Raw genomic sequence first — 48,784 nt, forward strand, 5'->3', positions numbered from 1 at the left:
GAGCTGGCTTGCCAGCGATTGGCCGCCAGCGTCAACAAAACCTTTGGATCCAGCCCCAAAAAATACCGCCAATTCGCCTCTGAGCCCCTCTCGTCCCCCTCAAGCCTGTCATCCGTCAACTAACTATGCTCCATGCGCATCAGGGGGATAGGTGCGTGGCGGCGATTGTGATAACATCCGGCGGTTTCCAGGGTTGCCCCGAGGGGCTGCCTATAACGTGCAGATCCGTGTCATAACTCGTTGATTTGTCGTAAGTCGTTGTCAGGCACTTGCCGGCAGCGGCGAGCTTCGTTCGTCCCATATGGATGTGACGAGGTTTCACCCGAAAAAGGAATCAGGCTTCTCATGGGCGAACTGGCCAAAGAAATCCTCCCGGTCAATATCGAAGACGAGCTGAAACAGTCCTACCTCGACTACGCAATGAGCGTAATTGTCGGTCGGGCACTGCCTGATGCGCGCGATGGCTTGAAGCCCGTGCACCGGCGTGTGCTGTTCGCGATGAGCGAGCTGGGTAACGACTGGAACAAGCCGTACAAGAAATCTGCCCGTGTTGTCGGTGACGTGATCGGTAAGTATCACCCTCACGGCGACACTGCGGTGTACGACACCATCGTTCGGATGGCCCAGCCGTTTTCCCTGCGCTACCTGCTGGTAGACGGCCAGGGTAACTTCGGTTCGGTCGACGGCGACAACGCCGCGGCCATGCGATACACCGAAGTGCGCATGACCAAGCTGGCGCACGAGCTGCTGGCCGACCTGCACAAAGAAACCGTGGACTGGGTGCCGAACTACGACGGCACCGAAATGATCCCGGCCGTCATGCCGACCAAGATTCCCAACCTGCTGGTCAACGGCTCCAGCGGTATCGCCGTGGGCATGGCCACCAACATCCCGCCACACAACCTCGGTGAAGTCATCGACGGTTGCCTGGCTCTCATCGACAACCCTGAGCTGACCGTCGATGAGCTGATGCAATACATCCCCGGTCCGGACTTCCCGACCGCCGCGATCATCAACGGTCGTGCCGGCATCATCGAAGCCTACCGCACCGGTCGCGGTCGCATTTACATGCGCGCCCGCTCGATCATCGAAGACATCGACAAGGTCGGTGGCCGCCAGCAGATCGTCATCACCGAACTCCCTTACCAGCTGAACAAGGCGCGCCTGATCGAGAAGATCGCCGAGCTGGTTAAAGAGAAGAAGCTCGAAGGCATCACCGAACTGCGCGACGAGTCTGACAAAGACGGTATGCGCGTGGTGATCGAGCTGCGTCGTGGCGAAGTGCCTGAGGTGATCCTCAACAACCTCTACGCCCAGACCCAGCTGCAAAGCGTGTTTGGTATCAACGTGGTTGCCCTGATCGACGGTCGCCCGCGCATCCTGAACCTCAAGGATCTGCTCGAGGCCTTCGTGCGTCACCGTCGCGAAGTGGTCACCCGCCGTACCGTGTTCGAACTGCGCAAGGCCCGCGAACGCGGCCATATCCTGGAAGGCCAGGCAGTTGCGCTGTCGAACATCGACCCGGTGATCGCGCTGATCAAGGCCTCGCCAACGCCGTCGGAAGCCAAGGAAGCGCTGATCAGCACGCCTTGGGAATCCAGTGCCGTGGTGGCCATGGTTGAACGTGCCGGCGCTGATTCGTGCCGTCCAGAGACCCTGGACCCGCAATACGGCCTGCGTGAAGGCAAGTACTTCCTGTCGCCAGAGCAGGCCCAGGCCATCCTGGAACTGCGCCTGCACCGCCTGACCGGCCTGGAGCACGAGAAGCTGCTGGCCGAGTATCAGGAGATCCTCAACCAGATCGGCGAGTTGATCCGCATCCTCAGCAGCGCCGTGCGGCTGATGGAAGTGATCCGCGAAGAACTGGAAGTGATCCGTGCCGAATACGGCGACGTGCGCCGTACCGAAATCCTCGATGCGCGCCTCGACCTGACCCTGGGTGACATGATCCCGGAAGAAGAGCGTGTGGTGACCATCTCCCACGGTGGCTACGCCAAGACCCAGCCGCTGGCTGCGTACCAGGCCCAGCGTCGTGGTGGTAAAGGCAAGTCGGCTACCGGCGTCAAGGATGAGGACTACATCGCTCACCTGCTGGTCGCCAACAGCCACACCACGCTGCTGCTGTTCTCCAGCAAGGGCAAGGTGTACTGGCTGAAAACCTACGAAATCCCGGAAGCCTCCCGTGCCGCCCGTGGTCGCCCACTGGTCAACCTGCTGCCGCTGGACAGTGATGAGTACATCACCACCATGCTGCCGGTCGAGGAATACACCGAAGGTCACTTCATCTTCATGGCCACCGCCAAAGGCACCGTGAAGAAGACCCCGCTGGAATCCTTCAGCCGTCAACGCAGCGTGGGCCTGATCGCCCTGGAGCTGGACGAAGGCGACGTGTTGATCTCGGCTGCCATCACCGATGGCGAGCGTGAGGTCATGCTGTTCTCCGACGGTGGCAAGGTGACGCGCTTCAAGGAATCCGACGTTCGCGCCATGGGCCGTACTGCCCGCGGTGTGCGCGGCATGCGTCTGCCAGAAGGGCAGAAGCTGATTTCGATGCTGATTCCGGAAGAAGGCAGCCAGATCCTCACCGCTTCGGCGCGTGGGTATGGTAAGCGCACTGCCATCAGCGAGTTCCCGGAGTACAAGCGTGGCGGCCAGGGCGTCATCGCCATGGTCAGCAACGATCGCAACGGCCGTTTGGTCGGCGCGGTCCAGGTGCTCGATGGCGAGGAGATCATGCTGATTTCCGACCAGGGCACCCTGGTACGTACCCGTGTGGCCGAAGTGTCGAGCCTGGGCCGTAACACCCAGGGCGTGACGCTGATCAAGCTGGCCAGCGACGAGACGCTGGTAGGTCTGGAGCGTGTCCAGGAGCCATCGGAAGTCGAAGGCGATGAGCTGGAAGGCGAAGAAGGTGCGGTATTCGATGGCGAGGTGATCGCAGCAGGCGATGATAACGTCGACGAGCCAACCCTCGATGCTGCCGCAGACGAAGAAGAACCGCAGGAATAAGCGGACACACAGGGGGCGGATGAAGATTCGCCCCCTTGTTGTTTGTCCCCTTTGAAACATGTGGGAGCTGGCTTGCCTGCGATGGCATCACCGCGGTATCACTGAAATACCGAGGTGCCTGCATCGCAGGCAAGCCAGCTCCCACAACGGTCCGCTCCAATAAGAGCGTGTTGCCGAACATGATTGCAGCCCCACCAGATCAGAGTGAGATTGGATGTGAGCAAGAGAGCCTATAACTTCTGTGCCGGTCCCGCGGCGCTTCCTGAAGCAGTCCTGCAGCGTGCGCAGGGTGAACTCCTCGACTGGCATGGAAAAGGCCTCTCCGTGATGGAAATGAGCCATCGCAGCGATGAGTTTGTATCAATCGCCACCAAGGCTGAGCAGGATCTGCGCGACTTGCTGGACATCCCATCAAACTACAAAGTGCTGTTCCTGCAAGGCGGCGCCAGCCAGCAGTTCGCCCAGATCCCGCTGAACCTGCTGCCGGAAGACGGCACTGCCGACTACATCGACACCGGTATCTGGGGTCAGAAGGCCATTGAAGAGGCCTCCCGCTACGGCAACGTCAACGTGGCGGGCACTGCCAAGCCTTACGATTACTTCGCGATTCCAGGTCAGAACGAGTGGAAGTTGTCGAAGGATGCGGCCTACGTGCACTACGTCGCCAACGAAACCATCGGCGGCCTGGAGTTCGACTGGGTGCCGGAAGTCGGCGACGTTCCGTTGGTGTGCGACATGTCTTCGGACATTCTCTCGCGCCCGATCGACGTGTCGAAGTACGGCATGATCTACGCTGGCGCGCAGAAGAACATTGGCCCGAGCGGTATCCTGGTCAATATCATCCGTGAAGACCTGCTGGGTCGCGCGCGTTCGCTGTGCCCGACCATGCTCAACTACAAGGTCGCAGCTGATAACGGCTCGATGTACAACACTCCGCCGGCCTTCGCCTGGTACCTGTCCGGCCTGGTGTTCGAGTGGCTGAAAGAGCAGGGTGGTGTCGCCGCCATGGGCAAGCTGAACGAAGAGAAGAAGCGCGTCCTGTACGACTTCATCGACGCCAGCGGCCTGTACAGTAACCCGATCAACCTGACTGACCGCTCGTGGATGAACGTGCCGTTCCGTCTGGCTGACGACCGCCTCGACAAGCCGTTCCTGGTCGGTGCCGATGCGCGTGGTCTGTTGAACCTCAAGGGTCACCGTTCGGTCGGTGGCATGCGCGCCTCCATCTACAACGCCGTCGACATCCACGCGATCAATGCGCTGGTTGCCTACATGGCAGAGTTCGAAAAGGAACACGGCTAATGTCTGAGCAAGAACTCAAGGCTCTGCGCGTACGCATTGATAGCCTGGACGAGAAAGTCCTGGAGCTGATCAGTGAGCGCGCGCGGTGTGCCCAGGAAGTGGCGCGGGTCAAGATGGCGTCCCTGGCGGAAGGCGAAGTGCCGGTGTTCTACCGTCCCGAGCGTGAAGCCCAGGTGCTCAAGCGTGTGATGGAGCGCAACAAAGGCCCGCTGGGCAACGAAGAGATGGCGCGGTTGTTCCGCGAGATCATGTCCTCGTGCCTGGCCCTGGAGCAGCCGCTGAAAGTGGCTTACCTCGGCCCGGAAGGCACCTTCACCCAAGCCGCCGCGATGAAGCATTTCGGTCACGCCGTGATCAGCAAGCCGATGGCGGCGATTGACGAAGTGTTCCGTGAAGTCGCAGCCGGTGCGGTGAACTTTGGCGTGGTGCCGGTGGAGAACTCCACCGAAGGCGCGGTGAACCACACCCTCGACAGCTTCCTTGAGCACGACATGGTGATCTGCGGTGAGGTTGAGCTGCGTATTCACCACCACCTGCTGGTGGGCGAGAACACCAAGACCGACAGCATCAGTCGTATCTACTCCCACGCCCAGTCCCTGGCCCAGTGCCGCAAGTGGCTGGATGCGCATTACCCGAATGTCGAGCGCGTGGCAGTGTCCAGCAACGCCGAGGCAGCCAAGCGGGTCAAGGGTGAGTGGAATTCGGCGGCGATCGCCGGTGATATGGCGGCGGGCCTGTATGGCCTGACGCGCCTGGCCGAAAAGATCGAGGATCGCCCGGACAACTCCACGCGCTTCCTGATGATCGGCAGTCAGGAAGTGCCACCGACTGGCGATGACAAGACCTCCATCATTGTCTCCATGAGCAACAAGCCCGGCGCGCTGCATGAGCTGCTGGTGCCGTTCCACGATAACGGGATTGACCTGACGCGCATCGAGACTCGCCCTTCGCGCAGCGGTAAATGGACTTACGTGTTCTTTATCGACTTCATCGGCCATCACCGCGACCCACTGGTCAAGGGTGTGCTGGAGAAAATCAGTCAGGAAGCCGTGGCACTCAAGGTGCTGGGCTCTTACCCGAAAGCGGTTTTGTGAGGCTTTAACATGAGTGGCAACTTCCTCGCCCTGGCTCAGCCGGGCGTGCAACAGCTGTCGCCTTACGTCCCGGGCAAGCCTGTGGACGAATTGGCGCGTGAGTTGAATCTGGACCCGGCGAATATCGTCAAGCTGGCCAGTAACGAAAACCCGCTGGGCCCGAGCCCAAAAGTGTTGGCCGCTATCCGTGAAGAGCTGGCCGAACTGACCCGTTACCCGGATGGCAATGGCTTTGCGCTCAAGACCCTGTTGGCTGAAAAGTGCCGGGTCGAGCTGAACCAGGTCACCCTGGGCAATGGCTCCAACGACATCCTTGAGCTGGTCGGCCGTGCTTACCTGGCGCCGGGCTTGAATGCGGTGTTCAGCGAGCACGCGTTTGCGGTCTATCCGATCGTGACCCAGGCCGTGGGGGCCGACGCAAAGGTAGTTCCAGCCAAAGAGTGGGGGCATGACCTGCCGGCCATGCTGGCGGCGATCGATGCGCAAACCCGTGTGGTGTTCATCGCCAACCCGAACAACCCGACCGGCACCTGGTTCGATGCCCAGGCGTTGGACGACTTCCTGCAGGACGTACCTGAGCAGGTGCTGGTGGTGCTGGACGAGGCCTACATCGAATACGCCGAAGGCAGCGACCTGCCGGACGGCCTGGACTTCCTGGCGGCCTACCCGAACCTGCTGGTGTCGCGCACGTTTTCCAAGGCATACGGCCTGGCGTCGCTGCGGGTGGGCTACGGCCTGTCCACGGCGGTGGTTGCCGATGTGCTGAACCGCGTACGCCAGCCGTTCAACGTCAACAGCCTCGCCCTGGCGGCGGCCTGTGCGGCGGTGAAGGATGCCGAGTACTTGGAAGAAGGTCGCCGTATCAACGAAACCGGCATGCTGCAGTTGCAGGACGGCTTCCGTGAGTTGGGCCTGGGCTGGATTCCATCCAAGGGCAACTTCATCTGTGTTGACCTCGGCCAAGTGGCGGCTCCGGTATTCCAGGGCTTGCTGCGTGAAGGTGTGATCGTGCGTCCGACCGCTAACTACGGCATGCCGAATCACCTGCGTATCACCATCGGTCTGCCGGCAGAAAACGCCCGCTTCCTGGAGGCGTTGGCCAAGGTTCTGGCTCGTGGTTGATGTCACTGCATTGCAACCTGCTGTGCCTATGATCGGTCGCCTGGTGGTGGTCGGCCTGGGATTGATCGGCGGCTCCTTCGCCAAGGGCCTGCGTGAAAGCGGCCTGTGCCGCGAAGTGGTCGGTGTGGACCTGGACCCGCAATCGCGCAAGCTGGCGGTTGAGTTGGGGGTGGTGGATCGCTGTGAGGCAGACCTGGCGCTCGCGTGCCAGGGCGCTGATGTGATCCAGCTCGCCGTGCCGATCCTGGCCATGGAGAAGTTGCTGGCGTTGTTGGCTGGCATGGATCTCGGCCAGGCGATCTTCACGGATGTCGGGAGTGCCAAGGGCAATGTGGTGCGCGCCGCGCAACTGGCCTTTGGCGGCATGCCGGCGCGTTTCGTGCCGGGGCATCCGATTGCAGGCTCCGAGCAGAGCGGTGTGGAGGCGTCGAATGCGCAGCTGTTTCGCCGCCATAAAGTGATCCTGACACCGCTGGAGCAGACCGATCCGGCTGCGCTCGCGGTGGTGGATCGCCTGTGGCGCGAGTTGGGCGCGGATGTGGAGCACATGCAGGTCGAGCGTCACGACGAAGTGCTGGCGGCGACCAGTCATCTGCCGCACTTGCTGGCGTTTGGCTTGGTGGACTCGTTGGCCAAGCGCAACGAAAACCTGGAGATTTTCCGTTACGCCGCCGGTGGCTTCCGCGATTTTACGCGCATTGCCGGCAGCGATCCGGTGATGTGGCATGACATCTTCCTTGCTAACCGTGAGGCGGTGTTGCGTACCTTGGACACCTTCCGCAGTGATCTCGACGCCTTGCGCGACGCGGTTGATGCCGGGGATGGCCACCAATTATTGGGCGTGTTCACCCGTGCGCGGGTGGCGCGTGAGCATTTCAGCAAGATCCTGGCGCGCCGGGCCTACATGGAAACCGCAGTGAACGCCGATGAATTGACCTTTCTCGCCGAACCGGGTGGCCGCTTGAGCGGGCGCATCCGGGTGCCGGGCGACAAGTCGATCTCCCATCGGTCGATCATGCTGGGGTCGCTGGCTGAGGGTGTGACCGAGGTCGAAGGTTTCCTGGAGGGTGAAGATGCCCTGGCGACCTTGCAGGCGTTTCGCGACATGGGCGTGGTGATTGAAGGGCCACACCATGGGCGCGTGACTATTCATGGCGTGGGCTTGCATGGGCTGAAGGCGGCGCCGGGGCCGATTTATCTCGGTAACTCCGGTACGTCCATGCGTCTGCTGTCCGGCTTGTTGGCAGCGCAGCGCTTCGACAGCGTGCTGACCGGTGATGCTTCCTTGTCCAAGCGCCCGATGAGTCGCGTGGCCAAGCCATTGCGGGAAATGGGCGCGGTGATCGAAACCGGGCCGGAAGGGCGCCCGCCGCTGACCATTCGGGGCGGTCAGGTGTTGAAGGGCCTGAATTATGTGTTGCCGATGGCCAGTGCGCAGGTCAAATCCTGCGTGTTGCTGGCGGGGCTGTACGCTGAGGGCAAGACTTCAGTGACGGAGCCGGCGCCGACCCGTGACCATACCGAGCGTATGTTGCGTGGCTTTGGTTATCCGGTGGCGGTGGATGGCGCTACTGCGTCCGTAGAGTCCGGCCACGCGCTGACCGCTACCCATATTGAAGTGCCAGGGGATATTTCTTCCTCGGCGTTTTTCCTGGTGGCGGCTTCGATTGCCGAGGGCTCCGAGCTGTTGCTGGAGCATGTCGGCATCAACCCGACGCGTACCGGGGTGATCGACATCCTGCGGTTGATGGGGGCGGATATCACCTTGGAAAACCCGCGCGAAGTGGGCGGTGAGCCGGTGGCTGATCTGCGTGTGCGTGCCGCGGCGTTGAAGGGGATCGAGATTCCCGAAGCGTTGGTGCCGCTGGCGATCGATGAATTCCCGGTGCTGTTTGTGGCGGCGGCCTGTGCCGAAGGGCGTACCGTGCTGCGCGGTGCCGAGGAGTTGCGCGTCAAGGAGTCCGATCGCATCCAGGTGATGGCCGACGGTCTGCTGGCGCTGGGGGTCAAGTGTGAACCGACCTCTGATGGGATTATCATTGACGGTGGCCTGATGGGCGGTGGTGAAGTCCATGCCCATGGCGATCACCGGATTGCCATGGCGTTCAGCGTGGCTTCCCTGCGGGCGGCGGCGCCGATTCGTATCCGTGACTGCGCCAATGTTGCTACGTCTTTTCCGAACTTTCTTACACTGTGTGCCCACGTCGGCATCCGTGTTGCCCAAGAGGCTCAATTGTGAATATCAAAGCACCGGTGATTACCATCGACGGGCCAAGCGGCTCGGGCAAAGGCACGATCGCCGGCATCCTGGCCAAGCGCCTGGGCTGGTGCCTGCTGGATTCTGGCGCGCTCTATCGCCTGCTGGCGTTTGCTGCGCGCAACCATGGCGTCGACCTGACCAACGAAGAATCCCTGAAGCTGCTGGCGGCGCACCTTGATGTGCAGTTCGTCGGCGCGACGGAAGGTCATCCGCAACGCATCATCCTGGAAGGGGATGACGTGACCGATGACCTGCGTAACGAACAAGTCGGCTCCTGGGCTTCCCAGGTTGCCGCGCTGCCGGCCGTGCGCGATGCGCTGCTGCAGCGTCAGCGGGCTTTTCAGGAGCCGCCGGGCCTGGTGGCTGATGGGCGTGATATGGGAACCGTGGTGTTCCCGGACGCGCCGCTGAAGATTTTCCTGACCGCCAGCGCCGAGGAGCGGGCTCGCCGCCGCTACTTGCAGTTGAAGGGCAAAGTCGATGGTGTTAGTCTGTCGAGTCTGCTAGATGAGATCCGTGCACGCGATGAGCGTGATACCCAGCGCGCAGTAGCCCCGCTCAAGCCGGCGGCTGATGCCATACAGCTGGATTCTACGGAGCTGTCCATCGAGCAGGTGCTGGAACGCATCTTGAGCGAAATCGCCATTCGCGATATCGCCGGGTGATCAAGAAGGCCGCAGGGGACCAGTCATAGTCCTGCGGTGGCTTCTTTTAACTGAAACTGACCCACACCGTCTGGGGTGTGGAGATGGGCGTATTCTTCGCCCTTATCAACAGGAATTAAAATGAGCGAAAGCTTTGCGGAACTCTTTGAAGAAAGCCTAAAAACCCTGAACCTTCAGGCAGGCTCCATCATCACCGGTGTTATCGTTGATATCGATTACCAAGCTCGCTGGGTAACCGTTCACGCTGGTCTGAAGTCTGAAGCTCTGATCCCGCTGGAACAGTTCTACAACGATGCTGGTGACCTGACTATCAATGTCGGTGACGAAGTTCACGTTGCTCTGGACTCGGTTGAAGACGGTTTCGGTGAAACCAAGCTGTCCCGTGAAAAAGCCAAGCGCGCTGAATGCTGGATTGTTCTCGAAGCAGCCTTCGCAGCTGAAGAAGTGGTCAAGGGCGTTATCAACGGTAAGGTTAAAGGCGGCTTCACTGTCGACGTTAACGGCATCCGTGCGTTCCTGCCAGGTTCTTTGGTCGACGTTCGTCCTGTGCGCGACACCACGCACCTGGAAGGCAAAGAACTCGAATTCAAGGTCATCAAACTCGACCAGAAGCGCAACAACGTTGTCGTTTCCCGTCGCAGCGTCCTGGAAGCAGAGAACTCCGCCGAGCGTGAAGCTCTGCTGGAATCCCTGCAGGAAGGCCAACAAGTCAAAGGTATCGTCAAAAACCTCACCGACTACGGCGCATTCGTCGATCTGGGTGGCGTGGATGGCCTGCTGCACATTACCGACATGGCTTGGAAGCGTATCAAGCATCCTTCCGAAATCGTCAACGTTGGCGACGAGATCGATGTCAAGGTTCTGAAATACGATCGCGAGCGCAACCGTGTTTCCCTCGGCCTGAAGCAACTGGGTGAAGATCCATGGGTTGCTATCAAAGCCCGTTACCCAGAAAGCACTCGCGTAACTGCGCGTGTTACCAACCTGACTGACTACGGCTGCTTCGCTGAGCTGGAAGAAGGCGTTGAAGGTCTGGTACACGTTTCCGAAATGGACTGGACCAACAAGAACATCCACCCTTCGAAAGTCGTACAAGTCGGCGACGAAGTGGAAGTTATGGTTCTGGACATCGACGAAGAGCGTCGTCGTATCTCCCTGGGCATCAAGCAGTGCAAATCTAACCCATGGGAAGATTTCTCTGGCCAGTTCAACAAGGGCGATAAAATCTCCGGCACCATCAAGTCGATCACCGATTTCGGTATCTTCATTGGTCTGGACGGCGGCATCGACGGCCTGGTTCACCTGTCCGACATCTCCTGGAACGAAGTGGGCGAAGAAGCTGTTCGTCGCTTCAAGAAGGGCGACGAGCTGGACACCGTTATCCTGTCGGTTGACCCAGAGCGCGAGCGCATCTCCCTGGGTATCAAGCAACTGGAAAGCGATCCGTTCTCCGAGTACGTTCAAGAGAACGACAAAGGCGCAATCGTTAAGGGCACTGTGAAAGAAGTTGACGCTAAAGGCGCCATCATCACTCTGGCCGACGATATCGAAGCGACTCTGAAAGCCTCCGAAATCAGCCGTGACCGCGTTGAAGACGCGCGCAACGTTCTGAAAGAAGGCCAGGAAGTAGAAGCCAAGATCATCAGCGTTGATCGTAAGAGCCGCGTAATCCAGCTCTCCATCAAGTCGAAAGACGAAGTGGAAGAGAAAGAAGCTATCCAGAGCCTGAAATCGGCTCCGGAAGCTGCACAAGGCGAGACCACCATGGCCTCCCTGCTGCGCGAAGCAATGGCTAAGCAGAACTAAGTTCTGTAAAGCTGTAAAAAGGGCGACTTCGGTCGCCCTTTTTTGTGCCTAAAATTTGTTGAATCACCGCCCGAGAACCTTGAGCTATCGAGCGGGGTCAGATCTAACTATAGTCTTTGAAGAAATCGCTCTTGTGTCGCTGATTCAATAAGGATCTGAATGAATAGGCTTATAGTTGTATTCGCCATGATGTTGCTTGCAGGGTGCTCCGCTACCAGTGCCAAGACTCACGCCAGGCACGGTGTCAGTGGCATTGAGATCGACTGCTCGGGTCTCGGTTCCAATTGGGACAAGTGCGAGAAGCGCGCTGCCCGTGAGTGTAAGCAGCAGGGCTACAAGGTCATCACCAGGTCCAGTGATGCCAAGGACGATGAGGGTGATTACCTGTTTGGCTGGAATCCTGCGGGTGCGGTGACCCGGACGATGCTGGTGATGTGTAATTGAGTATGGAAGGCGCGTTTTATCGGTATGAATTGATCGTGCAGATAAGTTGGCGTGTGGGCTGTTCAAATTCATCAAGTCATGCTAAAACCTTCGAAGCGCTTTTCCTAGCTGCTTGAAAAAGAAGGGAAAAATATGACGAAGTCGGAGTTGATCGAACGAATTGTCACCCATCAAGGGCTGCTTTCATCCAAGGATGTTGAGCTGGCTATCAAGACCATGCTTGAGCAAATGTCCCAGTGCCTTGCGACTGGCGATCGGATTGAGATCCGTGGGTTTGGGAGTTTCTCGCTGCACTATCGCGCGCCACGTGTTGGGCGCAATCCCAAGACTGGGCAGTCGGTGAGTCTGGATGGGAAGTTTGTGCCTCATTTCAAGCCTGGGAAGGAATTGCGTGACCGGGTGAACGAAGACGAAGAAGAAGGCGTCTGAGTTTGTTTGGAACGGGAGAAGGTTATGCTTAGAGCCAGGCGCGTTTTTTATGTGGTGGCTGCTTTGTTCGTCGCTCTTTTTGTATTGGTTTTTGTGCTGGAAAACCAGCAGCGCGCTTCGTTGGCGTTTTTTGGCTGGTCGACAGCCGAATTTCCTGTTTCGGTGTTTGTGGCGTTTGCATTAATTCTTGGAATGCTTGTTGGGCCAGTGCTTACCCTGCTGGTGGGGCGCAGGAAGCCTCGTCCAAGAGGGTAGCCTGATCGGTATGTTCTGGCCTTGCTTGTAGGCTGAGCAATTATGGGTGTCCCGACACAGCCAGTGTATTTTCCCAGTCAAGGCCGATTCTGTCCTGATGTGTCAGTTAAAGCGTGTTGCTGCACCTTATTTATCTGTGTTCGCTTTTGACATTGAGAATGCAGCGCTTAAAATGGACACCATTTTAAAATCCATCACCTTTAACTGCACCACACAACGCTGATTTCAGGCCGTAGGCTAGCAAACTCTGACGATCTCCTTGAGTATCTTTTGCCGTTATGTAATTTCTACGGCGAGTAGATTGATTGGTTTGCAGGTTTTGAGGTGCTGGTCGGCTGCAAGCCTGTTGTGCAGTTCGCGTTGCTTTAGGAATCATTATGTTTAGCGGAAAAACACTTCTTATCACCGGTGGCACTGGCTCATTCGGCAACGCGGTACTAAAACGCTTCCTCGACAGCGACATCGCTGAAATCCGCATCTTCAGCCGCGACGAGAAGAAGCAGGATGACATGCGCAAGCGTTACGCTAACGCCAAGCTAAAGTTCTACATTGGTGATGTGCGTGATTATCAGAGCGTACTCAACGCCACCCGGGGTGTGGATTACATTTTTCACGCCGCGGCGCTCAAACAGGTTCCATCCTGCGAATTTCACCCGATGGAAGCGGTTAAAACGAACGTTATCGGTACCGAAAACGTTCTTGAGGCGGCAATCCAGAACGCAGTCAAACGTGTGGTGTGCTTGAGCACCGACAAGGCTGTTTACCCTATCAATGCCATGGGTATTTCCAAGGCAATGATGGAAAAGGTGATGGTGGCCAAGTCCCGCAATGTGGATGATAAAAAAACGGTCATCTGCGGCACCCGCTATGGCAACGTTATGGCTTCGCGTGGCTCAGTAATCCCGCTGTTTATCGAGCAAATTCGGGCAGGGCAGGCGCTGACTCTAACCGATCCGAACATGAGCCGGTTCATGATGACGCTCGCGGATGCTGTCGATCTGGTGTTGTATGCATTTGAGAACGGTCGCAATGGTGACCTGTTCGTTCAGAAGGCTCCAGCGGCGACGGTTGAGACACTAGCCAAAGCCTTGACTGCCATGGTTGGCAAACCGGAACATCCAATTCAAGTGATCGGCACGCGTCACGGCGAGAAGCTTTTTGAAGCGCTATTGAGTCGTGAGGAAATGGCTTGTGCTGAAGACAAGGGTGATTACTACCGTGTTCCACCTGATCTGCGCGACCTGAACTACTCAAAGTTTGTGGAGCAAGGTGAAGAGAAAATCTCCCGTACGGAAGACTACAACTCTCACAATACTGAGCGGTTGGATGTAGCCGGCATGCAGCGCCTCTTGCTCAAACTTGAGTTCATGCAGGCGATTCAGCGTGGCGAGCACGCTACACCCGAGGAGTGAGTGATGAAGGTATTGATCACCGGCGCCAATGGCTTTGTCGGTAAGAACCTGATCGCACACCTGAGAGAGCGTAAGGACGTAGAGATTGTCCCTTTTACTCGGGAAAACAGTATCGCGGAGTTGGCTCCATGTGTGGCTGCCTGTGATTTTGTATTTCACCTGGCCGGGGTCAATCGGCCACAATCCCCCGATGAATTCAAAGTAGGAAATACCGACCTGACGCTTGCACTTTGCCAGGCGATCAAGGCGACTGGTAAGCCCATTCCTGTGCTTTACACGTCGTCGACTCAGGCTGATCGGGATAACCCTTACGGTGTCAGCAAATTGGCAGCCGAACAGGCATTGCATGACCTGCATGACGTCCATGGTTCCAGAGTAGAAGTTTTGCGCTTGCCTAACGTTTTCGGTAAGTGGGCGCGACCCGATTACAACTCAGCTGTGGCAACCTTTTGCCACAACATTACCCGTGACTTGCCCATTCAAGTCAATGATCGAGCCGCTTCGATCAACTTGGTCTACATCGATGATGTCATTGATTGTTTTATCAAGGTGATGGACGCTGGGTCGTTCACCGACTCGGATGCTCAAGTGCAACCGGTCTACAGCATTACTGTAGGCGAGTTGGCGGATCAGTTATATGCATTCCGCGACAGTCGTGGCACGTTGATCAGTGAGCCTGTTGGCACGGGCCTCGTGCGTGCACTCTATTCGACTTATGTGAGTTACTTGCCGGTCGAACAGTTCACCTATGAGGTGCAAAAGCACGGCGATCCCCGTGGTGTTTTTGTCGAGATGCTGAAGACCAAGGACAGTGGCCAGTTTTCTTACTTCACTGCTCATCCTGGCATTACACGTGGCGGGCATTACCATCACAGTAAAACCGAGAAGTTCCTGGTAATCAAAGGCAAAGCCTGCTTCCGCTTTCGCCACATCGTGTCTGGCGAGTTCTACGAGTTGCACACAGATGGAGAGCGCCCGCAGGTTGTGGAAACAGTGCCGGGGTGGACGCACGATATTACCAACGTTGGTGATGACGAAATGGTCGTCATGTTGTGGGCCAATGAAATCTTTGATCGCGAGCGGCCGGATACTTTTGCACTGCCGGTAGGCACTCAGGCCTGATCTACGAGGCGTGTGGTGCGGCAATCTTGATTGGTGATTCCGATGTTAATGATTCTGGAAAGAGTATTTAGATGAACAAGCTGAAAGTTGTCACGGTTGTGGGCACCCGTCCGGAAATCATTCGCCTGTCGCGTGTAATGGCCAAGTTGGACGAGCACTGTGAACATATCCTGGTGCACACCGGGCAGAACTACGACTACGAGCTGAACGAGATTTTTTTCCAGGATCTCGGTATTCGTAAACCGGACCACTTTCTAAATGCGGCGGGCTCCAGTGGTGCGCAGACCATTGGTAATGTGATTATTGCTGTCGACCGCGTTCTGGAGGAAACAAAGCCGGAGGCCCTATTGGTGCTCGGTGACACCAATAGCTGTATGGCGGTTATTCCAGCGAAGCGTCGCAAGATTCCTACTTTCCACATGGAAGCCGGCAATCGCTGTTTCGATATGCGTGTTCCAGAAGAAATCAATCGACGCATTGTTGATCATACAGCAGACATTAATCTTACCTATAGCAGTATCGCCCGCGATTATTTGTTGCGTGAAGGCTTGTCGCCGGACATGGTGATTAAAACCGGTAGCCCAATGTTTGAAGTGCTCAACTTCTATCGTAAAGGTATTGAGGCTTCCGATGTGCTGGAGCGGCTTGGGCTAGAGGCAGGCAAGTTTTTTGTCGTGAGTGCCCATCGTGAGGAAAATATCGATTCCGATAAGAACTTTCTTAAATTGGTCGACGTGCTTAATACCGTTGCCACTCACTACGACTACCCCGTTATTGTGAGTACGCATCCACGTACCCAAAAGCGTGTAGATGCCATGGGTGTGGTCTTCCACAAGAATGTGCAACTGCTAAAGCCGCTTGGTTTCAAGGATTACAACAAGCTGCAACTGACGTCCAAGGCTGCACTTTCGGACAGCGGTACCATCAATGAAGAGTCTTCGATCCTTAATTTCCCGGCACTGAACATGCGTGAAGCTCATGAGCGTCCAGAGGGGATGGAAGAAGCTGCCGTGATGATGGTTGGCCTGGAAACTAACCGTGTCATGCAAGGTTTGCAGTTGCTGGAAAGCCAGGCCAGTGGTCAAGAGCGCACACTGCGCCTTGTTGCTGACTACAGCATGCCGAATGTCTCCGAAAAGGTTGTGAGGATCATCCACAGCTACCGCGACTACGTCATGCGTACTGTATGGAAGCAATACTGATTGGATAGGCTCAGCCAGGAACGCCCGCTCAAGGTTTTAGTGGTCACCCAGTATTTTTGGCCCGAAAACATGCGCATCAACAACATGGTCGAAGGTTTTGTCGCCAAAGGTCATGAGGTTACGGTGCTCACGGGGCAGCCCAACTACCCGGAAGGGAAGGTCTATGCCGAATATCTGCGTGATCCTGCACAATTTTCTTGTTATCAGGGCGCGCGCATTATACGAGTGCCGATGTTGGCCCGTGGCAAGCGCAGCATTACGCTTGCCTTGAATTACCTCTCGTTTTTTACCAGTGCGTCGATCTTCGGGTGTTACAGGTTACGGGGCCAGTCCTTCGATGCAATCTTCGTGTATGGCGTGTCGCCTATCATGGCGGCGATTCCTGCTCTGGTGCTTGGGCGTCTGAAAAGCGTGCCGGTCTACGTCTGGGTCCTGGACTTGTGGCCGGAAACCCTGAATGCCGTAGGCGTTATCAAAAAACCCAAGTTGCTTGGCCTGGTAGGGAAAATGGTCTCCTGGATCTACAACCGTACCGATTATCTGTTGTTGCAGTCGCGGTCTTTTGACGAAGATGTCAGGAAGTACTGCACCCGCCCGATTTCACCGGACCGGTTGGTGTACTTCCCCAGTTGGGCCGAGGATGACTTTTCTGGCGATCTGCAGTTGCCTTCTGATTTGTTGGCCCGCGATGACTCCACCTTCACGATTCTCTTCGCAGGGAACATCGGCGAAGCCCAGGATTTTCCGGCCATTATGACGGCTGTCAAGGCGATTAACTCAGAAGTGCCGGTGCGCTGGGTAATTGTAGGGAATGGTCGGGCTAGCGACTGGTTGAGTCAGCATGTCGCTGAACATCAGTTGGATAACGTTATATTGCTGGGACGGCATCCGCTGGAAAAAATGCCTGCGCTTTTTGCCACGGCAGATGCGCTGTTGGTGTCGCTGAAGACAAATGAAGTTTTCGAAAAAACCATACCGGGCAAAGTTCAGGCGTACCTCGCATCAGGGAAGCCTGTTATCGCCATGATCGATGGTGAGGCTGCCCGTGTTGTGGGTGAAGCCGGCGCGGGTATGGCTTGTGCTTCGGGTGATGCCGCGGGGTTGGCTGAAATCGTACGCACCATGAGTGCGTTGCCCGCAGAAGAACTCCAGGCAATGGGGCTGGCTGGAAGACGTTATTACTTCGAACACTTTTCAAAAACGACGTTGTTTGAGCGTCTTGAGTCGCTCTTCAGAAAAGGGACCTTAAGACGAAATGACAAATGACGGGCGCATTGTCGTGGAGCCGCGTGGTCAGTGTAAGGACTCCATTGCTTTCGACGTTCAGTGTGTCTGCAAGGTGGGTGCTGGCGTCTGACTAATTGCCTGCGCGGGACCCTATTTCTGCATTTCTGCACCTAACAGAGTGGGCTGTCGCCTTAAAAAATAGTCAGGCAGCCTTCGAGAAATCTTACCGGCCTGGTGGCGTCGCAATATTCGCGACGCTTTTCTTGCCCGCATTTTGTTTCAGGAAAAAAATCTTACATGACCCTCTGGTTGGTATTCGCTGCGGTGCTCACAGCGTCGCTTCTGTTGACTTGGGTACTCCGCCGTTATGCGTTGGCGCGAAGTCTGATGGACATTCCCAATGGACGCAGTTCCCATACCGTTCCTACACCACGAGGTGGCGGCGTTGCCATTGTTCTGACGTATTTGGCCGCGGTTGGTTTGATGGCTTGCGCTGGATCAATCAGTTGGGAGGCTGCGTTGCCGCTTGTGGGGAGCGGTGCACTGATTGCGGTGGTCGGCTTTCTAGATGATCACGGCCACATTGCTGCGCGATGGCGTTTAATGGCCCATTTTATCGCGGCAGGCTGGGCTTTGTTCTGGATGGGAGGCTTGCCCGTTATCCAGGTGTTCGGCCTTGAACTGAACCTCGGCTGGCTTGGGCATTTGCTCGCCGCGATGTACCTGGTCTGGATGCTTAATCTGTACAACTTCATGGATGGTATCGATGGGATCGCGAGTGTCGAGGCAGTCTGTGTTTGCCTGGGGGCTTGCCTTGTGTACTGGCTGACCGGGCACGAAGCACTCATGCTGGGCCCTTTATTGCTCGCGGTGGCTGTACTCGGCTTCCTGTACTGGAACTTTCCACCTGCGCGCATTTTCATGGGGGACGCGGGTAGTGGCTTTCTTGGCATCGTGATTGGCGTACTTTCACTACAGGCCGCTTGGATCTCCAGTGAGATGCTGTGGGTATGGCTCATTTTGCTGGGTGTATTTATCGTTGATGCGACCTTTACCCTGGGGCGGCGCCTGGTACGTGGCGACAAGGTATACGAGGCGCATCGCAGTCATGCTTACCAGTACGCGTCGCGCCAGGCAGGGCGTCATTTACCTGTGACTTTGGCAGTGACAGCCATCAACTTGTTCTGGTTGCTGCCCATCGGCATCTGCGTTGGATTTGGCTTCGATGGTGTGGTGGGGCTTGTGTTGGCTTATGTTCCATTGGTGTTGCTGGCCATCAAATTTCATGCAGGCGAGCTGGAAAAAACGGGATAATTTGTTGGCGGCATCGTTGGAAAATTGCGTGAAACACAATATGGAGCTGCTGTTTTTTCTGGCGATATTAAGGACTGAGGTATAAAAAGGGTTTATGGATACTCTACGCACCCGCCTGCTGGGCTTGCCGCGCAGGCAAAAACGCATTTTGCAAGTGGCCACCGATATCGTGCTTGTCTGGGTGGCGCTATGGCTGGCGTTTGTCGTTCGCTTGGGTTTTGATGACCTGAATAACCCATTTGTCGTGCACTTGTGGCTGTTTCTCTGTGCACCGGTTATTGCAATTCCACTGTTTATCAACTTTGGCATGTACCGTGCCGTCATGCGCTATTTTGGAAATGACGCATTAATCGCCATCATCAAAGCGGTCAGCCTCTCAGCCTTGTTGTTGGCGCTCGTCGTATACCTTTATAGCAACCATCAGACAGTCGTCCCTCGTTCGATCGTATTCAACTATTGGTGGTTGAGCATGGTCATCATCGGCGGGCTGCGTCTTGGTATGCGTCAATACTTCCTCGGCGATTGGTTTGCTGCGGCTCAACATGTTCCTTTTACAAACCGTGATGACGGTCTGCCCAAGGTCGTTATCTATGGTGCGGGCGCGGCAGGCAATCAGTTAGTGGCGGCCTTGCGTATGGGCAAGTTGATGCGCCCGGTGGCCTTCATCGATGACGACAATAGTATTGCTGACCGTGTGATTTCCGGTTTGCAGGTGTATAAGCCAAAACACATCCAGCGAATGATCAACGAGACTGGTGCACAGGAGCTGTTGCTGGCGATCCCATCTTCCACAAGAGCGCGACGTCGGGAAATCCTCGGGTACCTTGAAGGCTACCCGCTGCACGTACGCAGCGTCCCAGGGTTCATGGACCTGGCCAGTGGTCGGGTCAAAGTCGATGATATCCAGGAAGTGGATATTGCCGATCTGTTGGGGCGGGACCCGGTACCCGCACAGGATGAACTACTGGAAATGTGTATCAAGCAACGCGTGGTCATGGTAACGGGAGCGGGTGGCTCTATCGGTTCGGAACTCTGTCGCCAGATACTGACGCTTGAGCCTACGACATTGTTGTTGTTTGATCATGGCGAATACAACTTGTACTGCATCCTGTCCGAGCTTGAGCAGCGTGTTCAGTCGGAGTCCCTGAGTGTAAAGCTATTACCCATACTCGGCTCTGTACGGCATCAGGACAGGCTCCTCGAAGTTATGAAGGCCTGGTCCGTGGATACGGTCTACCACGCGGCTGCCTATAAGCATGTGCCCATGGTGGAGCACAATATCGCCGAAGGCGTGCTCAATAACGTGATGGGGACACTTAACACCGCTCAAGCTGCGCTGCAGGCTGGTGTCGAAAACTTCGTGCTTATCTCAACTGACAAGGCTGTACGACCGACCAACGTGATGGGTAGCACCAAGCGTTTTGCAGAACTGGTTCTGCAGGCATTAAGCAAGGAGCTGGCCCCCGTTTTATTTGGTGATACCTCTAAAGTTTCCCGTGTTAACAAAACACGCTTCACCATGGTTCGGTTCGGGAATGTACTGGGTTCCTCGGGCTCGGTAATCCCGTTGTTCCACAAACAGATTCAGGCGGGTGGACCCTTGACGGTGACCCACCCCAAGATCACGCGTTACTTCATGACCATCCCTGAAGCTGCACAATTAGTGATTCAGGCAGGTTCTCTAGGGTTGGGCGGAGATGTCTTCGTGCTCGACATGGGGGAGCCAGTAAAGATCGTAGAGCTTGCTGAAAAGATGGTTCATCTGTCGGGGTTGAGCGTGCGTTCGGAGAAGAACCCGCATGGAGATATTCTGATCAAGTTCAGCGGGTTGCGCCCGGGTGAAAAGCTCTATGAAGAACTATTGATTGGTGACAACGTTGCAGCGACGAGTCATCCAATGATTATGCGAGCAAGTGAGGAGTTTCTGACCTGGGATGTTCTCAAGGTAAGGCTGCAAGCATTGTTGGCCGGCGTTGAAGAAAATGATTACGTCCTCGTCAGACAGATTCTGCAAGGCACCGTTAGTGGCTATAGCCCAGAAGGTGAGATTGTTGACTGGATGCATGCTCAACGGCACTGTGACGCCGAATTGCCTGCTCGCTCTCCATCAGGTTGTTAGCCGTCAGGTAGATTCAGCCTCAAGACCCTATGCTGTGTTGTAATCGCAGCGAGGAGTTCATGCCCCGTCAGGCTGTCCGTAGCGCCCTGCTGTTTTGTCGCGCAAGCCCTATGCGCGATTTCCTCGCGCATTAACACGTCTTGTCGCCTCCTTCCTTGGAGGTGATCAACCCTGGTGTCGACCATTCAACGTCAGTGTCCGGCTCAATTGCGCTCATTTAGCCGTAGCTGGGTGCAAGTATGGTGCTGCCTGCCAACGCCCTCAACTCGTGATGTCAGGCACGGGTTGAGGGTCGAGAAGACTCTTAAATACTTTTAACTTCAGCACACTCACTGGCGCGAGCACGCTTTGACAGAATAAACAGTAGCGTTAGAATCCAAAAAGAAACCATTGTTTCTAGGAAACCGAAAATCTGGTTGTTAGCAGGGATATATAGAAAAAGAATCCCAAATAGAGGTAAGAGCATTTTTGCATAAAAGTTATCATGCAGAATCGCTGAGAGGTAAACATTTGAGAAGTAAGCGCCCAGTATGAGCATGACAATAGTTACTCCCCAGAACCCCACGTCGTTGGCTATATAAGTATAGAAAGAGTGCCAATAGACAAATTCATCCCACTTTTCCGTTATTTTATGCGGGAAGGTTCTATTTCTGACGTCAATACCCAGGTATTGGGCGAAAGACTTCTGTAGAAAGACGGAGTGTCCTATGCCAAACGACGATTGAAAACTTTCGTCGAGCGAAATTGACATTCCATAATAGCCTTGGACCATGTAACTGGTGAGTTTTTCATAAAAATCTATTGCGTTGGATCTTTCTGCGCCAGGGTCTTCGCTTTTGAAAGTTATACCTTTTTGTTTTAGGTAGTCAAAGGATTGGGGCTTGCTTTTTTCGACAATAACTTGATAGGGCGAGTGTGCTGATTTGACGCTGTAGAACTGCCAAAATGAGAACAAAAACATGAATGCCAGGAAGGCTATAAAAAATTTTCGTTGTTTGAGTGTATTTATCACGCCCTTGGAACTTTTGGAGGCAACCATCACGCCCAAGCACGTGGAGATGATAAAAACATAAGAGAAGTTGATTACACTTAGGCTGGCGATAATCCCTGTCAGCAATGGAATGGTAAGGACAAGCATCGCGGCAACCCTGCGAGGGGGGCTCAGTGCGTGCCAGTAGAATACAAGCCCCGGCAGCAGGATGTACTTGAAAAGGCCGGCGAATAGCGTTATTGCCGTTATATAGGGGTTTTTTACAAAACCAATCATGGACGCTTCTGACGCGTAGAAGGCCCTGGCCTCCCAAGGGATTACCAATCCTCTATAAAGGCTGGAAAAAAAATTATCGGGGATGTATGAATTGGAAAGCGTAGTGTTCCTATGCACCACTACGTTGGCTGCAAAAGCCAAGAGCAGAATGATCCAGAAATACCTGACGAATACATTATCATCTGTAGATGCTTCTGTTGGCGCCAGCGTCGCTCGGTGTTTAAGGAAGAATGAGCTTTGCAGAATATACCCTGCAATAAAGAACGCATGGTACAAGAAAATGAAACCGAGGAATTCGCTTTTGTTTTCCAGTGGCCAATAAATAGGCCCAAAAAAGAAAATCCACAAACCAAATAATAAATAGGCCTCGACCAGTAGCAACGGTGCATAGCTTTTCACGGTGTTCACTCTTCAACTCCTTAAAGATGGTGTTGCTTTGTCTTGCAGTATGGCGTTGGTATATTTCTATATTTTTATGGTGTTGCATTTTCGTGTGGGGTGCGTTTGTTTTGCTGATCCTTTAGAAACGCGTTTGCTCTTTTTGCAATTAAGTCATAGTGTGCTTGGTGGAGGTGTGTGTCGGAAGGGGATTTTGAGCATGCTTGTGTGATAGCGCGTAAATTAACAATTGCTTTAAAAAGATACAGGTAATATCCGATGTTCAGGATTTTTTTCATTGGTGTGTTGTTGAGTTTGTAGCAATAGATTCTGTTCTTCAGGATTAGTCTATCCAGCCAGTTTTTTTCATTGGATAACATGTAATCAAAGGCTTTCAGTTTGTCCAGGTCGAAATCGGAACCTCGAATAAGATAAGTTGAGCCTGAAGTGCGCCTGTAGTAAATATATATTTTATTCGCTTGAGCGAAAGTGATGTTTTCGTATGAGTTCGCGATTTTCACGATCATCGGAAAATCTTCAGTAACGCTAAAGCTATTTATAAAGTTTGATAGCTCGTAATCTTTCAGGAACTTTTTATTGCAAAATAAACTAGGTGTATTGATGCTGCTGATCCCTCTAAGGCGCTCTATCAGCTTTTTTCCTTTATAGATGACATCAGTCGCCAATATGTGAAAAATCGTCGAGCGTGATTCTCCAATTTTTCCATCGATCAGCAGCAGCGGTAAGCCTGAGAAAAAGTCATTTTCTTTTAAAGTTTCAACTTCTTTGAACATGTCGATGCAAGAATAAACATCATCGCCCGCCGTTATTTTGAACAAGTCGCCTTCAATCAGTGGCCACAGCCGTGTGTAGTTAAAGCAGGTGCCTTTATTCGATCCGTCCGCCAAGACCTTGATGTCGGAAAATAAATTAGTGTTTGCCAATATCCACTGATTTGCCAGTTCAACAGTCCTGTCTTTCGAGCCATCATCCGCAATGATTAGGATGAAGTGATAGGCGGCGCCGAAATTTTCGATTAAAAATTTAATGCTTTCAAGGTGTTCAATTATATACGATTCGTGATTGTAGGTTAGAACGGCAAAAGTGAATTTTTCCTTATTCATGCAGTGTACCTTTGAAAGCGCTTATGTAATTTTTTAGCTAAAACTCGATAGAGAAAAATGAAGGCGCTCAGGCCGACCATTTTGAAACCCAACAAGAAGAATTCAACTTTCCACTTCAAGCTGTATTTACCATCTGATAAAGACTCGCTGGCGATACCCCTGCGTTCAAGGTCCAGAGAGAGGTTGTATTTTTTTACGACGGGAATAATGACGCTTGGCACCCATTTCCCTCTGCGTATTGCGCCTCCGAGTGTGTAGTTGTAGACAAAGGTGTTTTCCTTGTCTAGTTGGGCGCAATAAAATTCCCCGCTATCACCATACGTCCGCGCACTGCCAAAAAATTCCCAGGCCCATGGTGAATCCAGCTCGCCTGTGAACTCCAAGAGTTTTTGGGTTTTCCACAGCGCCGGCGCTGAGTTCAATCGGTAGTCATTTCTCTTGCCGATTAATTCGAAGTCTTCGTGTTCTGGGGCTGTGCTGTTAGCGCCCGGAATATTGCTAAAATAAAATACACTGATTTCAGTGTTATCTTTCATCTCCTGGATGCACTTGGCTAATTTTTGCGTATTGACTGGCGCTTCCAGGATGAAGTCATCAAATAGTGCAATCACGAACTCAGTATTCACTAAGGATAGCGCTCTACGCAGTCGCCAGCCCCACGGATTCTTACTTTCTTCCGGGCTTAGGTTTAATGAGACTATTTGCAATCCTTCAAAGCTGAAGTTTTTGTGTTCGGTATTTAGAATGATCTTGCAGTCGCAATCCGGCCACATCTCCTTGAAGGCACTAAAGAAGGGCAGCCATACATCTTCATAGTTGTCGCAGGAGTTAATGATGACCGTGCAGTCGCTTTTGGCTACCGGGTGCGCATTTTGAGTCATAAAATTCAAGGCCTATGATTAAGAGTTGCTGCCTATATGGACTGCTTTACCGAAGTACCACACAAGGACTCATAGGAGCCGCTTTTTACGATCACGCCATGCTCTATTTCGACCACTGTGTCACACCCCTTGAGGGTGTTCAGTCGATGTGCAATAACGATCAATGTGATGTCTTCTCCCAGCCCCTCTACGGCTCGCATAACCTCTTGCTCCGTTTTACTGTCAAGGGCACTGGTTGCTTCATCCAGGACGATAACTTTTGCTTCTTTATAAAAGGCTCTGGCAATTGCAATACGCTGACGCTGCCCGCCGGACAGGAAAACGCCTCTTTCCCCTACAGGGGTGTCGTAGCCGTTGGCCCAGGATTCAATGACGTCAGCCATCTGCGCTTTCTCTGCAGCCCGTCGAACGCGTTCAAAGTCTATGTCCTGATAAGGAATGCCGAACGCAATATTTTCTGCCACAGAAGCGTCGGACAGGAATATGAGCTGCGGCACATGTGCGATGTTCGCCTGCCAGTTGCGAGCATTGGCAGTTGTGATCTGTGCGTTGTCTACAAGGAAGCTGCCTTCGGTGGGTGGCAATAACCCCATCAGCATATCGAGCAGGGTGCTCTTACCGCTTCCTGTCGCTCCCACTAAACCAATGCGACCGCCTTTGGGAATACTCAGATTGATATCCTTCAGAACCCACGGACCCTCTTCACCATAGCGGAACGATACGGCATTGAGTGACAGCGACTCATTGAAAGGCTGATGGACTCGGGGGCTCTCAGTGTCGAGTGGAGTGTCTGTTTCAGGCAGTAGGTTAAGAACGTCCAACAGGGAGTCATGTGCTCCTTTGATGCAGGCCCATGCGGCATAGGACTGTTGCAGTACCGGCAATAAGCGTTGTGCTGCCAGCGCCAGCGCTCCGAGCATGGGGATAGAGGCAAGCAGCCCCCCCGGTTGCTGTGCTAGCCAGTAGGCGAAAACAGCGACCATCAACATGCCAAACGATTCGATCGTATAGCGTGGCGCGTTGGCGATAATTTGTATGTTGGCTTTAGCCCGACGCAATTTTGAATCGGCAGCGTCGAAGTCTTTCCGGTAATTCAACTGAGAAGAGTCGATGATAACGTCACGAATCCCCTCAAGGCTTTCGTTCAACAACTTCAGAACTTTATCTGAGCTGGAACTTACCTGAAGGCTGTCCCGGCCCAGTTGCTTTTTAGTCACAAGAATGACAGCGATATAAACGCTGCCAAAACTGGCAAAAGCAAGGAAAGCAACGACAGGTTGAATGGCCAGCACGATGATCAGTATCGCGAGCATCATGAAAGCCGAGCTCGCTATCGTCAATGTGGGGATGAGGTACTCACGAACAACAGTATCCACCTTGTTGAAAATAGCCGTGATGACTTCACTGCTATTTCGCGAAAGGTGCATGCTGTACGGTTGATGTATGACGGCTTTGTAGATGCCCCCGGCCAAGTCACTGCCTACTGCGGAGCTAAAACGATTCTGCGCCCACATCAATACAAAACGGCTTACCCCGGAAAAAATGGCTGCCAGTGCGAAGATAACGGTAAGAGGCAGAAGCAATCCATCCGCGGGATTTATACCCAGTGCTGCGAACATCCCGCTTGCCAATGGCTGATCCATGATTTTTTCTGGATTGATCAGCACCGCTAGAAATGGAACGATCGCGCCGATGCTCAGAACCTCTGCAAACGACGCGATGATCATAAGAACGAGGATGATTGATAGCTGTACCTTTCTCTTAAGTGTCAGGCACTTCCAGAGTCGTATTAACGATGCAATCATCAGTTCACGCTTCACTTACGAAATTGTTGACAGCTGTGATGACAGACTCAACTTCTGACGGGGTCATGACAGGGCTTATCGGCAGGCTCAGTACTTCCTGGTGGATCGCCTCAGTAATCGGGTAACTGCAGTTGTTCCACTGCTTGTAAGCCTGTTGCTGGTGTGCGGGTACGGGGTAGTGAATGATCGTTTGAATCCCGCGCGCGTGCAAATAACGCTGAAGTTCATCGCGTTGTTCGCAACGGATGACAAATACATGCCATACGTGACTTTCGAGGGCTTGCGCCGATGTGCCTTCCGCCAACGGGAGCGTTATACCCGGATGACGGATGCCTTCCATGTATTGTTGGGCAACGGCTCTGCGAAGTTGTGTCTGTTCATCCAGGTATTTGAGCTTGACACTCAGCATGGCCGCTTGTATTTCGTCGAGGCGACTATTTACGCCTTGGTAGAGGTTTTTGTACTTTTCGTGTGAACCATAATTCCTCAGGGCTCTGAGTGTGTCCGCCAATTGATCATCGTCGGTGGTGATCGCTCCAGCATCGCCCAATGCCCCGAGATTTTTTCCTGGATAGAAACTGAACCCGGAAGCATGGCCCCAGCTCCCCGCACAACGGCCGGCATGGCGGGCGCCGTGTGCTTGGGCGGAATCCTCCAGTACGAGCAGGTTGTGTCGCTGCGCCAGTGTCATTAGCGCTGTCATGTCGCAAAGCTGCCCGTACAGATGCACGGCCATGATGACCCGGGTTTTGGAGGTAATAGCCGTTTCAACAAGCAGGGGGTCCAAATTATAGGTGGCCGCGTCGGGCTCCACCAACACCGGTACCAATCGGTTTTCTGTGATCGCAAGAATGCTTGCAATATAGGTGTTGGCGGGGACGATAACTTCATCGCCGTCCTTGAGTTTGCCCAGTTCTTTCCATGCGCGCAGTGTCAAGTTCAGCGCATCTAATCCATTGGCAACACCAATACAGTGTCGGCTTTGTGTATACGTTGAAAATTGTGCTTCAAACTTGGTCAGTTCATTGCCGCCAATGAACCAGCCTGAATCAATAACGCGAGTGCAAGATTCAATTAACTCTTCGCGCATTGCAGCGTTGATTTTCTTTAAGTCGAGAAAGCTAATCATTTGTCAACATACCTGATGATTTTTGCGGGGTTGCCAATAACGACAGCCCGGTCCGGAACGTTCTTTGTCACCACGGCGCCGGCGCCCACCATCGCGTAACATCCGACCGTGATACCGGGCAGCAGTGTGACATTGGCGCCAATGCTGGCACCCTTCTTGATGGTTATGCCCGTAAACGATTCGGGGTAAACCTTTGATCTCGGCATGGAGTCATTGGTGAACGTCGCATTAGGGCCTAGAAAAACATCATCCTCGATGCGGGTGCCGTCCCACAAAAAGACGCCTGACTTTATAGTGACATTGTTGCCAATTACCACATCACTTTCTATTAAAGTGTGCGCACAAATATTGCAGTTGCTGCCTATGACGGCACCTTCAAAAACAATACTGAATTGCCAAATTCGAGTAGCAGCCCCAATGTTTTCGCTCTTGACGTCTGCCAGCGCGTGAATCTTAGGCATTTTTCGCAGCCTCTAAAAAATATTCATAATTACGAATATAGTCCGATTCATCATAGTGCTCGCTGGCCAGTACTAACAGAATGCAGTCATGGCTGAAATCATGCATTTCTCGCCATACCATGCTTTCGATCAATATTCCTTTTGTTGGGTTTTCCATCCAGCATTCTTCGCGGACTAAACCATTGTCGAGGACCATTCTAAGTTTTCCCATGACGCAAATGGCAACTTGTTTCAAGTTGCGGTGCGCATGAAATCCTCGGCTAACATCCTCGGCAGTACGGTAGATATAGTAGACACGCTTGATATCAAAAGGGATTGCCTTTTCCATGCCGATTTCGAGAGCTACCAATCCCCCCCTTTCATCACCTAAACTAGGAAAATCAATCCATTTGATTAAGCTCATCTGACTCATCCCACTATCTTCAATAATTTTAATAAAACAAATAACGTTGCGTTTCGGGCCTTTAGCATTTTTTGCGTAAATCTTAAAATTTCCAGATTACGCGAAGCGGCCCTGAGGTACACGAAAAGTTTGACGATTTGTACGCTTGGGCATTGAGTCGATGTCGCTGCAGCGCCTAGAGACCGGGCTCTCGTGAAAGCGAACTGCCATCAGTTTCCATCGGGTAGATACCCTCCACGAACCATCCCCACAATCGTTACGTATCGGCGATTGTACAGGGGCGCGCACGGCTGGAAGCCAACCAGTCACAGGGGGCTTCCCGGCACTCAAAATCTGCTCCGCCACGTTGGACCTGCTTGTGTTGAAGGAGTGCAATATACCAGATGCCACTATGCTTCTGTGAGTTGTTAAACACACGCGGATGTGCTCTGCCACCCGGTTTGCGCGGGTGCATCAAGCCCGCTCGAATGTATCGGGGGCCCTACCTGCGTGCTATTGCCGGTCTCTGGTTTGAGGTTGGCACTCTATGGGCGCAACTTCGATATTGGCTAAGTGGGCGAGATGATGAAGATGGCAGTTGCCTTGCTGATCAGCTTAAACAAAATACCTGGCCTTACTGGTGCCGCGCTCAAGATGGAATTATTGAATCACTTCATGCCTTGTAACATGAGGGTTTTTGACTTGGTTGATGTTTGATCTAACGTGGAAAAGCAGCTTCGGAAAAGCTGCTTTCTTTTACTGATGTCATGGAGCGTCACCAATGCAAAACACCTATCTTTCTTCGTTGATCTTCGCCTTCCTCACCACTCTCTCCGTCGCGGCCACTGCAGCGCCCTCCGTCAAACCTGAAGCCCCGGCCCCCATTACCGCCCAGATAGCCAAGAGCGAACAAGCCGCCAAAGTCAACCTCAATGCCGCTGATGCTGAAACCCTGCGCCGTGACCTCTTCGGTATCGGCGCGGCAAAAGCCAAGGCAATCGTGGCTTATCGTGAAAGCAATGGCCCTTTCACGGCAGTGGATGAGTTGTTGGAAGTGAAAGGTATTGGCAAGGCGTTACTGGAGAAAAACCGCGATAGGCTGGCACTCAACTAAGCCATTCACAGGGCCGGTCATTGGCCGGCCCTTTCGCCCTCCAGGTTCAATGCCTTTAAGTTATCTCGCACCACGTCCAAGATCCGCTGCGCCAGTGCTGGCTTTTCGACGCTCCTGGCCAGCACCAACGCCCCAACCAACGTCGACATCACCATCAAGGCCTGCTCCTCACCACGACCATCCCCCAGCGCTGTTTTGATTTGCTTGAGCCGGGCGCCAAGCACGGCATCCGTCGTCGCACTATGCTGGCCTCTCAGGCCCAGCTCTGAGGACATGGTGGGCAAGGGGCATCCCTCGGCTGGCGAAGTCAGGTGCCACGCCGACAGGTAGCTATCAATAAACGCTTCCAGCGGGCGCTCCTGGCTGAACAGTGTTTCGCAATGGGCATCCAATTCGGCGGCGGCAGCCTGCAGGGCCTTTTCCACCAACTCGTCCTTGGATTTGAAATGCGAATAAAACCCGCCGTGCGTCAGGTCCAGCGCTTTCATCAATGGCTGCAAGCCGGTAGCGCCAATGCCGTCGCGGCGAAAGCGTACGGAGGCCTCCTTGATGATGCGCCGATGGGTCTGGGCTTTGTGGTCTTGTGAATAGCGCATAGAAATGCCTCGAAAGCGTGAAGGCAGTTTAACGGAGTTAAGCGGTTTAACGCATCCAGGCAACCCCTGGGCTGTTGGCATGAAAAGTGATTACGCCTAAGCAAGAGATTGTTCAACAATCGTGAGGTAGTCATGACGCTCAGTTTGTCTTTAGCCGACCAGATCGCCCTGGAGTTGCGTGCCGCTATCATCGGCGGGCGACTGCTGCCGGGGATGGCGCTGGTCGAAGTGGACTTGGTCAAGGTCTACAGCGCATCGCGCAATACGATTCGCGAAGCCTTGCACCGTTTGGGGCAAGAGGGGCTCACCCGTTATGTACGCAACAAAGGCGTCATGGTGCGACGGCTGGAACGGGATGAAGTGCGCGATTTGTTTGTAGTGCGTCGCACCCTGGAATTGCAGGCGATCGCCCAGAGCGACACGCTCACTGAAACACAGTGTGACTGCATGCAGAGCGCCATCGAAGCCACAACGTTGGCCCGAGAGCGTGAGGACTGGCGCGCCGTGGCCACCCACAGCCTGGTGTTCCACCAGCACGTCGTTGGTTTGATGCACAGCCCGTTGTTCGATGAGTTTTTTGCCCAGGTCATCGCGCAACTGCGCCTGGTGTTTTGTGCCGCGCCCGATGAACAACGTTTTCAGTCGCCCTGGCTGGAGCGCGACCGTGAGATCTACACGCTGCTCGCCATCGGTAATAAACCTGCTGCGCAAGAGGCGATGGAGCTGTACTTGCACGATTCCGAGCGCCTTTCGCTGGCCCTGTTTGATCACCCTTGATGGAGGATTGCCCCATGTACAAAGACTATCCAGCCGCTTATCAGGTCAGTAAAGGTTCGTCGTTGCAGGTTGATACAGCGTTTTACGAACGCATACGTGACCGCAAAGACCAGCGCCAACTCATCGAGCAGTTCGAGGTGCCGATTCGCACGGGCAGGGCATGGAAGGTGCCGGCCGGGCATGTGTTTCGTGTCACCACGCCAGTGGGGCCCCAAGTTGGTGACTTCAACGTGTGGAACGCCAATGACCCCCGCGAACGCCTGTGGGCGGCACGCACTCGCCAGTTGCAGGGCGCCCATGTCAGTATCCATGACCGTTTGTGGTCGAACCTGCCGTTTCTGCGTCCGCTGGTGACGATCACCGACGACAGCCTGGCCGGTTATGGTATCGACGAACACGGCGGCCGGCTCCACGATTTACTGGGTACTCGCTGCGACCCCTATGTGAACCGCATGCTCACCGGCGAAGACTTTCACCACCACTGCCATTCCAACCTGACGCGTGCGGTATTGCCCCACGGCCTGACGGAATTTGATGTGCATGACGTACTGAACATTTTCCAATGCACCGGTCTTAACCACGACGATATGTATTTCATGAAGGCGTGCCCGGCGCAGAAGGGTGACTATCTGGAGTTTTTTGCCGAGATTGATCTGCTGTGTGCGTTGTCCACGTGCCCGGGTGGTGATTTATCGCTGCCGATGTGGGGGCCGCAGGCGCAGGACCCGCTGACAGTGTGTCGGCCTTTGGGGGTTGAAATCTACAGGTTGGAAGAGCAATTGCTGAGCGGCTGGAGCCAGCCGGAGCGTGCGGCCTATAAGGGGCAGCATGGGTTGCAGATTGCCAAGGCGGCTTGGGGGTGATTGGGGGAGGGGCTGCTTCGCAGCCCGGCGCGGGGCAAGCCCGCTCACTACAGTGAACGACGTCATTGCAGCGGATCAGCGATCCTGCGCGTCCTTGGCATCCGCCTGGGCGTTGCGCTCGGCCACGCGCTTGCGTTGTTCGTCGGTGAGTTCCACCTTGTTGGCACTGTCACGCAGCATCATCAAACCACCGACGATCGAACCGATCGCGACCACCATAATCAACCACGCATACCACGGCATAAGGCTCTCCTTGAGGCGGATCACCGTGGGAGAATTTTCCCACAGTAATAACTGCTTTGAGCAACAGGCGTTCTGAGTAGTTCATTGTAGGCCTGTTCCGCCTCCTTAACTCAGAGCCCGGTCAACATCGCATCCGCCGGTGCATCGGCGCGGTCTTGCGCAGTCATCTGGAAGTAGACGAACCCCGCCAGCATGAAGCCCAGGAAGATCATCCCGATCAGCGCGTTGAACCACGCCATCGCCACCAGGCACACCACCGCCAGCACCAGCGCAATGCCGGGCACGATCGGATAACCCGGCGCCCGGAAGGTGCGCTCCAGCAATGGCTCGGTCTTACGCAGTTTGAACAGGCTGAGCATGCTCATGATGTACATCACGATGGCCCCGAAAACCGCCATGGTGATCATCGCCGCGGTCAACGTCATGCCGCCCAGGTTGATCAGGCCGTCGCTGTAGATGGCGGCAATGCCGACCACGCCGCCGGCAATGATTGCCCGGTGCGGTGTCTGAAAACGCGACAGTTTGGCGAGGAAGGAGGGTAGGTAGCCGGCGCGGGCCAGGGCGAAGAACTGGCGCGAGTAGCCCAGGATGATGCCGTGGAAACTTGCTACCAGGCCAAACAGGCCGATCCACACGAGCATGTGCAACCAGCCGGAGCTGTCGCCCACCACGGTTTTCATGGCCTGTGGCAACGGGTCATTGATGTTCGACAGCGTGCGCCAGTCGCCCACGCCACCGGCGAAGAACATTACACCCATGGCCAAGAGCACCAGGGTCAGGATGCCGCTGATATAGGCTTTTGGAATGGTGCGCTTTGGATCTTTGGCTTCCTCGGCTGCCATGGCCGCGCCTTCGATGGCCAGGAAAAACCAGATCGCAAACGGAATCGCCGCAAACATCCCGGCAATTGCCGGGGCGCCAAAGGTGTCAGAGCCCGCCCAGCCATTCAGCGCAAAGTGACTGAAGCTAAACGCCGGGGCAACCACGCCCATGAACACCAGCAGTTCGGCGACGGCCAGTACGCACACCACCAGTTCGAAGGTCGCCGCGAGCTTCACTCCGAGGATGTTCAGGCCCATGAATACGATGTAGGCACCCACGGCTGCGTGTTTCGGGTCCAGTGCCGGAAACTGCACATTCAGGTAGGCACCGATGGCCAAGGCAATGGCGGGCGGGGCGAAGACAAATTCGATCAAGGTGGCGAGGCCGGCGATCAGGCCCCCTTTTTCGCCGAAGGCGCGACGGCTGTAGGCAAACGGCCCGCCGGCGTGAGGAATGGCGGTGGTCAGCTCTGTGAAACTGAAGATAAAGCAGGTGTACATGGCCGCGACCATCAGCGAGGTCACCAGGAAGCCCAGCGTACCCGCCACACCCCAGCCATAGCTCCAGCCGAAGTATTCGCCGGAAATCACCAGCCCGACCGCAATGCCCCACAAATGCAGGGTGCCTAAAGTGGGTTTGAGTTGTGTGTTCATCGTGTTGCTCTCCCTGAACCGGTTGGAATTATTCAGGGTGTTGCAGTGGGCATGCCAGCCTGAGAATCATTGTCGTAAAGCGGTGCAACTGTCGCCACGGGGACGGTTTGGCGTTTGAAATTTCCCGTCAATGCACCACGTGAGTGCAGTGTTGGCTCAACTGACGCCATCGCGGGCAAGCCCGGCTCCCACATTGGACCGTGCATATCCTGCTCAAACGCTGTCCAGTGTGGGAGTCGGGCTTGCCCGCGATGAGGGCCTCAAATTCACCACAAATCCCCCTGTAAACCCCGCATAAACCCACTCTTTACGCCGTCTTTACGCCCCACCCATACCCTCGCTCTCGTTCCTTTACGCCACTCCTGCCGACAATTGCCTCACACGCGGCAATCGCCGCACAACGGAGAGACTTCCATGAGCGTTCTGGACGGGGTGTCACTGCTATTGGCCGTGGCGCTGTTCATTTATCTGCTGGTTGCGCTGTTACGCGCGGATCGGAACTAGGAGCTGGCCATGCACAGTTATGACTATTGGCTGATCATTGCCTTCTTCGCCGTGGTGCTGGTGCCCGCGCCGTTCCTGGGGCGGTTCTACTACAACGTGATGGAAGGCCAGCGTACCTGGCTCACGCCGGTGCTTGGCCCGGTGGAACGCGCCTGTTATCGCCTGTCGGGCGTGGATGAGCATCAAGAACAAAGCTGGCAAAAATACACGCTGGCCTTGCTGGCATTTAACCTCGCAGGCTTTGTGCTGCTGTTCGCGATCCTGCTGTTCCAGGACTATCTCCCACTGAACCCGCAGAAATTGCCCGGCCAGGAATGGACGCTAGCCTTCAACACGGCGATCAGTTTCATGACCAACACCAACTGGCAGTCCTACAGCGGTGAGGCTTCCCTGAGCTACCTCAGCCAGATGGTTGGCCTGACCGTGCAGAACTTCGTCAGCGCTGCCACGGGGCTCGCCGTGCTGGTCGCGTTGTGCCGTGGGATTGGTCGCAAGTCCACCAAGACACTTGGCAACTTCTGGGTCGACATGACCCGCGCCACCCTCTACGGCCTGCTGCCGCTGTGCCTGGTGCTGGCGCTGTTCCTGGTGTGGCAGGGCGTGCCGCAAACCTTCGCCCATTATGTGAATGCCGTGACGATGCAGGGCGTGGACCAGGTGATCCCTCTGGGCCCGGCCGCCAGCCAGATTGCGATCAAGCAACTGGGCACCAACGGTGGCGGCTTCTTCGGTGTCAACTCGGCGCACCCGTTCGAAGACCCGACGGCGTGGGCCAACCTGTTCGAAATGGCGGCGATCATCCTGATACCGGTGGCGCTGGTGTTCACCTTCGGCCATTACGTGAAAGACCTGCGCCAGAGCCGCGCCATTCTCGGCTGCATGCTGGCGTTGTTCATCATCGGCGGCGCGACCTCGCTGTGGGCCGAATACCAGCCCAACCCGGCGCTGAGCAACCCGGCTGTCGAGCAGACCGCCCCGCTGGAAGGTAAAGAGGCACGCTTCGGCACCACTGGCACTGTGTTGTGGTCGGTGGCCACCACGGCGGCGTCCAACGGCTCGGTCAACGGCATGCAGGACAGCGTCAACCCGCTCACCGGCATGGTGTCGCTGGTCAACATGATGGTCGGCGAAGTGATCTTCGGCGGCGTCGGCGCCGGCATGTACGGCATGTTGCTCAACGTGCTGATTGCCGTGTTCCTCGCCGGCCTGATGATCGGACGTACTCCGGAATACCTGGGCAAAAAACTCCAGGCCAAGGAAGTGCAGTTGCTGGTGGTGACCTTGCTGGTGATGCCAATTGGCACTCTGGTATTGGGCGCGATTGCTGCCAGCCTGCCTGGCCCGGCCGGTGCCATCAGCAACCCGGGGCCGCACGGCTTCAGCCAACTGCTGTATGCCTACACCTCGGCCAGTGCCAACAACGGTTCGGCGTTCGGTGGCTTCAGCGCCAACACAGCGTTCCACAACCTGATGTTGAGCCTGAGCATGTTGCTCGGTCGCTTCGGTTACATCCTCCCGGTACTGGCCCTGGCCGGCAGCCTGGCGATGAAGAAAACCGCACCGATCGGCCAGAACAGCTTCCCGACCCATGGCCCGCTGTTCGTGACCCTGTTGACCGTGACCATCTTGCTGGTGGGCGGCCTGACCTTCCTGCCGACGCTGGCGTTGGGGCCCATTGCTGAACACTTGAGCATGGGCTTCTAAGGGGATATGAAAATGAATATGCCTGCAAAAAATGCTGCCCCTGTGACCACTCAGGAGTCAGCCAAGACTGCAATCTCCGCCCTGTGGCGCCCGGCGCTGGGCCAGGCGTTCGTCAAGCTGGACCCGCGCCAGTTGCAACGCTCGCCTGTGATGCTGGTGGTCGAACTGACCGCCATCCTCACCACCGTGCTGTGCTTTGTGCCCGACACAGCAGTGCCCACCTATGTTGCGGTGCAGATCGCCGTATGGCTATGGTTCACCGTGCTGTTTGCCAACTTTGCCGAGGCCCTGGCTGAAGGTCGCGGCAAGGCCCGCGCCGACAGCCTCAAGGCCGGTAGCGAAGGCCTGAGCGCACGGCGCAAGGAAGCCGATGGCAGCTTCAAGGTGGTGCCGGCGACCAGCCTGCGCAAAGGCGATGTGGTGCGCGTCGCCGCCGGGGAAATGATCCCCGGCGACGGCGAAGTTATCGAAGGCATCGCGGCGGTCAACGAAGCGGCTATCACCGGTGAATCCGCGCCGGTGATCCGCGAGTCCGGGGGCGACCGTTCGGCCGTCACCGGCAACACCCGCCTGGTATCCGACTGGCTGCTGATCCGCATCACCGCCAACCCAGGCGAGTCGACCCTCGACCGCATGATCGCCCTGGTTGAAGGCGCCAAGCGCCAGAAAACCCCCAACGAGGTCGCGCTGGATATCTTGCTGATCGGCCTGACGCTGATCTTCCTGCTGGTGGTGGTGACCCTGCAGCCGTTCGCCCACTTCGCCAATGGCAGCTTGCCGTTGGTGTTCCTGGTCGCACTGCTGGTGACGCTGATTCCTACCACCATCGGCGGCTTGCTGTCGGCCATCGGTATTGCCGGTATGGACCGCCTGGTGCGCCTCAACGTGATCGCCAAATCCGGTCGTGCAGTAGAGGCGGCGGGCGACGTGCACGTGTTGCTGCTGGACAAGACCGGCACCATCACCTTCGGCAACCGTCGCTGTGCAGCGGTAATCGCAGCACCCGGCGTCAGTGGCCGGGACCTGGCCGAGGGCGCGCTGTTGGCCTCGCTGGCGGACGACACGGCGGAAGGCAAATCCATCGTTGAATACCTGCGTGCCTTGCACCCTCAGGCCGAACCGTCGCTGGACCAACTGACCTCGGTGCCCTTCAGTGCCGAAACCCGTTTGTCCGGTGTCGATTACCAGGGCCGTGTGTTCCGTAAAGGCGCGGTGGATTCGCTGCTCGCTTTCATCGGCCAACAACGTCGTGACTTGCAACCTGCGCTGTCGCGTGAAATCGACAAGATCGCCCAGAGCGGCGGCACCCCGTTGCTGGTGTGTGCCGATGGCAAATTGCTGGGCGCGATCCACCTCAAAGACGTGGTCAAGCCCGGCATCCGTGAACGCTTCGCCGAGTTGCGCAAGCTGGGGATTCGCACCGTGATGGTCACCGGCGACAACCCGTTGACCGCCGCGGCGATTGCCGCTGAAGCCGGTGTGGATGACGTGCTGGCCGAGGCCACCCCGGAGAAAAAGCTCGCGCGCATTCGCCATGAGCAGAACGACGGCCGCCTGGTTGCGATGTGCGGTGACGGTGCAAACGATGCTCCGGCGCTGGCCCAGGCTGACGTCGGCATGGCCATGAACGATGGCACCCAGGCCGCTCGCGAGGCCGCCAACATGGTCGACCTCGACAGCGACCCGACCAAGCTGCTGGATGTGGTGCAGATCGGCAAGGAATTGCTGGTGACCCGTGGCGCGCTCACCACCTTCTCTATCGCGAACGACGTGGCCAAGTACTTCGCGATCCTGCCGGCGCTGTTTGCCTCGATCTACCCACAATTGGGCGTGCTCAACGTGATGCACCTGCAGAGCCCGCAGAGCGCGATTCTTTCGGCCATCGTGTTCAACGCCTTGATCATCGTGGTGCTGATTCCCCTGGCGCTGCGCGGCGTGCGCGTGCAGGCGGCGAGTGCGGCAGCGTTGCTGCGTCGCAACCTGCTGATCTACGGGCTGGGCGGGATTTTGGTGCCGTTCGTGGGCATCAAGGCCATCGACATGCTGCTGACGGCGCTGCACCTGGTGTAACCCTAACTCTCGTAGGAGCCGGCTTGCCGGCGATCGGTCCGACACGGTGCAACTGACCCACCACCATCGCCGGCAAGCCGGCTTCTACAGATCCAATGCGAGGAAGTTGAAATGTCTAACATCATCCGCCCGGCCCTGAGCCTGCTGGTGCTCATGAGCCTGATCACCGGCGTCGCCTACCCACTGGTGGTCACCGGCGTCGCTCAAGTGGCCTTTCCTGACCAAGCCAATGGCAGCCTGGTGCACGACGCCAGCGGCAAGGTGGTTGGCTCCAGCCTGATCGCCCAGGATTTTTCTGGCGACACCTGGTTCCACCCGCGCCCCTCGGCCGGTGCTTTCGCCACCGTTTCCAGCAGTGCCAGCAACTTGAGCCCCAGCAACCCGGCACTGGCGACACGCATCTTCGACGATGCCAACAAACAATTGGTACCCGGCCAGGGCCCCGTGCCCTTGGCCTCGCTGACTACCTCTGGCAGCGGTCTTGATCCACACTTGCCTCCACAGGCGATTGCCTATCAACTGGCGCGAGTGGCTGCCGCACGGAATGTACCGGTGTCGACCTTGCAGCGGTTGCTGGATGAACACATCGAAAGCCCGCTGATCGGGCCTCCGGTGGTCAACGTGCTGGCGCTGAACATGGCCCTGGAAAAGTTGTAGGCAGTGGTGCCGCCATCGCAGGCAAGCCAGCTCCCACAGGGGAATGCATTCCAAATGTGGGAGTCGGGCTTGCCCGCGATGGCGGCCTGACGTTCACCCGATAAACACCTGAAGGAACCCCCGCGCATGAGCGACTCCGGCCGCGCCGATGCCCTGTTAGCCGAACTGCCACGGGATGGTCGTGGCCGGCTCAAAGTCTTCCTGGGCGCTGCGCCCGGTGTGGGCAAGACCTACGCCATGCTCCAGGCCGCCCACACTCAGTTGCGCCAAGGCGTGCGCCTGATCGCCGGCGTGGTCGAAACCCACGGCCGCGCCGAGACCGAAGCCTTGCTGAGCGGCCTGCCGCAACAACCGTTGCTGCGCAGCGAATACCGCGGCGTGATGCTCGAAGAAATGGACCTCGACGGCCTGCTTGCCGCCAAGCCCAAGCTGGTGCTGGTGGACGAACTGGCCCACAGCAACGCCCCCGGCAGTCGCCATGAAAAGCGCTGGCAAGACATCCAGGAGCTGCTCGCCGCCGGCATCAACGTGTTCACCACGGTCAACGTCCAGCACCTGGAAAGCCTCAACGATCAAGTGCGCGGCATTACCGGCGTGCAGGTGCGCGAGACCCTGCCGGACTGGGTGCTGCAAGAAGCCGATGAACTGCTGCTGATCGACCTGCCGTCTCGCGAGCTGCTGGAGCGACTGCGCGACGGTAAGGTCTATGTGCCGGAACAGGCCCGCGCGGCCATCGACGCGTTTTTCACCCAAACCAACCTGATGGCCCTGCGCGAGCTGGCCATGCAAACCGCCGCCGCCCACGTCGACGACGACTTGGCCCAGGGCTATCGCCAACTCGGGCAGGCGGCGCCGGCCGTGCGCGGTCGTTTGCTGGTGGGCGTGGATGGCGATGCGCAAGCCGAACGCCTGGTGCGTCACGCTAGCCGCGTGGCCCAGCGCCGGCATCTGCCGTGGAGCCTGGTGCATGTCGACAACGGCCGGGCGCGGGATGAGCAGTCGCGCCTGCGCCTGCAAAACGCCCAGCAGTTGGCCGAGCGGCTTGGCGGTGAAGTGGTGTTGCTGCGGGCGGGGGAGGTGGCCAAGACGCTGATCCAGCACGCCGCCGAACGCCGCGCCAGCCTGTTGTTGGTCGGGCAGTCGCGGATGCGCTGGCGTCGTCGGCTGTTTGGCGGCGGTTTGGCCGCTCGCTTGTTGCGTAACGCACGCGGCTTGGAAATCAACGTGCTGGACAGCGACGACATCCCCGCGCCGCCACGCTTGCCGGATGTGCGCGGGCTGGTCTGGTTCGACTACGGCCTGGCAGTCGTGGCGACCATCGTGGCCGCGGCGTTGGCCTGGGCGGTGGCCAGTGTGTTGCCGTTGCCGAACATCTCGTTGGTGTTTCTGGCTGCCGTATTGCTGGTGGCGGTGCGCAGCAGCCTGGGCCCGTCCCTGGTGTGCGCCGCGCTGTCATTCCTGACCTACGACTTTTTGTTTATCCCGCCGAATTTCTCCTTCGCCATCCAGCGCGAAGAGGACGTGCTGACCCTGTTGTTCTTCCTGTTGATGGCCGCCCTGACCGGCAACCTCGCCGCACGCCAACGCCGGCAATTGCAGGCACTGCGCGATACCCAGGAAGAAACCAGCGAACTGCTCGACCTGTCGCGCAAACTCACGGCGGCCACCGACCGCCAGGCCGTTATCAGTGCGGCGGCTCATCACCTTGAGGGGTGGAGCGACCTGGACCTGTGCCTGGTCAACCGTGACGGCCAGGGCGGCTGGAAGGTCGAGACCGGTGCCGCATTGAACCTCACCGAAGCCGAGCGCGCCGCTGCCGACTGGGCGTGGCAGCACGATCAACCGGCCGGCATGGGCACCGGCACCTTGCCGTTCGGGCGTTGGTGGTGGTGGCCGTTGTCGGGCGAGGAGGGGCCGCTGGGCCTGCTCGGCGTCAGCCCCAAACCGGGGCTGGAACTGAGCGGCCAGCGTCGCCGTTTGCTGACTGCATTGAGCCAACCGCTGGCCCAGGCGTTGGCCCGGGCGCAGTTGGCACAGGAGCTGGAGTCTGCGCGCCTGCACGGCGAAACCGAGCAACTGCGCAGCGCCTTGCTCGCCTCGGTGTCCCATGATTTGCGCACGCCGCTGACGGCCATGCGTGGCAGCATCGACAGCCTGCTGGCCCTTGGCGAAGCCATACCCCTGGAGGATCGTCGCGAACTGCTGGAAGGCACCCGCGATGAAGCCGAGCGTCTCGATCGCTATATCCAGAACCTGTTGGACATGACGCGCCTGGGCCACGGCGCCCTGAAGTTGGCGCGTGACTGGGTCTCGCCGGGTGACATCGTCGGTAGCGCCCTCGGCCGGTTGCGTGCGGTGCTGGCGCCGTTGCAGGTGAAGGCCGATGTGCCCGTCGAGTTGCCGTTGTTGTATGTCCACGCGGCGTTGATCGAGCAGGCCTTGGTCAATGTGTTGGAAAACGCGGCACGCTTTTCACCCGCCCAGGGCCGCCTGGAGGTGAGCGCCGGGGTCGCCGATGATCAGCTGTTTTTCGCGGTGGCCGATGAGGGGCCGGGTATTCCTGAAGACGAGCGCGCGAAGATTTTCGACATGTTCTACACCGCCGCCCGGGGCGACCGCGGCGGGCAGGGCACGGGCCTCGGGTTGGCGATCTGCCAGGGCATGGTCGGTGCCCACGGCGGGCATATCAGCGTGGCCGATGGCATTGAAGGGCGTGGCACCTGCATCACCCTGTTCCTGCCATTGCCGACCCAGCCTGGCTTGGAACGCGAGGCTTGAGCTACCCTCTTTTCTCCACGGATTTTGATTGGACACCATGAGCCAGACCGCGACGATATTAGTCATTGATGACGAACCGCAGATCCGCAAATTCCTGCGCATCAGCCTGGCCTCTCAGGGCTACAAGGTGATCGAGGCCGGCACCGGCAACGAAGGCCTGGCGCAAGCGGCGTTGAGCAAACCGGATTTGCTGGTGCTCGACCTGGGCCTGCCGGACATGGACGGCCAACAGGTGCTACGCGAGTTTCGCGAGTGGTCGACGGTGCCGGTGCTGGTGTTGTCGGTGCGGGCCAGTGAAGTGCAGAAAGTCGAGGCGCTGGACAGCGGTGCCAATGACTACGTGACCAAGCCGTTCGGCATCCAGGAGTTTCTCGCCCGTGTGCGCGCTTTATTGCGCCAGGCACCGGCCGGGGAGGCCCAGGAAGCGGCGTTGAATTTTGGCCCGCTGACGGTGGACCTGGCCTATCGCCGGGTGCTGCTGGACGGTGTCGAAGTCGCCCTGACTCGTAAGGAGTACGCAGTGCTGGCGCAATTGGCGCGGCATCCGGGGCGAGTGATCACCCAGCAGCAATTGCTCAAGGACATCTGGGGCCCGACCCATACCGAGGACAGCCACTACTTGCGGATCGTGGTGGGGCATTTGCGCCAGAAACTGGCGGATGATCCGACGCAGCCGCGTTTTATCGTGACCGAGGCGGGGGTGGGATATCGTCTGTTAAACGCATAGGTTTGTGGTGTCTGGCCCACCGCTATCGCAGGCAAGCCAGCTCCCACAGAGGTTCGCATTTCGCCACGCGGCACGCGATCAACTGTGGGAGCGGGCTTGCCCGCGAAGAGGCCTTCAGCCACACCAACACGCTCAGCGCTGCTCACTCTCATACCGATCCAACGTATCACTGGCAATTTCCCGTCCCAACGCAATCAACTCCGGCGCCTTGTAGAACTCGAAAAACCGACACACCCGCTTTGGCACGTTGATCAACACATCAGGCGGGTAGCCAGCAATCTTGTACTGCGCCAAAGACGTCTGCATCACCTCGAAACTCTGGTTGATCAGGTCCAGCAGTGACGCCGGCCCCACGTTGTCGATGATGAACGAACCGGTTGCTGACTTGGGCGCGCCGGCTTTTTCCGGCGCGGCGGCGGGTTGCTGGTATTCGGGCTCGGCCGACTCCAGCCACGGGTTGATCTCCGCCGCTTCAGCCTGCAAGGCTTCCTGTTCGAGCTTCATCAGTTGCTCGGCCTGCTTGCGTCGAAAGGGCAGGTGCGAGCCCAGTGATTTGGCCAAGCTGTTGAAGCGGCTTTTGAACGCTGGCGGGCGCTGGATCACCGGCAGATGATAGTGCTTCTGGTTGGTGGCGTTGAGGTTGACCGCGATGATCAGGTCGCAATGGCTCGACACCACCGGCACGATCGGCAGCGGGTTGAGCAGGCCGCCGTCCACCAGCATTCGGTTGCCTTGCATCACCGGCGTAAACAGGCTGGGGATGGCGGCCGAGGCGCGCATGGCCTGGTGCAGGCAGCCTTCCTGGAACCAGATTTCCTGCTGGTTGGTGAGGTCGGTGGCGACGGCGGTGTAGGGGATGCGCAGTTCTTCGATGTTGATCTCACCGACGATCTTGCGGATTTGCCCGAAGACTTTCTCGCCACGAATCGCCCCCAGGCGAAAACTCACGTCCACCAGGCGCAGCACATCCAGGTAATCGAGGCTTTCAATCCAGTTTCGATAGTCGTCCAGCTTGCCCGCCGCGTAGATCCCGCCGACTACGGCGCCCATGGAGCATCCGGCGATACAGGCGATGTCGTAGCCGCGCCGTTCAATCTCTTCGATCACCCCAATGTGAGCGTAGCCCCGGGCCCCTCCGGAGCCCAGTACCAAGGCAACACGTTTTTTCATGGTCCATGTCCTCCCCAAGGCAGGTGCCCACAATGCACCCATTGAGGGGGCGCCTTCAATCTTCGCCTGGGGCGGTAATATTTTTGCTGGCGGGACGCGGTGCTCGGGTATGCTCTGGCGATAGGCGCTTTTGATTTGGGGCTGACAGACAAGGCACTTTTTCTTGTAGGCAACGTCTACAACGTACGACTGTTTTTCTTTATTTGAGGTGTCATCGATGAAAGCCTGGATGTGTGTGCCTGTGATCGTGTTGGCCCTGGCCGGTTGTGCCGGGAAAACCGCGTACCGCGACAGCTGCGGCACGCAACTGGATGCCGCGTGGCATGAGCTGGACCTGGCCAAGGCCGAAGGCTTCGCCGGCACCGTGAGCTACTCTAAGGCCTTGTCCTTGCTGACCGGTGCCAAGACCCAACAGCAATTCGAAGCGTTTGAAGGCTGCTCCAACAAGGCCGAGAAAGCGCGGTTCTATATTCGTGAGTCGCGCGCCGGGCGTTGACCTGTAGCCGTGATCAGGGATTTTCATCGTCAGGGGAGGAAGGGATGTCAGCGCTGGTTGATCAGTTAGTCGCTCAGGTCATTGGCCTGGAAGTAGGGTTACTGAGCTGCCAGGCTCGCCTCGCCGCCGTCACCGACGATGAAGCCTTGCATGACCTGCGCACCACCGTGCGGCGCTTGCGCAGTTTGTTGCGCCCTTTACGGGGGCTGCCAGGTGTCGAGCAGCTAGAGTTGGCGGCCAGCACGGTCGGCCAGATCACCACGCCGCTGCGGGACCGAGAGGTCCTGGCGGCGTACCTGCATCAGCATGGTCATCATGCGGCGGCAGACCGGCGCTTGCGCTTGCAACCCGATGCGTATCGACACGTGGCGCAAAGCCCGGAGTTGGCGCACCTGCTGCTCATCCTGGATGCCTTCCCGCGTTTTATCCGCGCCTCTGAACACCAAAAGCTGCTCAAGGGCCTGCGCCCCCGCATCGAGAAACGCCTGGCCAAGCAATGGCAGAAGCTTGATGAAGCACTCAAGGATCCCGGCCATGATCGTCACCGCTTGCGGTTGCTGATCAAGCGCGTGCGCTACGCTGCCGAGGCTTATCCCGAGTTGGACAAACTCCCTGCCAACGCCATGTCCCGATTGAAAAAAGCCCAGGGTGCCCTCGGTGATTGGCATGACTGCTGGCAATGGTTGGCCCAGGCCGAGCATCAGCCAGACCTGCAGCCCTGTGTTGCGACGTGGCATCGCACCATGGCCAAGGCAGAAGGGCAGGCAGACAGAGTGCTGGAAAAACTCAGCGCCGATTGTTTCTGAAACGGTCCGGTTTTTGGCCGGAATAGGCGCTGTATCGCAAGGGCGCGATGGTTAACATCCCCCCATCTGTTTAGCTGATGTGAGGTCGCCATGCGCTTTAGTGATTTGCTCGACGCCGCCCGTCGCAACCCGCTGGATGTCACCATCCCCGCCGAATGGGCTCAGGGGCGCGCAACCTTTGGTGGCCTGGTCGCCGCACTGCAATACGAAGCCCTGCGTGCTCAGGTACCGGATGGCCGGCCTTTGCGGTCATTGGCCGTCACCTTTGTCGGCCCGGTGACAGCGGATGTTCCCGCCCGCTATCAGGTTGAAGTGCTGCGTGAAGGCAAGGCTGTCAGCCAATTGTTGGGTCGCGTGGTGCAGAACGGTGAAGTGGCGACCCTGGTGCAAGCCAGCTTTGGCGCATCCCGCGAGTCAGAGATTGATGTGGCCAGTGAAGCGCCGCCGACGTTCAAGCATTGGGATGAATGCCAGGAGCTGCCTTACATCAAGGGCGTGACGCCTGAGTTCATGAAACACGTGGCGATGCGTTGGAGCGTCGGCGGGTTGCCGTTTACCGGCAATAAGTCTCGCGACATGGGCGGCTGGGTACGCTTGCGCGGCGACGTGAAGGAAGAACCGTTGACCGAGTCGCACATCCTCGCGTTGGTCGACGCGTGGCCCCCGGCCCTGCTTCCTCACCTGAAAAAGCCCGCGCCCGGCAGCACGCTGACCTGGACCATCGAGTTCATCCAGCCCCTGCAAGAGCTGACGACCCTCGACTGGTGCCAGTACTACGTCAACATCGAGCACGCCCGCGACGGCTACGGCCACGCCGCCGCCGCGCTGTGGAGCCCGACCGGCGAATTGATCGCCATCAGCCGCCAGACCGTGGTGGTCTTCGCCTGAGGCTCAGTGCCGATGGCGCTGCCGCCAGGCACGCCACCAGCCGCCGCTTAATACAAAGCGTGGGAAGGTCACAAACTGCTCGACCACCAGGCGCTGCACCGCATCTTTACGATCACTGAACGGCTCACTGGCCTCGGCTTCCAGGCTGTGGCCATGGCGCTGCAACGCCAGGCCGGCCAGGATGCCGACCACGCCAACAGCGAAACTCGCCAGGCTCAGGCTGAACACGCCCGACACAATTAACAAGAACCCGATGATGAACAGCGGCACGGCAATCAGGTGCAACGCCAGGTTGGTCGGGTGTTGATGGTTTTGTGGGTAGTTACGCCATTGCCAGGCGGGGAGATTGGGGTGACGTTTGCCCATGATGGTGAATCCTCTGTCCGTTGAAACATCTTGGACAGAGTTTAGGCGGGGTGGGACGGGTGGGCGAATTGGGGATGGCTATGGGGGTTATAGAGAGGCATTTTTCATGCCCAAGTGACGCAGTCATGCTCGTCCATATGGATTAGAAGCGTGAGGTGGGTATCGGTTAGCCAGAATGGGTAGCCGGTTGTTTCACCCAAGAGAGATGTAACATCGTGTGCACCACCGACTTGCCAACCTCTGTATTTTGAGTCGCATACCAACAGAATTAGATTGTTTTCGCTAAAGAGCGCTTTTTAAAAGTCCTCATCATTGCCTCTGATGTAAACATTTGGGTTGATCAATGAAATGTCCTTAGAGTTGAATTCGATTAAAGAGTGTTTGTTGGCGGCTTTAAAGTGAAGTTGGCCGTCTTTTTTTGTTATTTCTACTGCGAAAGTATCTCTGTTTGGTATGTTGAGTATTTTTAGATCGCTAATTTCATAGCAGTCAATGCCGAGCCTGCAGACGTTGTAGCCCTTGTCTTTCCATTTTTCCGGTAGGACATCCGGAAACTCAGGTATGTCAAATCCAATTCCCAGTCTCGGTCGGTCATTGTCTATTTGTAAAGAGAAGACAGAGATATCACCTATCTCGACAGGCCGGCTGAAGATTTTTTCAAAAAAAACATTCTTATTTATTTCGTTCCAGTATTTCATTGTTGTTTCCTAAAGTAATAGTGTGTTTTTGCACCGGTAACCTTTCCGTTTCGAGGATACTCAATAGATCTTAAGTTAAAATGTGTTGTTTGGTCTCCTACTCCATCAGGTCTATTGAATTTATGCCCGGCAGAGTGATCTTGGATGAGAACTTGTGTGCCGTTTTCTCTTGTAAATTGATAAACCCTTGTCTCAATGGGTTGACCAGCAGCATCCAATATTTTTTTATCACTTTTATCGGTCATGTTTTCTATTTTGTACTGTGTCGTTTGCCCTGAAATTGGATGAGTCATTACATCTGGACTTTGATTCATCGGTATACCGGCGTCCCTTTTAGCTTGTCTGAAAGCTCCCTTACGCGATACGCCAGGGACGCTCGGTTCAGTAGACTTTGAGCAAGCAGGATTTTTCCCTATTGAGCCAGGGCAATTCGCGTTAAGGCCTAATGGATCCACCCATCCCGTAGGATTGGGCACGTACTGGTACGTGTTGATCCCACCCGCCAGCTTCACCGGGTCCGGTGTCAGGTAGCGACCCAGATCCGGATTGTAGTAGCGATGCCGGTTGTAGTGCAGCCCGCTTTCCTGATCGAAGTACTGGCCCTGAAAACGCAGCGGGTTGTCGACTTTTCCGACGTCCAGGCGACTGATTTCGCCGTACGCGCGGTAGTGGGCAGACCAGACGATTTCGCCGTTGGGGGCGGTGAGTTCTTGTGGGGTGCCGAGGTGGTCGAGTTGGTAGTGGAAGGGCTTGGTTTGTTTGGGGCCAAAACCTTCCAGTAAAGCCAAGGGCCTGAAGCTACCGGGTTCGTAGAGGTAGCTGCGATGACGGTCTTTGTGGTGCTCGGCAATCAGCTTGTCGCCTTGCCAGAAAAACTCCGTGGTTATGTCATCAACGGTTTTGCTGATCCGCCGTCCAAATGGATCGTATCGGTAGCTGGCGGTCTGCCCATTGGGTTGAGTGATGCCAACCAGCCGATGCTGGCAGTCATAACGGTACTCGGTGACCAGTGCGTGCCCACGCCCACTCCGCTCACGGATCAAGTTTCCAAAAGCGTCATAGTCGTAATGCCGGTCCCCTTGGATCATCAGCCGATTGCCCGCCACGATGTCCGGGCCGGGGCGGTTTTGCATGAGCAGGTTGCCGGCCGGGTCGTGGGAGAAGCGTTCTTGCAGGTCTTGGGAGTGGTCGGCGCGGGTGAGGCGGTTCAGTGGGTCGTAGGTGTAGTCGTGCTGGCCCTTGCGGGTGTCGAGCAGGCGGGTGAGGTTGCCGGATTTGTCGTAGGTGTAATGGCGTGCGTAGAGGTGGTGCTCCTGCTGGGTGACGGTGTGGGCGTGCAGGCGTTGTTGGTCGTCGTAGTAGTAGTGGCTGAGCAGTTGGCCCTGTTGGCGTTGGTGTTCCTGGCCGGCGTTGAACAGGTGGGAGGTGAGGACTTCACCATTGAGTTCGACGGTGGCGAGGTGGCCGCCCTTGGCATGATTAAAAACAAGACGGTTGTTGTCGGGCAGGCGCAGGTGCTGGAGTTGGCCACAGGCGTCGTAGCCATAACGCAAGGTGCCCCACCCTTGGTGTTCGGCGGTGAGGCGGTTTTGGTTGTCGTACTCGTAGGCTAAAGCCCAGTGACCGTCCTCGACACCGAGGAGGTTGCCTTGGCGGTCGTAGGTGTAGTCGACGGTTTTGCCGTTGGGGAGGGTTTTTCGTACAAGGCGGCCGGCGTGGTCGCGCTCGTAGCGGGTAACCAGCTGACTGCCGTCGTCGCCGTGTTCGGTCTTTTCCTGCAGGTTGCCGTTGAGGTCGTAGACGTAGGCCGTGCGTTGGCCATCAAACCCTATCTCCTGCTGGATCAGGCCATTGGGGTGATACTGCAATCCGTAGGTTTCACCGACTTCATTTTCGATCTCAGTCAGCAACAACCGCGCATTGTCGTAGCGATACTTGACCTGGGTGCCGTCCGCGTTGATGCGCCGACTGATCAGATGCAGCCCATCCGCATACTCGTAGCGGGTAACGCGGCCTAACTCATCCCGCTCAGCCGTGATTTTTCCATAAGGGTTGTAGCTGTATTCCCGCGCTGCTCCCCCCGGCAACACCACCCGAACCAAGCGCCCAACGCTGTCCCACTCATACTGGGTCAGCGCGCCATGCTCATCCTCCCGCGCCACCTGGCGGCCAAGGTCGTCATAGCGATATCGCCTGATCCCACCTTCCGGCAGATGCTCCTCAAGCAACTGCCCCCGCTCATTCCACACCAATCGCTGACAACTGTTATCCGGAAACCAAACCCCCGTCAGCTGCCCATATTTGTTGTAGCTGTAGTCGGTGCTGTGGCCTTCAGGATCAATCCTGCGGGTGATATCGCCCCTGTCATTACGCTCATATTTCCAGACCGCCTGACCGCGCCTTACAACCCGTACGAATCCGTTGTCATGCTCGTAGGAGGTCGGCTCGTCGTCCCCCGGAAACAGCGCCACCAAACGCCCAGCTTCGTCGTACTGATAGGCCGTGATCGCGCCCAGCGGGTTCTGCTCAACCGTCAGCCGGCCTTTGTTATCGTAGGATTTGAAGTGCTCGGCGCCGTCCGGATCAACACGCTGCACCAGCCGCGCACGCTCGTCATGCACATAGACTTCCTGGCTGCCATCG

General features: G+C 56.6%; 42 protein-coding genes. 28 read left to right on the forward strand and 14 right to left on the reverse strand.

Annotated features, from left to right (window positions below; all coding sequences use genetic code 11):
- The first annotated feature begins 345 nt into the window (after window positions 1-345).
- From gyrA to HX792_RS24920, 16 genes are all read left to right on the forward strand, one after another.
- A complete protein-coding gene (gene gyrA / locus HX792_RS24845) occupies window positions 346-3,009 on the forward strand; it encodes a DNA gyrase subunit A (RefSeq protein WP_176998560.1) in 2,664 nt (887 codons plus the stop codon).
- 216 nt (window positions 3,010-3,225) lie between these two features.
- Entirely contained in the window at window positions 3,226-4,311 is a 1,086-nt protein-coding gene (gene serC, locus HX792_RS24850) for a 3-phosphoserine/phosphohydroxythreonine transaminase (RefSeq protein ID WP_176998561.1), read from the forward strand.
- Window positions 4,311-5,405: a prephenate dehydratase gene (pheA, locus tag HX792_RS24855; RefSeq protein ID WP_003172650.1), complete on the forward strand. Its 1,095-nt coding sequence runs from the start codon at window positions 4,311-4,313 to the stop codon at window positions 5,403-5,405. Before serC ends, pheA begins: the two co-directional genes overlap by 1 nt.
- Before the next feature lie 9 nt (window positions 5,406-5,414).
- Complete coding sequence (hisC, locus tag HX792_RS24860; protein WP_176998562.1) at window positions 5,415-6,527, forward strand: histidinol-phosphate transaminase; 1,113 nt, start codon at window positions 5,415-5,417, stop codon at window positions 6,525-6,527.
- Window positions 6,528-6,555: 28 nt separating this feature from the next.
- Entirely contained in the window at window positions 6,556-8,766 is a 2,211-nt protein-coding gene (locus HX792_RS24865) for a bifunctional prephenate dehydrogenase/3-phosphoshikimate 1-carboxyvinyltransferase (protein WP_256349901.1), read from the forward strand.
- Complete coding sequence (gene cmk / locus HX792_RS24870; protein ID WP_016971485.1) at window positions 8,763-9,452, forward strand: (d)CMP kinase; 690 nt, start codon at window positions 8,763-8,765, stop codon at window positions 9,450-9,452. The genes HX792_RS24865 and cmk overlap by 4 nt, the downstream gene beginning before the upstream one ends.
- Window positions 9,453-9,572: 120 nt before the next feature.
- A complete protein-coding gene (gene rpsA / locus HX792_RS24875; protein WP_176998564.1) occupies window positions 9,573-11,258 on the forward strand; it encodes a 30S ribosomal protein S1 in 1,686 nt (561 codons plus the stop codon).
- A gap of 159 nt (window positions 11,259-11,417) precedes the next feature.
- Window positions 11,418-11,702, forward strand: coding sequence for a hypothetical protein (locus tag HX792_RS24880; RefSeq protein ID WP_176998565.1), 285 nt, complete (start codon window positions 11,418-11,420; stop codon window positions 11,700-11,702).
- Between the two features lie 132 nt (window positions 11,703-11,834).
- Window positions 11,835-12,131: an integration host factor subunit beta gene (gene ihfB / locus HX792_RS24885; protein ID WP_003218804.1), complete on the forward strand. Its 297-nt coding sequence runs from the start codon at window positions 11,835-11,837 to the stop codon at window positions 12,129-12,131.
- Window positions 12,132-12,155: 24 nt separating this feature from the next.
- Window positions 12,156-12,386: a lipopolysaccharide assembly protein LapA domain-containing protein gene (locus HX792_RS24890; protein ID WP_176998566.1), complete on the forward strand. Its 231-nt coding sequence runs from the start codon at window positions 12,156-12,158 to the stop codon at window positions 12,384-12,386.
- A 377-nt stretch (window positions 12,387-12,763) separates the two neighbouring features.
- The gene (locus HX792_RS24895) at window positions 12,764-13,798 is read left to right on the forward strand and encodes a polysaccharide biosynthesis protein (protein WP_176998567.1); all 1,035 of its coding nucleotides are present in this window, start codon (window positions 12,764-12,766) and stop codon (window positions 13,796-13,798) included.
- 3 nt (window positions 13,799-13,801) lie between these two features.
- Window positions 13,802-14,920: a capsular polysaccharide biosynthesis protein CapF gene (locus HX792_RS24900; protein WP_176998568.1), complete on the forward strand. Its 1,119-nt coding sequence runs from the start codon at window positions 13,802-13,804 to the stop codon at window positions 14,918-14,920.
- 71 nt (window positions 14,921-14,991) lie between these two features.
- Window positions 14,992-16,122, forward strand: coding sequence for a non-hydrolyzing UDP-N-acetylglucosamine 2-epimerase (gene wecB, locus HX792_RS24905; RefSeq protein WP_176998569.1), 1,131 nt, complete (start codon window positions 14,992-14,994; stop codon window positions 16,120-16,122).
- Window positions 16,123-17,388 (forward strand): glycosyltransferase family 4 protein, encoded by a 1,266-nt coding sequence (locus HX792_RS24910; RefSeq protein WP_256349900.1) that lies wholly within the window; start codon window positions 16,123-16,125, stop codon window positions 17,386-17,388.
- A 258-nt stretch (window positions 17,389-17,646) separates the two neighbouring features.
- Window positions 17,647-18,663, forward strand: a complete 1,017-nt coding sequence (locus HX792_RS24915; protein ID WP_176998570.1) for a glycosyltransferase family 4 protein — start codon at window positions 17,647-17,649, stop codon at window positions 18,661-18,663.
- Between the two features lie 94 nt (window positions 18,664-18,757).
- Entirely contained in the window at window positions 18,758-20,782 is a 2,025-nt protein-coding gene (locus HX792_RS24920) for a nucleoside-diphosphate sugar epimerase/dehydratase (protein ID WP_176998571.1), read from the forward strand.
- 304 nt (window positions 20,783-21,086) lie between these two features.
- Here the strand turns inward: HX792_RS24920 and HX792_RS24925 are convergent, their stop codons facing one another.
- The 7 genes from HX792_RS24925 to HX792_RS30435 all read right to left on the reverse strand — a co-directional run bounded on the left by HX792_RS24925 (window position 21,087) and on the right by HX792_RS30435 (window position 28,230).
- Window positions 21,087-22,457, reverse strand: coding sequence for a hypothetical protein (locus HX792_RS24925; RefSeq protein WP_176998572.1), 1,371 nt, complete (start codon window positions 22,455-22,457; stop codon window positions 21,087-21,089).
- A 65-nt stretch (window positions 22,458-22,522) separates the two neighbouring features.
- Window positions 22,523-23,551, reverse strand: coding sequence for a glycosyltransferase family 2 protein (locus HX792_RS24930; RefSeq protein WP_176998573.1), 1,029 nt, complete (start codon window positions 23,549-23,551; stop codon window positions 22,523-22,525).
- On the reverse strand, window positions 23,548-24,432 hold the full coding sequence (locus tag HX792_RS24935; RefSeq protein ID WP_176998574.1) for a hypothetical protein: 885 nt from the start codon (window positions 24,430-24,432) through the stop codon (window positions 23,548-23,550). The genes HX792_RS24930 and HX792_RS24935 overlap by 4 nt, the downstream gene beginning before the upstream one ends.
- Before the next feature lie 32 nt (window positions 24,433-24,464).
- Window positions 24,465-26,252 (reverse strand): ABC transporter ATP-binding protein, encoded by a 1,788-nt coding sequence (locus tag HX792_RS24940; protein ID WP_218172794.1) that lies wholly within the window; start codon window positions 26,250-26,252, stop codon window positions 24,465-24,467.
- Window positions 26,242-27,366 (reverse strand): DegT/DnrJ/EryC1/StrS aminotransferase family protein, encoded by a 1,125-nt coding sequence (locus tag HX792_RS24945; RefSeq protein ID WP_176998575.1) that lies wholly within the window; start codon window positions 27,364-27,366, stop codon window positions 26,242-26,244. Before HX792_RS24945 ends, HX792_RS24940 begins: the two co-directional genes overlap by 11 nt.
- Complete coding sequence (locus tag HX792_RS30430; RefSeq protein WP_176998576.1) at window positions 27,363-27,827, reverse strand: acyltransferase; 465 nt, start codon at window positions 27,825-27,827, stop codon at window positions 27,363-27,365. Before HX792_RS30430 ends, HX792_RS24945 begins: the two co-directional genes overlap by 4 nt.
- Window positions 27,820-28,230: an FdtA/QdtA family cupin domain-containing protein gene (locus tag HX792_RS30435; protein ID WP_176998577.1), complete on the reverse strand. Its 411-nt coding sequence runs from the start codon at window positions 28,228-28,230 to the stop codon at window positions 27,820-27,822. Before HX792_RS30435 ends, HX792_RS30430 begins: the two co-directional genes overlap by 8 nt.
- A gap of 760 nt (window positions 28,231-28,990) precedes the next feature.
- Here HX792_RS30435 and HX792_RS24960 point away from each other — a divergent pair.
- Window positions 28,991-29,323 (forward strand): ComEA family DNA-binding protein, encoded by a 333-nt coding sequence (locus HX792_RS24960; protein ID WP_176998578.1) that lies wholly within the window; start codon window positions 28,991-28,993, stop codon window positions 29,321-29,323.
- Window positions 29,324-29,340: 17 nt separating this feature from the next.
- Here the strand turns inward: HX792_RS24960 and HX792_RS24965 are convergent, their stop codons facing one another.
- The gene (locus HX792_RS24965) at window positions 29,341-29,919 is read right to left on the reverse strand and encodes a TetR/AcrR family transcriptional regulator (protein WP_176998594.1); all 579 of its coding nucleotides are present in this window, start codon (window positions 29,917-29,919) and stop codon (window positions 29,341-29,343) included.
- Window positions 29,920-30,051: 132 nt separating this feature from the next.
- Here HX792_RS24965 and HX792_RS24970 point away from each other — a divergent pair, with 132 nt between their 5' ends.
- Window positions 30,052-30,696 (forward strand): GntR family transcriptional regulator, encoded by a 645-nt coding sequence (locus HX792_RS24970; protein WP_176998579.1) that lies wholly within the window; start codon window positions 30,052-30,054, stop codon window positions 30,694-30,696.
- 14 nt (window positions 30,697-30,710) lie between these two features.
- A complete protein-coding gene (locus HX792_RS24975; RefSeq protein WP_176998580.1) occupies window positions 30,711-31,559 on the forward strand; it encodes a DUF1989 domain-containing protein in 849 nt (282 codons plus the stop codon).
- A 75-nt stretch (window positions 31,560-31,634) separates the two neighbouring features.
- On the opposite strand, the gene HX792_RS24980 is transcribed toward HX792_RS24975, so the two are convergent.
- Window positions 31,635-31,802 (reverse strand): DUF2897 family protein, encoded by a 168-nt coding sequence (locus tag HX792_RS24980; protein ID WP_003172675.1) that lies wholly within the window; start codon window positions 31,800-31,802, stop codon window positions 31,635-31,637.
- Between the two features lie 110 nt (window positions 31,803-31,912).
- Window positions 31,913-33,277 carry an ethanolamine permease gene (gene eat / locus HX792_RS24985; RefSeq protein WP_176998581.1) on the reverse strand — a complete coding sequence of 455 codons (1,365 nt, stop codon included), beginning with the start codon at window positions 33,275-33,277 and terminating at the stop codon, window positions 31,913-31,915.
- Between the two features lie 414 nt (window positions 33,278-33,691).
- Here eat and kdpF point away from each other — a divergent pair, with 414 nt between their 5' ends.
- The 6 genes from kdpF (at window position 33,692) to HX792_RS25015 (ending at window position 41,717) form a co-directional block, all read left to right on the forward strand.
- Complete coding sequence (gene kdpF / locus HX792_RS24990; protein ID WP_003218754.1) at window positions 33,692-33,781, forward strand: K(+)-transporting ATPase subunit F; 90 nt, start codon at window positions 33,692-33,694, stop codon at window positions 33,779-33,781.
- A 9-nt stretch (window positions 33,782-33,790) separates the two neighbouring features.
- The gene (kdpA, locus tag HX792_RS24995) at window positions 33,791-35,485 is read left to right on the forward strand and encodes a potassium-transporting ATPase subunit KdpA (protein ID WP_176998582.1); all 1,695 of its coding nucleotides are present in this window, start codon (window positions 33,791-33,793) and stop codon (window positions 35,483-35,485) included.
- Between the two features lie 12 nt (window positions 35,486-35,497).
- Window positions 35,498-37,555, forward strand: a complete 2,058-nt coding sequence (gene kdpB / locus HX792_RS25000) for a potassium-transporting ATPase subunit KdpB (protein ID WP_371319380.1) — start codon at window positions 35,498-35,500, stop codon at window positions 37,553-37,555.
- A 111-nt stretch (window positions 37,556-37,666) separates the two neighbouring features.
- Window positions 37,667-38,212 carry a potassium-transporting ATPase subunit KdpC gene (gene kdpC / locus HX792_RS25005; protein WP_176998584.1) on the forward strand — a complete coding sequence of 182 codons (546 nt, stop codon included), beginning with the start codon at window positions 37,667-37,669 and terminating at the stop codon, window positions 38,210-38,212.
- Window positions 38,213-38,338: 126 nt separating this feature from the next.
- Window positions 38,339-40,990 (forward strand): sensor histidine kinase KdpD, encoded by a 2,652-nt coding sequence (locus HX792_RS25010; protein WP_176998585.1) that lies wholly within the window; start codon window positions 38,339-38,341, stop codon window positions 40,988-40,990.
- Window positions 40,991-41,027: 37 nt separating this feature from the next.
- Complete coding sequence (locus tag HX792_RS25015) at window positions 41,028-41,717, forward strand: response regulator (protein ID WP_176998586.1); 690 nt, start codon at window positions 41,028-41,030, stop codon at window positions 41,715-41,717.
- 132 nt (window positions 41,718-41,849) lie between these two features.
- Here the strand turns inward: HX792_RS25015 and HX792_RS25020 are convergent, their stop codons facing one another.
- Window positions 41,850-42,887, reverse strand: a complete 1,038-nt coding sequence (locus HX792_RS25020) for a patatin-like phospholipase family protein (protein ID WP_176998587.1) — start codon at window positions 42,885-42,887, stop codon at window positions 41,850-41,852.
- Window positions 42,888-43,104: 217 nt separating this feature from the next.
- Here HX792_RS25020 and HX792_RS25025 point away from each other — a divergent pair, with 217 nt between their 5' ends.
- From HX792_RS25025 to HX792_RS25035, 3 genes are all read left to right on the forward strand, one after another.
- Window positions 43,105-43,383, forward strand: coding sequence for a hypothetical protein (locus HX792_RS25025; protein ID WP_010176194.1), 279 nt, complete (start codon window positions 43,105-43,107; stop codon window positions 43,381-43,383).
- A 44-nt stretch (window positions 43,384-43,427) separates the two neighbouring features.
- Entirely contained in the window at window positions 43,428-44,189 is a 762-nt protein-coding gene (locus tag HX792_RS25030) for a CHAD domain-containing protein (protein ID WP_176998588.1), read from the forward strand.
- 90 nt (window positions 44,190-44,279) lie between these two features.
- Complete coding sequence (locus HX792_RS25035) at window positions 44,280-45,077, forward strand: acyl-CoA thioesterase II (protein WP_176998589.1); 798 nt, start codon at window positions 44,280-44,282, stop codon at window positions 45,075-45,077.
- Between the two features lie 3 nt (window positions 45,078-45,080).
- Here the strand turns inward: HX792_RS25035 and HX792_RS25040 are convergent, their stop codons facing one another.
- From HX792_RS25040 to HX792_RS25050, 3 genes are all read right to left on the reverse strand, one after another.
- Entirely contained in the window at window positions 45,081-45,443 is a 363-nt protein-coding gene (locus HX792_RS25040) for an Mpo1-like protein (RefSeq protein WP_010211905.1), read from the reverse strand.
- Window positions 45,444-45,739: 296 nt separating this feature from the next.
- Window positions 45,740-46,141: an Imm50 family immunity protein gene (locus HX792_RS25045; RefSeq protein ID WP_176998590.1), complete on the reverse strand. Its 402-nt coding sequence runs from the start codon at window positions 46,139-46,141 to the stop codon at window positions 45,740-45,742.
- Window positions 46,138-48,784 (reverse strand): RHS repeat-associated core domain-containing protein (locus tag HX792_RS25050; RefSeq protein ID WP_176998591.1); only part of this gene is annotated, 2,647 nt, incomplete at its 5' end. The genes HX792_RS25050 and HX792_RS25045, both read right to left, overlap by 4 nt.

The sequence above is a fragment of the Pseudomonas sp. B6002 genome (assembly GCF_013385985.1).
GTDB lineage: Bacteria > Pseudomonadota > Gammaproteobacteria > Pseudomonadales > Pseudomonadaceae > Aquipseudomonas.

What these genes read in the sequence shown, in the direction of transcription:
- gyrA (WP_176998560.1), top strand. Translation starts at nt 346, where the DNA reads ATGGGCGAACTGGCCAAAGAAATCCTCCCGGTCAATATCGAAGACGAG.
- pheA (WP_003172650.1), top strand. Translation starts at nt 4,311, where the DNA reads ATGTCTGAGCAAGAACTCAAGGCTCTGCGCGTACGCATTGATAGCCTG.
- hisC (WP_176998562.1), top strand. Translation starts at nt 5,415, where the DNA reads ATGAGTGGCAACTTCCTCGCCCTGGCTCAGCCGGGCGTGCAACAGCTG.
- HX792_RS24865 (WP_256349901.1), top strand. Translation starts at nt 6,556, where the DNA reads ATGATCGGTCGCCTGGTGGTGGTCGGCCTGGGATTGATCGGCGGCTCC.
- rpsA (WP_176998564.1), top strand. Translation starts at nt 9,573, where the DNA reads ATGAGCGAAAGCTTTGCGGAACTCTTTGAAGAAAGCCTAAAAACCCTG.
- HX792_RS24880 (WP_176998565.1), top strand. Translation starts at nt 11,418, where the DNA reads ATGAATAGGCTTATAGTTGTATTCGCCATGATGTTGCTTGCAGGGTGC.
- ihfB (WP_003218804.1), top strand. Translation starts at nt 11,835, where the DNA reads ATGACGAAGTCGGAGTTGATCGAACGAATTGTCACCCATCAAGGGCTG.
- HX792_RS24890 (WP_176998566.1), top strand. Translation starts at nt 12,156, where the DNA reads ATGCTTAGAGCCAGGCGCGTTTTTTATGTGGTGGCTGCTTTGTTCGTC.
- HX792_RS24895 (WP_176998567.1), top strand. Translation starts at nt 12,764, where the DNA reads ATGTTTAGCGGAAAAACACTTCTTATCACCGGTGGCACTGGCTCATTC.
- HX792_RS24900 (WP_176998568.1), top strand. Translation starts at nt 13,802, where the DNA reads ATGAAGGTATTGATCACCGGCGCCAATGGCTTTGTCGGTAAGAACCTG.
- wecB (WP_176998569.1), top strand. Translation starts at nt 14,992, where the DNA reads ATGAACAAGCTGAAAGTTGTCACGGTTGTGGGCACCCGTCCGGAAATC.
- HX792_RS24915 (WP_176998570.1), top strand. Translation starts at nt 17,647, where the DNA reads ATGACCCTCTGGTTGGTATTCGCTGCGGTGCTCACAGCGTCGCTTCTG.
- HX792_RS24920 (WP_176998571.1), top strand. Translation starts at nt 18,758, where the DNA reads ATGGATACTCTACGCACCCGCCTGCTGGGCTTGCCGCGCAGGCAAAAA.
- HX792_RS24930 (WP_176998573.1), bottom strand. Translation starts at nt 23,551, where the DNA reads ATGAATAAGGAAAAATTCACTTTTGCCGTTCTAACCTACAATCACGAA.
- HX792_RS24935 (WP_176998574.1), bottom strand. Translation starts at nt 24,432, where the DNA reads ATGACTCAAAATGCGCACCCGGTAGCCAAAAGCGACTGCACGGTCATC.
- HX792_RS24945 (WP_176998575.1), bottom strand. Translation starts at nt 27,366, where the DNA reads ATGATTAGCTTTCTCGACTTAAAGAAAATCAACGCTGCAATGCGCGAA.
- HX792_RS30430 (WP_176998576.1), bottom strand. Translation starts at nt 27,827, where the DNA reads ATGCCTAAGATTCACGCGCTGGCAGACGTCAAGAGCGAAAACATTGGG.
- HX792_RS30435 (WP_176998577.1), bottom strand. Translation starts at nt 28,230, where the DNA reads ATGAGCTTAATCAAATGGATTGATTTTCCTAGTTTAGGTGATGAAAGG.
- HX792_RS24960 (WP_176998578.1), top strand. Translation starts at nt 28,991, where the DNA reads ATGCAAAACACCTATCTTTCTTCGTTGATCTTCGCCTTCCTCACCACT.
- HX792_RS24965 (WP_176998594.1), bottom strand. Translation starts at nt 29,919, where the DNA reads ATGCGCTATTCACAAGACCACAAAGCCCAGACCCATCGGCGCATCATC.
- HX792_RS24970 (WP_176998579.1), top strand. Translation starts at nt 30,052, where the DNA reads ATGACGCTCAGTTTGTCTTTAGCCGACCAGATCGCCCTGGAGTTGCGT.
- HX792_RS24975 (WP_176998580.1), top strand. Translation starts at nt 30,711, where the DNA reads ATGTACAAAGACTATCCAGCCGCTTATCAGGTCAGTAAAGGTTCGTCG.
- HX792_RS24980 (WP_003172675.1), bottom strand. Translation starts at nt 31,802, where the DNA reads ATGCCGTGGTATGCGTGGTTGATTATGGTGGTCGCGATCGGTTCGATC.
- eat (WP_176998581.1), bottom strand. Translation starts at nt 33,277, where the DNA reads ATGAACACACAACTCAAACCCACTTTAGGCACCCTGCATTTGTGGGGC.
- kdpF (WP_003218754.1), top strand. Translation starts at nt 33,692, where the DNA reads ATGAGCGTTCTGGACGGGGTGTCACTGCTATTGGCCGTGGCGCTGTTC.
- kdpA (WP_176998582.1), top strand. Translation starts at nt 33,791, where the DNA reads ATGCACAGTTATGACTATTGGCTGATCATTGCCTTCTTCGCCGTGGTG.
- kdpB (WP_371319380.1), top strand. Translation starts at nt 35,498, where the DNA reads ATGAATATGCCTGCAAAAAATGCTGCCCCTGTGACCACTCAGGAGTCA.
- kdpC (WP_176998584.1), top strand. Translation starts at nt 37,667, where the DNA reads ATGTCTAACATCATCCGCCCGGCCCTGAGCCTGCTGGTGCTCATGAGC.
- HX792_RS25010 (WP_176998585.1), top strand. Translation starts at nt 38,339, where the DNA reads ATGAGCGACTCCGGCCGCGCCGATGCCCTGTTAGCCGAACTGCCACGG.
- HX792_RS25015 (WP_176998586.1), top strand. Translation starts at nt 41,028, where the DNA reads ATGAGCCAGACCGCGACGATATTAGTCATTGATGACGAACCGCAGATC.
- HX792_RS25020 (WP_176998587.1), bottom strand. Translation starts at nt 42,887, where the DNA reads ATGAAAAAACGTGTTGCCTTGGTACTGGGCTCCGGAGGGGCCCGGGGC.
- HX792_RS25025 (WP_010176194.1), top strand. Translation starts at nt 43,105, where the DNA reads ATGAAAGCCTGGATGTGTGTGCCTGTGATCGTGTTGGCCCTGGCCGGT.
- HX792_RS25030 (WP_176998588.1), top strand. Translation starts at nt 43,428, where the DNA reads ATGTCAGCGCTGGTTGATCAGTTAGTCGCTCAGGTCATTGGCCTGGAA.
- HX792_RS25035 (WP_176998589.1), top strand. Translation starts at nt 44,280, where the DNA reads ATGCGCTTTAGTGATTTGCTCGACGCCGCCCGTCGCAACCCGCTGGAT.
- HX792_RS25040 (WP_010211905.1), bottom strand. Translation starts at nt 45,443, where the DNA reads ATGGGCAAACGTCACCCCAATCTCCCCGCCTGGCAATGGCGTAACTAC.
- HX792_RS25045 (WP_176998590.1), bottom strand. Translation starts at nt 46,141, where the DNA reads ATGAAATACTGGAACGAAATAAATAAGAATGTTTTTTTTGAAAAAATC.